39 protein-coding genes are annotated in these 45,588 nt (G+C 62.7%); all 39 read right to left on the bottom strand.

Features of this window, described 5'->3' with window-relative positions; all coding sequences use genetic code 11:
• Positions 1 to 190 precede the first annotated feature (190 nt).
• Positions 191 to 661 (bottom strand): REP-associated tyrosine transposase, encoded by a 471-nt coding sequence (locus ACVOMB_RS14365; protein ID WP_481531801.1) that lies wholly within the window; start codon positions 659 to 661, stop codon positions 191 to 193.
• Positions 662 to 831: 170 nt separating this feature from the next.
• Positions 832 to 1,896, bottom strand: a complete 1,065-nt coding sequence (locus ACVOMB_RS14370) for a flagellar hook-length control protein FliK (protein ID WP_481531802.1) — start codon at positions 1,894 to 1,896, stop codon at positions 832 to 834.
• Entirely contained in the window at positions 1,893 to 2,345 is a 453-nt protein-coding gene (gene fliJ, locus ACVOMB_RS14375; protein WP_481531803.1) for a flagellar export protein FliJ, read from the bottom strand. The genes ACVOMB_RS14370 and fliJ overlap by 4 nt, the downstream gene beginning before the upstream one ends.
• Complete coding sequence (gene fliI, locus ACVOMB_RS14380) at positions 2,342 to 3,727, bottom strand: flagellar protein export ATPase FliI (RefSeq protein WP_481531804.1); 1,386 nt, start codon at positions 3,725 to 3,727, stop codon at positions 2,342 to 2,344. The genes fliJ and fliI overlap by 4 nt, the downstream gene beginning before the upstream one ends.
• A complete protein-coding gene (locus ACVOMB_RS14385) occupies positions 3,724 to 4,365 on the bottom strand; it encodes a FliH/SctL family protein (protein ID WP_481531805.1) in 642 nt (213 codons plus the stop codon). Before ACVOMB_RS14385 ends, fliI begins: the two co-directional genes overlap by 4 nt.
• A complete protein-coding gene (gene fliG, locus ACVOMB_RS14390; protein ID WP_481510412.1) occupies positions 4,362 to 5,348 on the bottom strand; it encodes a flagellar motor switch protein FliG in 987 nt (328 codons plus the stop codon). The genes ACVOMB_RS14385 and fliG overlap by 4 nt, the downstream gene beginning before the upstream one ends.
• A gap of 10 nt (positions 5,349 to 5,358) precedes the next feature.
• The gene (gene fliF, locus ACVOMB_RS14395) at positions 5,359 to 7,002 is read right to left on the bottom strand and encodes a flagellar basal-body MS-ring/collar protein FliF (RefSeq protein ID WP_481531806.1); all 1,644 of its coding nucleotides are present in this window, start codon (positions 7,000 to 7,002) and stop codon (positions 5,359 to 5,361) included.
• Between the two features lie 12 nt (positions 7,003 to 7,014).
• A complete protein-coding gene (fliE, locus tag ACVOMB_RS14400) occupies positions 7,015 to 7,371 on the bottom strand; it encodes a flagellar hook-basal body complex protein FliE (RefSeq protein ID WP_481531807.1) in 357 nt (118 codons plus the stop codon).
• A gap of 230 nt (positions 7,372 to 7,601) precedes the next feature.
• Positions 7,602 to 12,440: a glycosyltransferase gene (locus ACVOMB_RS14405; protein ID WP_481531808.1), complete on the bottom strand. Its 4,839-nt coding sequence runs from the start codon at positions 12,438 to 12,440 to the stop codon at positions 7,602 to 7,604.
• A gap of 104 nt (positions 12,441 to 12,544) precedes the next feature.
• Positions 12,545 to 14,941: an NAD-dependent epimerase/dehydratase family protein gene (locus ACVOMB_RS14410; protein ID WP_481531809.1), complete on the bottom strand. Its 2,397-nt coding sequence runs from the start codon at positions 14,939 to 14,941 to the stop codon at positions 12,545 to 12,547.
• Entirely contained in the window at positions 14,938 to 15,579 is a 642-nt protein-coding gene (locus ACVOMB_RS14415) for an HAD family hydrolase (RefSeq protein WP_481531810.1), read from the bottom strand. Before ACVOMB_RS14415 ends, ACVOMB_RS14410 begins: the two co-directional genes overlap by 4 nt.
• A 19-nt stretch (positions 15,580 to 15,598) precedes the next feature.
• On the bottom strand, positions 15,599 to 16,642 hold the full coding sequence (locus ACVOMB_RS14420; protein ID WP_481531811.1) for a glycosyltransferase family 2 protein: 1,044 nt from the start codon (positions 16,640 to 16,642) through the stop codon (positions 15,599 to 15,601).
• Between the two features lie 20 nt (positions 16,643 to 16,662).
• Positions 16,663 to 17,463, bottom strand: a complete 801-nt coding sequence (locus ACVOMB_RS14425) for a class I SAM-dependent methyltransferase (protein ID WP_481531812.1) — start codon at positions 17,461 to 17,463, stop codon at positions 16,663 to 16,665.
• Between the two features lie 112 nt (positions 17,464 to 17,575).
• Positions 17,576 to 19,399: a thiamine pyrophosphate-binding protein gene (locus ACVOMB_RS14430; RefSeq protein WP_481531813.1), complete on the bottom strand. Its 1,824-nt coding sequence runs from the start codon at positions 19,397 to 19,399 to the stop codon at positions 17,576 to 17,578.
• Between the two features lies 1 nt (position 19,400).
• A complete protein-coding gene (locus tag ACVOMB_RS14435; protein ID WP_481531814.1) occupies positions 19,401 to 20,933 on the bottom strand; it encodes an N-acetylneuraminate synthase family protein in 1,533 nt (510 codons plus the stop codon).
• Positions 20,930 to 22,255, bottom strand: coding sequence for a lipopolysaccharide biosynthesis protein RfbH (rfbH, locus tag ACVOMB_RS14440; protein ID WP_481531815.1), 1,326 nt, complete (start codon positions 22,253 to 22,255; stop codon positions 20,930 to 20,932). The genes ACVOMB_RS14435 and rfbH overlap by 4 nt, the downstream gene beginning before the upstream one ends.
• Positions 22,252 to 23,316: a CDP-glucose 4,6-dehydratase gene (gene rfbG / locus ACVOMB_RS14445; protein ID WP_481531816.1), complete on the bottom strand. Its 1,065-nt coding sequence runs from the start codon at positions 23,314 to 23,316 to the stop codon at positions 22,252 to 22,254. Before rfbG ends, rfbH begins: the two co-directional genes overlap by 4 nt.
• Positions 23,307 to 24,077 carry a glucose-1-phosphate cytidylyltransferase gene (gene rfbF / locus ACVOMB_RS14450; protein WP_481531817.1) on the bottom strand — a complete coding sequence of 257 codons (771 nt, stop codon included), beginning with the start codon at positions 24,075 to 24,077 and terminating at the stop codon, positions 23,307 to 23,309. Before rfbF ends, rfbG begins: the two co-directional genes overlap by 10 nt.
• Positions 24,078 to 24,245: 168 nt before the next feature.
• Entirely contained in the window at positions 24,246 to 25,736 is a 1,491-nt protein-coding gene (locus tag ACVOMB_RS14455; RefSeq protein ID WP_481531818.1) for a sigma-54 dependent transcriptional regulator, read from the bottom strand.
• The gene (locus ACVOMB_RS14460) at positions 25,729 to 26,109 is read right to left on the bottom strand and encodes a response regulator (RefSeq protein WP_313172108.1); all 381 of its coding nucleotides are present in this window, start codon (positions 26,107 to 26,109) and stop codon (positions 25,729 to 25,731) included. The genes ACVOMB_RS14455 and ACVOMB_RS14460 overlap by 8 nt, the downstream gene beginning before the upstream one ends.
• Positions 26,110 to 26,123: 14 nt before the next feature.
• The gene (rpoN, locus tag ACVOMB_RS14465; protein ID WP_481531819.1) at positions 26,124 to 27,533 is read right to left on the bottom strand and encodes an RNA polymerase factor sigma-54; all 1,410 of its coding nucleotides are present in this window, start codon (positions 27,531 to 27,533) and stop codon (positions 26,124 to 26,126) included.
• A gap of 261 nt (positions 27,534 to 27,794) precedes the next feature.
• Positions 27,795 to 28,427: a response regulator gene (locus ACVOMB_RS14470; RefSeq protein ID WP_481531836.1), complete on the bottom strand. Its 633-nt coding sequence runs from the start codon at positions 28,425 to 28,427 to the stop codon at positions 27,795 to 27,797.
• A gap of 78 nt (positions 28,428 to 28,505) precedes the next feature.
• Positions 28,506 to 29,075 (bottom strand): PilZ domain-containing protein, encoded by a 570-nt coding sequence (locus ACVOMB_RS14475; protein ID WP_481531820.1) that lies wholly within the window; start codon positions 29,073 to 29,075, stop codon positions 28,506 to 28,508.
• A complete protein-coding gene (locus ACVOMB_RS14480) occupies positions 29,072 to 29,383 on the bottom strand; it encodes a hypothetical protein (protein WP_481531821.1) in 312 nt (103 codons plus the stop codon). Before ACVOMB_RS14480 ends, ACVOMB_RS14475 begins: the two co-directional genes overlap by 4 nt.
• Entirely contained in the window at positions 29,383 to 29,805 is a 423-nt protein-coding gene (gene fliS, locus ACVOMB_RS14485; protein ID WP_481531822.1) for a flagellar export chaperone FliS, read from the bottom strand. Before fliS ends, ACVOMB_RS14480 begins: the two co-directional genes overlap by 1 nt.
• 99 nt (positions 29,806 to 29,904) lie before the next feature.
• Positions 29,905 to 31,260: a flagellar filament capping protein FliD gene (fliD, locus tag ACVOMB_RS14490; RefSeq protein WP_481531823.1), complete on the bottom strand. Its 1,356-nt coding sequence runs from the start codon at positions 31,258 to 31,260 to the stop codon at positions 29,905 to 29,907.
• A 229-nt stretch (positions 31,261 to 31,489) separates the two neighbouring features.
• On the bottom strand, positions 31,490 to 32,707 hold the full coding sequence (locus tag ACVOMB_RS14495) for a flagellin (protein WP_481531824.1): 1,218 nt from the start codon (positions 32,705 to 32,707) through the stop codon (positions 31,490 to 31,492).
• A 365-nt stretch (positions 32,708 to 33,072) separates the two neighbouring features.
• Positions 33,073 to 34,299 (bottom strand): flagellin, encoded by a 1,227-nt coding sequence (locus ACVOMB_RS14500; protein WP_481531825.1) that lies wholly within the window; start codon positions 34,297 to 34,299, stop codon positions 33,073 to 33,075.
• Between the two features lie 67 nt (positions 34,300 to 34,366).
• On the bottom strand, positions 34,367 to 35,569 hold the full coding sequence (gene flgL, locus ACVOMB_RS14505) for a flagellar hook-associated protein FlgL (RefSeq protein WP_481531826.1): 1,203 nt from the start codon (positions 35,567 to 35,569) through the stop codon (positions 34,367 to 34,369).
• The gene (gene flgK, locus ACVOMB_RS14510; RefSeq protein ID WP_481531827.1) at positions 35,569 to 37,446 is read right to left on the bottom strand and encodes a flagellar hook-associated protein FlgK; all 1,878 of its coding nucleotides are present in this window, start codon (positions 37,444 to 37,446) and stop codon (positions 35,569 to 35,571) included. Before flgK ends, flgL begins: the two co-directional genes overlap by 1 nt.
• An 11-nt stretch (positions 37,447 to 37,457) precedes the next feature.
• Complete coding sequence (gene flgJ, locus ACVOMB_RS14515) at positions 37,458 to 38,651, bottom strand: flagellar assembly peptidoglycan hydrolase FlgJ (RefSeq protein ID WP_481531828.1); 1,194 nt, start codon at positions 38,649 to 38,651, stop codon at positions 37,458 to 37,460.
• Position 38,652: 1 nt separating this feature from the next.
• Complete coding sequence (locus ACVOMB_RS14520; RefSeq protein WP_481531829.1) at positions 38,653 to 39,768, bottom strand: flagellar basal body P-ring protein FlgI; 1,116 nt, start codon at positions 39,766 to 39,768, stop codon at positions 38,653 to 38,655.
• A gap of 8 nt (positions 39,769 to 39,776) precedes the next feature.
• On the bottom strand, positions 39,777 to 40,466 hold the full coding sequence (gene flgH / locus ACVOMB_RS14525; RefSeq protein WP_481531830.1) for a flagellar basal body L-ring protein FlgH: 690 nt from the start codon (positions 40,464 to 40,466) through the stop codon (positions 39,777 to 39,779).
• 22 nt (positions 40,467 to 40,488) lie between these two features.
• Complete coding sequence (gene flgG, locus ACVOMB_RS14530; RefSeq protein WP_481531831.1) at positions 40,489 to 41,274, bottom strand: flagellar basal-body rod protein FlgG; 786 nt, start codon at positions 41,272 to 41,274, stop codon at positions 40,489 to 40,491.
• Positions 41,275 to 41,574: 300 nt separating this feature from the next.
• On the bottom strand, positions 41,575 to 42,324 hold the full coding sequence (locus tag ACVOMB_RS14535; RefSeq protein WP_481531832.1) for a flagellar basal body rod protein FlgF: 750 nt from the start codon (positions 42,322 to 42,324) through the stop codon (positions 41,575 to 41,577).
• A gap of 91 nt (positions 42,325 to 42,415) precedes the next feature.
• Complete coding sequence (gene flgE, locus ACVOMB_RS14540; protein ID WP_481531833.1) at positions 42,416 to 43,636, bottom strand: flagellar hook protein FlgE; 1,221 nt, start codon at positions 43,634 to 43,636, stop codon at positions 42,416 to 42,418.
• 31 nt (positions 43,637 to 43,667) lie between these two features.
• Complete coding sequence (locus ACVOMB_RS14545; protein ID WP_481531834.1) at positions 43,668 to 44,342, bottom strand: flagellar hook capping FlgD N-terminal domain-containing protein; 675 nt, start codon at positions 44,340 to 44,342, stop codon at positions 43,668 to 43,670.
• Between the two features lie 26 nt (positions 44,343 to 44,368).
• Entirely contained in the window at positions 44,369 to 44,776 is a 408-nt protein-coding gene (gene flgC, locus ACVOMB_RS14550) for a flagellar basal body rod protein FlgC (protein ID WP_481514494.1), read from the bottom strand.
• An 11-nt stretch (positions 44,777 to 44,787) separates the two neighbouring features.
• Entirely contained in the window at positions 44,788 to 45,192 is a 405-nt protein-coding gene (gene flgB, locus ACVOMB_RS14555) for a flagellar basal body rod protein FlgB (protein WP_481531835.1), read from the bottom strand.
• Between the last annotated feature and the right edge of the window lie 396 nt (positions 45,193 to 45,588).

The raw sequence follows: 45,588 nt of genomic DNA on the forward strand, positions 1-45,588 counted from the left end.
GCTCCCACAAAGCATGGCGCGCGAGCACCCGTAGTACCGAGCCATGCTCGGCAGAGGCCTTCCCGGCAATCCATCAGGTTTTGTAGGAGCGGCATCAGCCGCGAAGCCGATAGTGAATCAGATTGCAGATATGGCCGAAGTTTCATTGCTGCCAGCTTCGCGGCTGACACCGCTCCCACAAGAGCAGGGCTCAGATCCATACCGCATTCCAATATGGATAGAAGCGCGGCGAGCTCACCAACCCGGCCCTCACCGGATTCATGATGATGTAGCGGGCTGTCGCCTTCAGATCCTGATCCTTGCGGACGGCCCGGTCGTGAAATCCCGGTGCCCATACGGGGCGGCTGATTGATTCTGGCAAGCTGCGTGCCGTGTTGGATTTGATGCTCCGCACCAATGAGCTGAGACTGTTGCAATCACCCAGCTGGGCCAGGCCATGCCAATGATCTGGCATCAATACCCAGGCCAGTAGTCGTGCATCACGCCAAAGCTGGGGGTGATACAGGGCTTGGGCGATGCGAGATGCCAGTTGGAAGTCCAGAAACAGTGGCTGACGAGCTAGCGTAGTGAAGGTGAGCAGGTATACGTGGCCGGGTAGGGATATCCGGCCTGTGCGGAGGGTTTTGGATACTGGCTTTGGGTTGATTGCTGGAAGCGCCATCAACGCAGGATGGCGCTGCGGTTTCCCAAGTGTTGTCAGCGCAATGATCGTTTGCGGATGGGCGGATGGATCGTCAGCTTCGCGGTTTACACCGCTCCCACAAAAGTAGTCTGCCTTGTGGGAGCGGCGTCAGCCGCGAAGCAAGAAATGCTTCAGATCCTCGGCGGCTCTCAGGCATAAGCATCCAGCAACCCGCGCATACGCAGGTTGTGGCTGCTGGTGGTCGGCAGGTCGGTGCCATCCTGTTGGCTTCCAGCCGCCAAACCGCTGCCGGCCTCGCCCTTGTCGTTCTGCTGTTGCGACATGGACTGCTGGCCTACATCGGCGTGGCTCAGCTGCAGGCCTTGTTCGCCCAGCATTTCGCGCAGGCGCGGCAGGCTGCTTTCCAAGGCGTGGCGGACGTCGGCGTGGGCACTGCTGAAGCTGGCGTGGACGCGGTCGCCGTCCAGCTGCAGCTTCACATCGATCTCGCCCATGTTGTCCGGGTTGATGCGGATATGTGCGTGGCCGATCTTCTGCTCCGCCAGCCAGCCGACGCGGGCACCGATGGCCTCATCAAAGTCGCCGGCATTCAGATCCGGGGTCGGGGTAGGTGCGGTGATGCTGCTGGTTGCTGTGCTGCCCCGTACCTCCTGCAAAGCCTGGTTGTGCAGCAAGGACGCAAACGTAGTCGGCGCTGGCGTATCAACGTCGAGGTTGAGATCGCCCGCTTCGTCGTTTGCCGCAGCCATGGTCACTGGCAGCGGTAGTTCTGCTGCGACGTCGTCGGCGTTGAGCGTGGCCGGCGGAAGCGCAGCGGCGATAGCTGAAGCAGCAAGTAGCCCCGGTGCGGCGGGTGTGGCCTGCGCAGGCTGATTGGTGGCAGCCATGGCTGCTGGCAATTGCGGTGGCGGTTCCGCAGCCGGCGCGACCATTGCCGACAGGCCGAACGGCGGCCAAGGCGCATCGTCGGCCGTTGCCTGGATGTCGGGCTTGTCGTGGTCGCTGGGGCTGTTGTCAGCAGCGGCGGTTTGCTCAGTGCCAGTCTCGGTGGTGCTGTCGTCACCACGCGCTTCATTGGCCGGTTTGGCCTCATTGTTGGATGGCTTGCTGGCGGTAGGTTTCTGCGTTGCTGGCTTGCTGTTGAGCATTGCGTCAAAGCCGTTGTCGCTGGCCTTGTCGGTGCTGCTGCCGCGCGCAGCGCTGTTGCTGTCGACGCTGCCAGCTCCGGAAAGCGCCGAAGAAAGCACGTTCATTGGCCTTCTCCTTCGTTCTCGGCTTTCTTCAAGCGCGCGCGGCGTGCACCGATATCATCCATCTCGCGTTGATCACGGCGATCGGCGACCTGTTTTTCCTGTGCGCGGTAGCTGGCAGCCAGCTGTTCCAGTACGGCCTTGTCGCGGCTGGCCAGCAGCAGGCGTGCGCGCTCGGCATCAACGCGTTCTTGGTTGCTGTCCACGGTCTTGCTCTGCGCTTCCACCGCGTTGTCGAGGCGGTCGAGGAAGGCGCGGCGGTTGAGCAGCTGCGCGGCGCTGGTGGTGGCCAGCTGTGCGTTGGCGTACTCATCGGCGTACTGGCGCAACTCGGACAGGCGTGACTGATGCAGGTCCAAGGCTTGCTGGCGTTCGGCCAGGGCTTTGGCGACTTCATCTTCGCGGTCCTGCGCGTGGCGCAGCAGCGGGTCCAGGCGACGGCTAGGGCTCATGCGGGCGTCTCACTATCTACCAGTTGGTGCAATGCACTGAGGCTGTGGCTCAGGTCGGCGGCGTTGTGCACGTCCTGGCCAAGGAATTCCATGATCTCCGGCCAGCGATCCAATGCTTCGTCGGTGAGCGGGTCGTTACCGCGCTGATAGGCGCCGATGGCGATCAGGTCGCGATTGGCGGTGTAGGCCGATACCAGCTGCTTGAGCTTGCGGATACGCGCGCGCCAGACGTCATCGGCGATGTCCTGGACCACGCGGCTGACCGAGGATTCGACGTCGATGGCTGGGTACAGGCCGCTGTCGGCAACGCGCCGCGAGAGCAGGATGTGGCCGTCGAGGATGGCGCGGGCGGCGTCGGCAATCGGGTCCTGCGGATCGTCGCCTTCGGTGAGTACGGTGTAGAAAGCAGTGATCGAGCCACGACCTTTTGCGCCATTGCCAGCGCGCTCAACCAGCGCCGGCAGTTTGGCGAATACCGATGGCGGGTAACCACGGGTGGTGGGCGGCTCGCCGACCGACAGGCCAATCTCGCGCTGCGCCTGCGCAAAGCGGGTCAGCGAATCCATCAGCAGCAGCACGTTCAATCCCTGGTCGCGGAACCACTCGGCGATGGCGGTGGCCCGGTAGGCACCGTGCAGACGCGCAAGCGGTGGCCGGTCGGCCGGGCTGGCGACCACCACCGCGCGGCGCAGGCCTTCCTCGCCCAGCGTGGATTCGACGAAGTCACGCACTTCGCGACCACGTTCACCGATCAGGCCAACCACGATCACGTCGGCGGCGGTGAAGCGGGTCATCATGCCCAGCAGCGTCGATTTACCGACGCCGGAGCCAGCGAACAGGCCGACACGCTGGCCGCGACCAATCGGCAGCAGCGAATTGATCGCACGCACGCCGACATCCAATGGCTGGGTAATGGGCTCGCGTGCCAGCGGGTTGATCGATACGCCGGCCATGCTGACCACGCCCTCAGCGCGGATCGGGCCCTTGCCGTCCAGAGGAATTCCATCGGAATCGATGACGCGGCCAAGCAGGCCTTCGCCAACTTCGACGCCGCCACGGCGGTAAGAGGGCACGACGCGGGCGTTGGGCAGCAAGCCATGCAGTTCGGCGCTGGGCATCAGATAGGTGCGGTCGCCGGAGAAGCCGACAACCTCGGCATCGACCCAGCCGCCATCGATGATCTCGACCTTGCAGCTTGCACCCATCGGCGCTTCGCAGCCGACTGCTTCAAGGGTGAGGCCAACGGCGCGGCGCAGGATGCCTTCGCGTACGAGGCCGTGGCCGCCGCCGGCATCGAGCGATATGCCATCCAGGCGCGCGGCCAGGCGCAGATTGCGCGCGGCAGCCCAGTCGGCGGCAGCGGGCGAGGGTGATGCGCTCATTGCGTGGCTCCGGCGCGACGCAGTACGGTGGCCAGCGCAGCGCGCAGGCGCGCATCAAGAGTGCCGTCGACACGCACGGCCTCGGCGTGCACGCGCAGGTCGCCGCGGCTGAGGCTGTGGTCGGGCACCAGACGCTGCCCGGCGGGCAGTGTCAGCAGATTACTGATCGCAGCAATGTCGTCAGGGTGCAGGCGCACTTCCACGTCGCGGTTGGTGCCGCTGACGGTATCCAGTGCTTCATCGATCAGATCCTTCAGCAGCGAAGGATCAGCTTCGTAAGCACGGCTGATCAGCGCACCGGCAATGCGTACCGACAGTTCACCGAGTGCGCCAACCACTTCATTTTCCAGTCGCACCAGCGGCCGGCTGAAGTTGTCCAGAATGCCTTCGATCTGTGCGGTCAGGCGCCGCACTTCGGCCTGGCCCTGCGCGTAACCTTCGGCATGGCCTTGCTGGAAGCCTTCTTCCTGCGCGGCATCGCGGATCGCCTGGATCTCGTCCAGGGTCGGTGGCTGCAGCGGCGGCGGTGTCGGCTCGGCAACGATGGTTTCCAACGAGGCCAGATCGAAATCATCCGTCACCAACGGCGCAGCAGGTGCGTTGAGATCCGGGGCGTGCCAGCGCACGGCATTGTTCACAGCATCGCCTCCGCAGCACCGCCCAGAGTGATGGTGCCTTCATCGCCCATGCGCTTGACGATGGCGAGGATTTCGCGCTGCGCGCCTTCCACATCGGACAGGCGCACCGGACCACGGGCTTCCATATCTTCAAGTAGGATTTCCGCGGCGCGCTGCGACATGTTGCGGGTGATCTTGTCGCGTACCTTGATGTCGGCACCGCGCAGCGCCAGACCCAGGCGTTCGCCGCTGACTTCGCGCAATACCAGCTGCATTTCGCGGTCGTCCAGATCCACCAGATCGTCGAAGACGAACATCAGGTCCTGGATACGGCTGCCCAGCGGCGAATCGATGCGGGCGATTTCGGTCAGAATGACCTGGTCTTGCCCGCCGTCCATGAAGTTGAGGATGTTGGCAGCACACTGCACGCCACCGATGTTCGACGACTTCAGGTTCTGGTTGCCGGCGAACTGGCGTTCCATGATTTCGTTGAGTTCGTTCAGCGCATTCGGCGGAATACCGTCGAGGGTGGCGATGCGCAGCAGCACGTCGACGCGGGTACGCTCGGGCAGCAGCTTCAAGGCTTCGGCGGCCTGGTCGGTTTCCAGATGGGCCATGACGATGGCGATGATCTGCGGGTGCTCGTTGCGGACCAGATCGGCGACCGCACGCGGGTCCATCCACTTCAGCGCATCCAGGCCGGTGGTGTTGCGGCCGAGCAGGATGCGGTCGATCAGGTTGCTGGCTTTCTCATTGCCCAGCGCCTGCACCAGCATGTTGCGGATGTAGTCGTCCGAGCCGACGCTCAGCGAGGTCTTGTTGCCCAGCTCGGCGCCGAAGTCATCCATCACCTTCTGCACCTGTTCGCGGGTGACATCGGTGAGCGTGGCCATGGCGATGCCGATCTTCTGTACTTCCTTTGGTTCCATGTGACGCAGCACCTCGGCCGCGTCGGTTTCGCCGAGCGACAGCAGCAGTACGGCGGCACGTTGCACGCCGGTCATCGGCATTGCATCAGTCATTTGACACCCATCCCTTCACTACCTGGGCAACCCGCTTGGAGTCGGTCTTCACTGCTTCGCGGGCCATGCGCAGGCGCTCTTCATAGGCGTCCACCGGCAATGCCAGTGCTGGCTTGCCATCAAGGTGCAGGCGGTCGGCGGCCAGTGCTGGCATCTCGGTGCCATCATCCAGCACCTGGACGTCGGCGTTGAGCGGTTCTTCAGGACCAGACAGCGCCTTGGGCGTGCCGGTGATCTGGCGCAGGGCTGGGCGCAGGACGCCGAACAACAGGGCCAGTACCACGATGGCGCCAAGCACCAGACGCAGCGCGTCGCGCACCTGCGGGTTCTCCCACCACTTGGGAGCTTCGACCGGCGTCACTTCACGTACGAACGGAGCATTCATCACCGACACGGTGTCGCCGCGTTCGGCATTGAAGCCGACGGCCTGCTTCACGAGTGCTTCGACACGAGTCAGTTCGGCGGCGCTGAGCGGCTGGTCGGTCTGCTTGCCGTTGGCACCAGCACGCGGCACGTGGTCTACCAGCACTGCAACCGAGACGCGATTGACCCGGCCCGGCGGCTGGCGGGTGTGCTGCAGGGTGCGGTCCAGCTCGTAGTTGCGGGTGGCGTTCTTGGAGGTTTCGGTCGGCGTAGCCGCAGTGGCCGGTGGTGCCGCAGCGGCGCCCGGCGGGGTGTTGCTGGTGGCGCCGGGAATGCCCTGCGGGCCGGCGGTGGCGCTGGTGTTTTCGCTGATCTGTTCGCTGCGCACCTTCTGCGGCTCGCCGTTGTACAGCTCGCGGGCTTCCTCGGTGACCGAGAAATCCATGTCCACGCTGACTTCCGGATTGACCCGGCCGGCGCCGGTCATCGGCTCCAGCAGTTCGCGGATGCGCTGGTTGTAGGAGCCTTCCAGACGGCGTACCTGATCGAACTGGGCGGCGTTGAGCGCGGCTTCGCTGTTGGGATCGGCGATGGTGAGCATGCGCCCGCTCTGGTCGACCACGGTGACGCGTTCGGGGGCCAGATCGGGAATGCTGGAAGCGACCATGTGCACGATGGCGTCGACCTGGTTGCGCTCCAGCTGCTGGCCGCCGCGCAACTCCAGCACCACCGAGGCGCTGGCGACGTCGCGCTGGCGGGTGAAGGCACTGGGCTTGGGAATGGCCAGGTGCACGCGCGCATCGCGGACCGGGCGCAGGCTGCTGATGGTGCGCACCAGCTCGGTTTCCAGCGCATGCTGGTAGCGCGCGGTTTCGACGAACTGGCTGACGCCGAAGCCGGGGTCGCGTTCCATCATTTCAAAGCCGAGGCGGCCGCTTTCGGTCAGGCCGGATCCGGCCAGCTTCAGCCGTGCATCGTGCACGTTCTTTTCCGGCACGCTGATCGCACCGGTGGTGGCGTCCAGCTCGAACGGAATCTGCGCCGAGCGCAGCAGGTCGGTGGCCTCGGCGGTCGCCTTCTGATCCAGTCCGGTATACAGCGGCATCATCTGCGGCTTCTGCGCCCAGAAGAACACGAACAAGCCGGCCGCCACCGCGACCGTGATCATTGCCATCAAGCCAAGACGGCGGGTGATCTGCAGGCTCTGCAGACGATCGAACCAGGCGCCAGCCCGTTCCGGATTCAGTGATTCTCTGGACAGCGCGAGTGCCATGCGTGCGGATCCTTACAGCGGCATGTTCATCACGTCCTGGTAAGCCTGGACGAGACGGTTACGGACTTCCACGGTGGCGCGGAACGCCAGCGAGGACTGTTGGGAGGCGACCATGACCTTGGCCAGGTCGGCACTGGCATCGCCGCGCTCGAAAGCAGCGGCCAGCTGCCCGGACTTCTGCTGGGCCTCGTTGACGCCCTGGATGGCGCCCTGCAAAGCCTGGCTGAACGAAGGTGCGGCAACGGCGTTGCCTTCAGCCAGCCCCTGGATCGCGTTGCTGCGCGGCACATCGCCGATGGGCGCGGTTTGCCCCACCTGGTTCTGCAGCGTGCGGATCTGGGAGAGAACAGAGGTGATGGAGTGGGACATCGTGCGGGGTTCCGGGCAACGTGTGGGGGAGCTGATGGGACAGCTGCAAGTTGCGTGCCGGAACCGTGAAGGCCTTGATGTTCGTGAATGCGTCGCGCTGACGTGCCGCGTGTGCCGGAAATCCGACGCACGCGGCAGTATCCAGAAGGCAAGCTGCAAACCGGAGGGCCAAACAAAACGGCCGCCGGAGAACCGGCGGCCGTCGAGGAGACTGGCGATAAGCGCGGAGGTCAGGGCAGCCAGGCTGCGCGCCATTCATCCAGGCCAGGACCTTCCAGCATCCAGTCGCGATGAACGATCGACTTCAGTGCCTCGCCGGCGTGCCTGCGGGCAGTCGTGTCTGTCAGATGATCGCGGATGGCACCCACCCATTCGCGGTGCCGGTTACGCACACGGGTAACTGGCAGGGCAGGGTCCCGGTAAGGGCCGACATCGCTGCAGACCACCGGCACTGCGCAGGCACCGTACTCCAACAGGCGCAGGTTGCTCTTGCACTCGTTGAAACGGTTCTCTTCCAGCGGCGCAATGGCCAGGTCGAGCTGCAGCAACGCCAAAGCGCGCGGGTAGCGGGCGATATCCACGCCCGGATGAAACTCGGCGATATACGGACGCAAGCGATCCGGGCACATGCCGAAGAACACCCAGTCCACCTCCTGCGCCAATTCGCTGACGACATCGGCAATCATCTCCAGATCGCCGGTATGACCCAGGCCACCGGCCCAGCCAACCCGGGGACGTGGACTGTCCTCGCGACGGACCACGGGTAGCTGCTTCCACCAGCTCACCGGCAGCCGATTGGCGGCGATGCGGATATCCGGATGCAGGCCTGCAAATGCCTCGGCCATCGCCGGGGTGGAGACCACGAAACGGTCCACTAGGCCCATTGCCTTGCGCAGGCTACGCAGCACGTCACGCGGCATATGCTCACGGTGCGCGCTCTTGGCCGGCAGGTTGGGCAGATAGTCGTCCAGCTCGTAGATCTTGAGTGCGGACGAGTAGCGGCCCATGCGTTGGATCTTGTGCAGGTCATCCTCGCCGACGCGGCGCTGCAGGATCACCACGTCCGGATCAATACGCGCCTGTTCGACGGGGTCGAGTAGCGTTGCATAGAGCACGCCTTCGACATGGCCCTCCAACTTCAACGCTTCGAATGGTTGGATCACGCGATATTGGCCGCTGCCCCAGGGATCAGCGGGTTGCGCCAACACGCGTGGGATAGGCCGCCACGGCAGAGGCTTCCATGAGAATTCGGATTCGCCTAGACGGAAGCCGCCGGCAACATCCAGGCGCAGGCTGGGGTTGTAGGCGGGATCGTTGGCGAGCGCGGGTAGCCAGCGCTCGAGCAGGGCATCACCCGCGCTATCTTCTAGTAAGGCTGGTTCGATTGAATGCAGCAGCAGTGCATGCGGCGTCCATACAGTGAGGTAACCGTGTTCACGGGCGCGTAGACACAGGTCGACATCGGCAGCCTGGTCGGCGAAGGCCGCGTGATCGAAGCCATCGAGTTCGGTGAACAGCGTCTTGGCGATCAACAGACAGCTATCGGCAACGGCCGCATACTGCTGTGCTACGAGCAGACGATTCATATAGCCCGATGCATCCATGGCCGCGCCGGCAAATGCGTGGCCGCCACTGGATACCAGGCCCGGTACCAACCCTGCATGCGTGATCTTGCCATCGCCGGAGATGGTCTTGGCACCTACCACGCCAACTTCTGGGCGCAAGCCGTGGTTCAGCAGCTCGTCCAACCAATGTGATTGCAGTACCACCAATTCGGGACGCAGGAACAGCAGGAACTCCCCACTGGCCTGGGTAGCGGCGAGATTGCAGGCAGCGGTATATGGCAGCGGTGGATCGAAAGCGAACGCCTGCACCCGATCAGCTGCCAATGACTCGACCTGTTGCATCCACTGCCGCAACTCGTCCGCAGCCCCGTTGTCGACCAGCACAAGCTGATAGCCGGCATAGCCGGTCTTCTCAAGTATCGACACGACGCAGCGCTCCAGCGCGGCCAGCGTGGTGTCCTCGGACACGATCACCAGTAGCGAAACCGTTGGCTGCTGGCCGTGACCATAGTCGATGCGATACAAGCCGCCATCCATGGTTTGCGCAGTTGCGTCGGCATAGCCACGGGCGCGCAGGTGAGCGAGGATGGCGCGCTGCAGGGCCTGGCCATCAAACCGGGGAGGCTGGCAGGTCAGCAATGGCTCCGGCAGATGTGCGATGCCGTCGAAGCCGCCGGCATGGATTAGCCGCAGGATCAGATCCAGCTCTGCGGCATCACCGGCAGTGCGGTCGAAGCCGCCGATGTCGAATGCGGCCTTGCGCTGGAATATCCAATGCGAAGCGAGCATTGACGGGTTGCCCAGCAGCAGGTCCAGATTGAGGTCCGGACGCAGCATGGGTGCCAGCGAACCGTCCTGGTTACGGTACCAACCGTCGGCGAACAGTGCCCGGAGCTGCGGTTGCTCGGCAAGCCGTAGCCGCAGCTGCAAAACACCTCCCGCGGTGAACTCGTCGCCGCTGTCGGCCAGCAGCAGCCAGTCCGCCGCGGTGTCAGCGAGACTCTCATCCAGAATTGCTTCCAGTGAATCTCCCACCGAACCCAGCACCCGTACCTGAGGGTGCGCCACGGCAGCGCACATTGTCTCCACCGTGCCGCCCGTCAATACGACTATCTGCAAGCCTTCAGGCATGCCATCGTCGCCAATGAGGCTGGCGATACTGCGTTGAACACTCGCAGTATCGCCATCCGGGCTGCGCAGCAGCACGCAGAGCTTGGGGGGCGCCCCGACATCGTGCATGCGCCGTTCGCACAGGTGACGCTGCGCCGGCGTCGGCACGCGCACCGCGCGCCAGGTATCGATCACGTTTTCTGGTGTCTGCGCAGGGTAGATGCCGAGCTGCCTCAATCGCTCGGCACGGCCGTTGCGCACGATTTCGGCGTCCAGGTCCGAATGGCGAGCATAGATTTTCTGGTATAGGGCTGGGTAGTGCACGAATGCCTGCACGGAGCGGCGCTCATCGGGCTCGACCTGGACTTCTGCACGCATCCGCACCTGGACGGTTTCCTGGCGCACGTGGTTGAAAGGTACACGCGCAGCCAGGCGCAACAGGAAGTCCCAGTCCTCCAATCCCTGCAGGCGTTCGTCGAAGCCGCCGACCTCAGCGGCAAGCGCACGTGGCCAAGCGAACGTATTGATCGGGATGTAGTTGTCTACCGACAAACGTTCGTACGAATAGTGAGCGTGCGGGTAACGCCGCTCTTCGGCCAGTACCTGGCGGGTACTGCCGTGGATGCGCTCGGTAACAAACAACGCGTCGCTGTAGACCACTTCGTCCGGATGAGTGCGCAGCGCATCGGCAAGCGTCTGCAGGTGATTGGGCAAATACAGATCATCATCGTCCAGGTAGACCAGATAACGACCGCGTGCCAGCCGATGGGCGGCATTACGGGCAGCGGCCGGACCGCCGTTACGGCCTTGCCGCAGGTAGGTCAGCGGCAAACGGTGCGCGCCGAGCAGGTGCTCGACCGACTCGCCGCAGTCGTTGACCAGCACCACTTCGAAGTCAGTGAACGTTTGCGCGTGAAGACTTGCCAGTGCTTGGGCGAGCAGGACGGGGCGGTTCCAGGTGGTAACAATGACGGAAAAGAAGGGAGCATCATGTTCGGCCGCGAGCGCCTCCATGCGTTCTATCATCTGCCGCGCGCGTTCACCCAAGGGCGAAGCGCGCTCGCTGGGGTACAGCGACAGGCGTCGCTCGATGTGCTCGGCGACGTCGTACTCGCGGCCACGGAGGCGATCCTGTGTGCCGCGCTCGAAGACGCCTTCGATGATGGTCAGGTGGTCGGCCAACGGTGCGCTGGAAGCATAAAACTGGCTGGAATGCTGCTCGCCGTGCCAGCGGTAGCTGACTCCCGGTGTATTGACATAGACGAAGTCGGGATACTGCTCGGCCATCTGCAGGACCATTTCCCAGTCGCCTGCTCCGTGAATCCTGCCCGGGCGCCATGTTCTGCGGAAGGCTTCACGTTGGTAGATGACGGCGGAGGGCGTCATGTAGCAATCGTGGACCAGCAGGTCGGCGACTTCGTTGCGCCCACCAATGTAACTGGCATCCCGGTATCCGGGATGGAGCGGCTGGGACAGCGCGTTCCCTTGGCTGTCGATCCAGCGAATACCGGAGTAGCCGACGGCCACATGCGGCTGGTCTTGCAGGGTGGACAGCAGGCGCGTCAGGTGACCTGGATTGAGGTGGTCGTCGGCGGATAAAAAAGTGAAGTAGCGCCCTTGGGCGATCCAGAGGCCGCTCCTCCAGTTGTGGCCAGCGCCACAGTTGTCGCGGCTACGCATGTAGCGCACGCGTGGCTCGCCGCCAAATGCGGCCATGACTTCGGGAGTCGCGTCAGTGGACGCATTGTCCAGCACCAGGATCTCAATGTTGTCCACGCCTTGGTCGAGTACTGACTCGATACATTGGCGTAGATAGCGTCCGTGGTTGTAGGTTGGAATGATGACGCTCAACAACGGCGGCGCAATCCCGCGCACCGTCGCGGCATCCGCGGCGATGGCAGCCGTCAGTCCATTGATCCAGAAATCGGCCGAACGGAAATAGTTGTCCGGCCCGTACGCGGCGGCCGGTGCTTGCGGGTCGGTTCCGCCGCTTGCCGGCGCCAAGGGCTCAGCTTCATGCAGCCGGAAATCGATAACTGGACTTGTGTAAACCAGCCTTTCGTCGTTGAAGGGTTGGGCTGAAGGGAGAAACAATGTAGTGAAGGTGCTTTCGTCTACTACGGCGGCGCGCTCGGCGGCGCTGCGTACCAATAGATACCGGCGCAGCTCCGAAGGAACGGGCAAGTGAGGACTGGCCGGGCGTTCGAGTGCTATGAGAAGTACCGCATCGAATGCGGCGACACCTGCATCGGAAATACGTTCAAATCGCAGGCCGTTGCCCATGCCGTAGCGCGCCAGCGGTTCGAGCGGTAGCTGGGTACCCAGGGTTGCCCAGTCGGCATCTTCAATGAGAAACGGCTGTTGGTCGACTAGACTGAAGCCCGCGATTCCCACCTGCCAAGGCACTCCAAGGCAGCGCCCTCCTGCAACGGAAGTCCAATCCGTCCCACCAGCATTCGCGGCGCACGGTGTTTCATCTTGCTGGAGCTTGATTGTCATCAGCTTGACCTCGTGCCTGCCCATTGCCCCATGCTGTCGATGGCTTGATCGAGCGAAGTCCACACTTCCAGGCCCAATGTGCGTGCCTTGCTGATATCCGGCACGTAGAACGAACGTTCGCCACTGGGCTGTCCCAGAATCCGCACCGGTTTGTGCGGAGACAAACGGCTGCCAATCCGTACCGCCAAATCAGCGATGCTGACCGCCTCATCCGAACCAACGTTGTAGACCTCCCCGGACTTTCCCTTGACCAACAGGGACAGCAACCAGGCGGCCAGATCAGCGCCATGCAGATAGCTTCGAACGGCTTCTCCTGCGGAATTCAGCACGATCGCATCGCGGTACAAGGCATCACGGACGAAGTTGCCGATGGCGAAATGCGTGCTTAGCGGCAGGCCCGGGCCGGCGAAGGCGAAGCCACGCGTGTGCACGACGTCGAAGTCATGGCGGTCCGCATAAATCGCAGCCAGCATTTCCTGCATGCGCTTGCCTTCGCCGTAAGCGTTGCGCGCGTCATGGCTGGCACAGGCATTGGCGCTGGATTCCACCCAGCCCCCGTCCTGCGGCGCGTTGCCGTACTGTGCCCCGGAACCCGTCAGCAACACCCGGCTTACGCCGCTGCGCGCGGCTAGATCGAGCAACTGACGGGTGCCTTGGTAGAGCATGTCCAGCATCTTCAAGCGGTCGGACTGGCCGGCGGCCGAACTGTCTACGGCAGCGTGCAGCAGAAAATCGGCGCGCAGGTCGGTGACCGGCAAGTCACAGATGTCGGCGGTGAGCCAGTTCAGCCAACGCTGCTGGCTATAATAGGGCTCCTTCTTGAGGAAGCCGTCGGGATTGCGGCAGATCACGGTGACCTGCAGACACCATCCCTGCAAATTGAGCCAATCGCACAGCGCCAGCACCCATTTGCCGAAGAAGCCCGTGCCACCAGCGAGGACCAGGTGGCGGCCGCGCAATGCACCCAAATCCGGCATAAGTGAGGCAACCCGCTGTATATCCTGGCTGACCGTTCGATTACCCATGCTCATGCTGGGAGCCGGCGCCATCGTCGATGGTCCTGCTTCGGCACCTGACTGATGCACGGCTTGGCCGAACCATGCCAGTTGCGCGTCACTGAATGACTGCCCGGCATCAGCACTGCGCAGCAAGTCGCTCGCCAGCGTCAGCCCATGCTCGGAGATTGCATGGCCTGCCTTGCCTTCATCCATCACTCCCGCTGCCGGCGGCGGTAAATCCAGCGCCACGCGGCCCTCCGCATCAAGCCGTGGCTGCACGCCATTGCGCTGAAGGAAATCAAGATAGTCACGGTAGCGCTGCGGATACACCTGGCAGGCATCGCTGTAGTCAGCGTCTTCATAGAAGCGCCGCACGTCGATGCCACGGGCGCGGATGTCCTGCTCGCTGGTCCAAGGCAGGTGGTAGAACTCGCACACCTCGCGCACGCGCGCGTCCTGTGAGATGAAGTAGCTCGGTACACCGGCATTGATCGCCATCACTCCGCCGTGCAGGCGGGAGCCGTACATGAAATCCAGGTTCCGGCAGAATGCGTCCCACAGGCCATAGTGGGTGAAGTAGCGGATGCGGCGCTGTTGCAGCAGGCGGTTTACCTGGCCAAGTCCCTGATAGAGCTTTTGGCCCTTCTCCAAGTCTCGTTGCTCAAGCGTCTGCGGCCAGTACAGCAGTTTGGTCAGCAACGAGAAGTGTTGCTCGATGAAGTAGTGCCCTTGATCGGCGGCCACCTGCAGCATCGATCCAATCAGCGAGCTCTCGCCATAGGTATTGTTGGTGTAGCCCAGCGCGATTTCGCGTACATCCTCAAACGGCTTGCGCTGCAGCAGGTTTGCGTGCAGTTCCGGGCCGTTGACCATCAACGAAGCGCAGCCCACTGGCTCGACGTTCTTGATGCCCAGGTTACGGATCACCTGGGCTGAGTATTCGCCGCGCGCGCCGATGCTGACGCATTGCTCGGACAATGCCCGTAGGTAATCGACGATGTGCTCTGGCAGTTGTCGATGGAAATTACTGATGTAGTCGTTGCTATCGGTCATTACCGATTCGGCAGCGGATATCACCGGGATCTTCAGTCGTCGGATGAAGCGTGTAACCCGCCGATAGGTTTCGGCATCCCAGCCATTGTTCATGCCGGGACTTGTCAGTCGGCACGGCAGGAACAACATCAGACGCGAATAGCGCTCGTTGCAGGCTTCTGGCGACAGCTCGCCGAACATCCACACATCGAAATCAGCGCGGGCCGCACCAAGCAGGGTTGCCGGCACGGTATAGGCGAGGTCGCCTGCGTTGGGGCGCGACTGGATGGAGCGGTAACCGTCGAGGGTCTTCGGAATACCGGTCAGTTCGTCGTACAGGCCGATCAGTGACTTGCGCGTGGTCATGCGCACAGACCTGCCAAGCGCTCGGTTACTTGCGATGGCGTGGCCAGCGGTGTGGATGCTGCAGGGAAATCACCATAGCCCCAGTTTACCGGCCAGAATTCCACACCATTGGCGGCAGCAGCGCAGCCATCCTGCTCGGTATCGCCGATGTAGATGGCCGCCGTGGGCACGATGTCGAGTGCGCCCATCAGCGCACCTATCATTCCGGCTTTGTCAGCGTAGAGGCCCGGGTGAGAATCGTTGGCGTAGACAGCACCAAAGTGCCCGCTCCAGCCCAGCGCGTCGAGGATCTGCAGCGTCGGTCGCAGGCGCTTGTTGGTAGCGATGGACAGCACCAGGCCTTGCTCGCGTAGCGCCTGCAACACTTCCTCCCAGCCCGCATAGGCTGGCGTGGACAAGCAGGTCTGCCCGTCGTAGATCTCACGAAAGCTTGCGCTTAATGCATCCAGCAACACTGGATCGCTTTGTCCGCTCAAGGCTTCCAACGTCGGCCGTAGTGGTGGGCCGATCAGGCTGGAGTCGATGGCACGACACGGCGTCAGCGCGTGCGTCTGCAGCACCTTGGCGAAGGCCGCGAGCACGCTCGGTGCGGAGTCAACCAGGGTGCCGTCGAAATCGAACAGGATATGGGTTTTCATCAGATTGCTTCGGCGATATTCAGAAGGCGAGCGTCGCCCATTCGTTGAAGGGGCGCTCGGCAAGATCGCGCAGACGCTCGATGTTCTCCGGGTGCTCAAGAAGCCCGTGTCCACGCAGGGGAGTTGCCGAGTCGTATCGCAGCTTGGGCAGGGTCCGTGCGAAGGTCCGCAGGATGTCGCGTCGCTTGTCACCCAACAAACCAGCGGTGCGGGGGTTGCGCATGAGCTCGAAAGCAGTGCGGGCCAGGCCCGTTTCGGTGAGCAGCCGGCCAATCTGGTTGATCTTCGCCAGATAGCGATGGCTGTCAGAGAACAGGTCGTTGTCGAAGAATATCTGATCGTATAACAAGACGATTTCTTCGATCAGCTGATGGCCGGTACTCGCGGTGTCACTTTCACCGTGCACGCGGTAGACGCCCAGCCGATCCTGCACCGCGAAGCCAGGATGGTGGGCTGCCAACCGTGCTACGTTGTAGTGGTCACCCAGACTGCCGCGACGCAGCGAGCCCTGCGGCTGGAAGCGTTGGGCGGCACGGGCTGTGCCACCGACCGCATCGTAGCGTTGGCGGTCCATCACGCAGTACGAGGGCGCTATCCAGTTGGTGAAGCACAGATAGTCCATCAACCAATGCACGCCGCTGTCCAGCTCCGGGGCCATGTGTGCCATCTCTGGTATCAGACGATCACCAACCAAACGGCTGAAACGGCTGTAAGCAAAGCCGCACTGCGGGTGCGCCATGAGCCCATCGCGCACGGTGGCCTGGAGAAACTCCGGCTGCCAGTAATCATCGGCGCACAGCAGTACCCAGTAACGCGCTGAGGTCATGCCGTAGGCCTTGTCCACCGATGGGGCAGGCCCGATGTTGCTGGCATTGCGAACATAGTGGATGCGCGAATCGCTGCGTCGGTGGCGTTCGACCACTGACGCGGTATCGTCTTCGGATGCATTGTCGATTACCAGCACCGAAAAATCAGTGAAAGTCTGCGCCCGCACTGATTCCAGACATTCGTCTATGAAGTGCCCGTAGTTGTAGGTTGGAATGATGATATCCAGACTATGCATGGCGTTGCTCCCGCTCAAGTTCAAGTTCCCGACGAACGCTTCGCCGCCACTGCAAATACCTGGGCCGGGCCATTACCAACGTCGATATCCAGTACGTCCATGAGAAGCGGCTCCAGCCCGCAGCGGGCCAGCAGACGACGCAGACTCTCGCGCGAGAAGAAGTTTATGTGTTCGTGCCAATGACGTTTCTCGGTCCAGCGCTGCGGTTCGGACTCCAGCGTGCACATCAGGCGTTCGAAGGGAACCTCGAGGTAGAGCACACTTTGGCTGTCCATCAGCGCCACCACCTGCTGCAGCAGCTCGAATGGTTGCGGGACGTGCTCCAACACCTCGCTGAGCACCACCAGGTCGTAGTGCTGGGTAGCGGCAAGCGCAGCATCGACGCGGACTGCGCCGGCTACCAATGGGCGGTTGGATATGTCGAGGATATGTTGAGCCTCCGCACGCCCGCGAAATGGCGTGTTGATGCCAGTGTCACCACCGAAATCCAGAATCCGGGAAGGCGGTGGCATGCAATCCAGCAGGAAGCGCTCGACCTGCGGCACATAGTCTGCCCCGGCCAGCAGCTTGCCGTTGCGTTCGGCATAGCCGGGCTCCAGTGCATCGCGCAGTCGCGTGTAATCCTCGCCGCGATAGTCGGCATACAGACGTCCCAGCTCCTCGTCATCGAAGCGAATATCGAGAAACAGCGCGGCGCAGTCGTTGCAGTACACGGTGTTGCACACTGCATAGGCACGGCCTGGCGGCAAGTCGCGCAGCCCCCAATCGGCAGTCACTTCCACGACATCCCAGTCGAACACCCGTTTGGCGACAAAGGGCATGAGCACGGCCGGTGAGCGGGCGACATGCGTAGCTCCGCAACAGACGCAATGGCGGGCTATCGAGGCCACAAGTATCTCCCAGGTAGAAATTCAGACAGGTAGCCAAGGCGCATCAGGCTTGCCGCACCCTGCGCGAAACGGCGCTGGTATTGCCGTCCATTTCCGTCTCCAGTACTGCCAGCGGCAACAACGGACTCATGTCCTCCAACGGCATGGAGGCCATCGAGCCGTCGGCCTGGGGTATGGCTGCAACCTTCGGGCTCAGCACTTCATCATTGAGCAGCATCACTTCCACGATCATCGGGCCGGGCTGCGCGATGGCTTCAGCCAGGCCAGCGCTCAACTCGGCAGCATCACGGATGCGTTTGAACGGAAGTTCATAGGCGCGTGCCAGCTCCTGCAGGTCAGGCATCCACAGTCCGGCTTCGGGGCCCGTACCGACGTATCGGCCTTCGAAGTAGTTCCGTTGGGTGTTGCGTATCGACGCGTAGCCACCGTTGTTCATCACTACAAGGCAGATCGGCAGGTTGAAGCCGCGCAAAGTGGCCAGCTCCTGGATGTTCAGTTGCAGGCTGCCATCGCTCTCGACCGCAACCATGGGCTTGCGTTCATTTGCAAAACAGGCGCCAATCGCGGCGGGCAGGCCATAGCCCATGGCACCAAGGCCAGAGGTAAGAAAAACGCGCTGCCCGGGTCGGTTGCGGAACACCGTGTAGAACACTTCCACCGCGAGCCCCGAGCTGCCGGTGCTGACCAGGGTATCTGCGGGCACGGCTTCAGATAGCGCATCGGCAAACTGGAAGTGACTGATCGGGCCATCAGCGGCGAAGGGCTTGCCGTCGTTCACTCCATAACGCGCCTTCCAATCGTGGCAGCGTTGCAGCCAGGCAGGGCGACGAACCTCGTCCGCCCCCATGGTGGCGGCCAGCGCGGTGATGAACTGCGCGGCGTCGCTGGTGATGGCCACATCGATCGGCATGTCGAGTTTGGCGATTTCGTTGCTGTCGACATCAACTACCACCTTGTGCGCATTGCGGGCGAAGTCGCGCGGTGCATAGGCGGTGATGATGTTGTCCAGGCGACAGCCGATGCTGATCAGCAGGTCCGCATTCTGGATGGCGAAGTTGGGAGCACGCAGTGCGACAACGCCGGGCCGGCCAACAAACAGCGGGTGTTCGTATGGCAGCAGGTCCATCGCATTCCAGGTGCTGACCACCGGAACCCCAAGGGTTTCAACCAGTTTGCGGAAGGCGACGGCGGCACCGCCCAGGCGTACGCCATGCCCGGCAAGTATCAACGGGCGCTGCGCGCCTTCAAGCAGCTTGCGCACCTGCGCGAGCACGGCCGGGTCCAGCGGATGCGACGCGGCTACCTCGGTCTGCCAGCCAGACAGTGTCGATGGGTCAATCGGCGCGCCCTGGACGTCCAACGGTACGTCGATCCAGACCGGCCCGGCGCGGCCATCGCGGGCCAGGAATACGGCGCGCTCCAATTCGCGGCGGATGTCTTCGGGTTTTTCGATGGTGACCGCGTATTTGGTGATCGGTGCCACCACGCTGACGATGTCGACCTCCTGCACGCCCTTCTGGCGCAGCGCGGCCCCGCGCAACAGGTCGGCGCGTTTGACCTGGCCGGAGATCACCAGCAGCGGTACGGACTCGATCCAGGCGCCGGCAACGGCGGTAACCGCATTGGTTGCACCGGGGCCAGTGGTGACCATGGCCACGCCGAGGTTTTCGTTGATACGGCAGTATGCTTCGGCTGCGATCGCTGCGGCCTGCTCATGATGACAGGCAACCACTTCCAGTTCGGGGTGCTTGCCGACCGCGTCGTTGAGGTGCATGGCGCCGCCGCCTGGCAGCAGGAACACATGTCCTACGCCAAGCGCTGCGATGAAGTCGGCAATGTAGTCGGCAACACGATAGGGGCTAGCCACGTCAATCCATCCAATAGCTCAAGAGGGTCTTGCGATTCCGATTGGCATTGATTGCCTCATCGGTATAGAACGAGTCGTTGCTGAAGTGCGTGGATGACAGCTCTTCGATGATGGCGCCGCCATCGCTGTGGAAGGCATGGCGTACTTCAGGCTCAACGGTGACCACATCGCCGGGTTTGCATTTGCGCTCCACACCGTCGAGCTTCAGTACCAGTTCGCCGTGCAGCACATGGAAGGTTTCTTCCTTGCGCTGGTGGTACTGCTCTGGATGCAGCTGGCCGGGCAACAGCATCAGCAGCTTCTTGCAATAGCCGCGATTGACCACGGTAAGCATGGCCATGCCCACCTCGTGGAAGCGCTCAAGCCCGTAGTGGTGCGAGATCTCCAGATCGACCCGCCCCGGCACTACCACGTGGCTGCCGGCCAGCTGCGCGCGTACGTCCTGGACGATGTCCCAGACCTTGTCGCGGGTGTCGCGGCGATCGCTGTTGTCAGGGCCCAGTCCGGCATCGGCGGCGATGTCGTGGGTGGCGGTGAAGCTGGCGTACTTGGACCAGTCGTTGGCGGTGTACTGGCCATCCTCGGGAGGGAAGGCGAAGTACACGTCAGCGGCCTGCACAACCTCGCCGGCGGCGATCGGGCGACGGGTGAACACGCCGCGGCGGAGCGAACGCAAGCTGGCGCTCTCGGAGGCGTTGAATGGCAGGCGGTTATCGCCTTCACCGCACAGCAGCAGGGTCTGCTGTGCCGCCTGCAACCAGCGACGCACCTGTTCGGGGGAGGCCGAGTAGGCGTTGAGGGGATACTGCTCGGTCGGAAGGCCGACGTGCTTCTCGAAAATCCGCGCCCCCTTGGCCAATGCGATCTTGACGATATCGGTGTTGTCAGGGTTTTCGTGGGTAGAGAAGCCGACCCGCACGCCCGGATAGCGGCGGCGCAGGAAATCCACCTGCGACAGATGCATGTTGGCATCGGCGGTGGGGTACTCGCCAACGCAATGCAGGATCGCGAAATCCTTCTGGCGATGGGTGAGGAAGCTGACCAGTCGATCCAGCTCCTCCAGCGTCGAGCCTGCGGTTGAAACGATCAGTGGGCGCTGTGTCTGCACGACGCGCTCGAGCAGGGGCCAATCGCTCATGGAGCAGCTGGCGATCTTGATCGCATCCAGATCCTGCGCTTCGATCACGGCCACTGACGCCTCGTCGAACGGCGTGGACAGGCACAGGAATCCACAGTTGCGGATCTCGGTGACCAGCGCATCAAATTGGGCACGTGACAGCCTTGTCTCGCTGAAACGCTTGATGTACTTCAGGTCGTCGCGTCCACGCATTGCCGGGTGGATGAACGTATCCAGGTCGCGGTACTGCAACTTGAACGCAAAGCGGAACGGAAAGTCACGACAAACATCGGCAAAAGCACGGATCAGCGCGACACCGTGGGCCACGTCGCCCATATGGTTATTGGCCATCTCCAGCACGAACAGCGGCCGGTCGAACAAGGCCTCTGGTGCAGATGGGGAGCGTGCATCATTCATCGCTGTGTTCCTTTGTTAAGCCAGCTTTCGATCTGGCTTGCGGCGTGTTCAAGGTGGTCTTCGCTCAGGCCTGGCCACAGGCCGATCCAGAAGGTGTCTTTCATGACCTTGTCGGTCATCGGCAACTCGCCACTGACCCGGTAGTTCTGGCCCTGCATGTAAGGCTGGCGGGTCAGGTTGCCGGCAAACAGCAGGCGGGTGCCGATCTTGTGGCTGTCCAGATGGCGTAACAGGTCTTCGCGCAATACGCCGCTGCCATCACGCAGGGTGATCGGGAAGCCGAACCATGACGGGTCACTGCCGGGCGTGGCATATGGAAGAATCAGTTGCTCGCTGCTGCCGGACAAGCGCTGGTGCAGCCAGGCAAAGTTACGTTTGCGCGCGGCGATGAAGCCTTCCAAACGGTCCATCTGTGCCAGCGCGCAGGCGGCCTGCATGTCGGTGATCTTGAGGTTGTAACCGAGGTGCGAGTAGGTGTATTTGTGGTCGTAGCCTTCAGGCAGGCCGCCAAGCTGCCAGTCAAAGCGCTGCCCGCAGGTGTTGTCGGTGCCGGGCGCGCAATAGCAATCGCGGCCCCAATCGCGGAACGATTCAATGATCCGCTTCAGTCGCGGCGAGCCAGTGAACACCGCGCCGCCTTCACCCATGGTGATGTGGTGGGCCGGATAGAAACTCAGGGTGCCGATATCGCCGAAGCTGCCGACCAGTTTGCCGTTGTAGGTAGAGCCCAATGCGTCGCAGCAATCCTCGATCAGCCACAGGCCGTAACGATCACACAGTTCGCGTACCACGCCCAGGTTGAATGGGTTACCCAAGGTGTGGGCGAGCATGATCGCTCGGGTACGCGGGGTGATGGCGGCTTCGATCAACTCGGCGTTGACGTTGTAGGTGCCAAGTTCGACGTCGACGAAGACCGGCACCGCACCGCACTGGAGAATCGGGTTGACCGTGGTCGGGAAGCCCGCGGCGACGCCGATCACCTCATCACCCTTGCCGATGGCGCGTTCGCCCAGGCGCGGCGAGGTCAGCGTGGAGAATGCCAACAGGTTGGCCGAAGAACCGGAGTTGGTGGTCAGCACATTGCGGATGCCGAGGTAGCGCGACAGCTTCTTCTCGAAGGCGTCGTTGAAGCGGCCGGTGGTCAGCCAACCATCCAGCACTGCCTCCATCATCGACTTCAGCTCGGTGGCACCGATCACCTTGCCCGACGGCGCTACCGTGCTGCTGCCCGGTACGAAGGCGGACGGGGCCAGGTGGCGGTCGGCGTAATGCCCGACCAGCTCGGCAATCTGATGGCGCAGTTGGAGTTCATCGTGATTCATTGCGTGCTGTTCTGGAAATCTTCAATCTGGGTAAGGGTGTGTTGCTGCATGTCCGCGCCGGCCTGCCATGCCTGATGCCAGCGCACGGTCTGTGCAAGTGCCTGTGGCAGCGACCAACATGGTTTCCATGCAAGCAAGTGCCGTGCCTTGGCCGAATCCAACGCCAATAAGCCCGCTTCGTGGGGCTGCTGTGCGGCATCGACTTGCCAGTCTGCTTCGCCGGGCCAGAGCCTCGCTAGTTGCTCGACGACCGCACCGACGCTGGCGACATCGGCCGCATCCGGACCGAAGTTCCAGGCGGAGTCCGCGCCTTCCTGCTGCTGTAGCAGCGCCTGGGCCAGCAATAGATAGCCGTGCAGTGGCTCAAGCACGTGCTGCCATGGGCGGGTGGCGCCGGGATAGCGCAGGGTTACGGGTTGTTGCTGTTGCCACTGGCGCAGGATGTCGGGGAGCAGGCGTTCGGGCGACCAGTCGCCGCCGCCGATGACATTGCCGGCGCGTGCGGTGGCCAGCGCCACGCCTCGCGCCTGTAGATAGGACGCACGCCAGGAAGCGCACAGCAGCTCAACGGCGGCCTTGCTGCTGCTGTAAGGGTCGTGTCCACCCAGCGCATCCTGCTCGCGGTAAGGCCATACCCATTCGCGGTTGTCGTAGCATTTGTCGGTGGTGACAACCAGCACCGCACGGACGCTGTCGCATCGGCGCACCGCTTCCAGCAGATTGAGGGTGCCGGTGACATTGCTTGACCAGGTATCAACCGGGCTCCGGTACGACGCCCGTACCAGCGGCTGCGCGGCAAGGTGCAATACCAACTCGGGCTGCTGTCTGGCCAGTGCAGCGCTCAGGCGTTCGGCATCGCGGATGTCGGCCAGTTCGCCGTCGATCAGCGCGCCAAGCCGTGTCGCCTGCCACATTGATGGGCCGTCGCAAGCGGGTAGGGCATAGCCCTGCACTTGGGCGCCCATATGCTGCAGCCACAGTGCCAGCCAGCCACCTTTGAAGCCGGTATGGCCGGTGAGAAAGACCCGCCTGCCACGCCAGAAGTCCGGATTCACTGCCACAGCTTCCACTCCGCCTTGCCCTGTGACCAGCGCTCTTCGAGCAGGCTCTTGTCGCGCAGGGTATCCATCGGCTGCCAGAAGCCGTGATGCAGGAAGGACATCAGCTGGCCTTCTTCGGCCAGCCGCCGCATCGGCTCCTGCTCCCAGGTGGTGCTGTCGCCTTCGATGTAGTCGAATACGCCCGGCTCCAGCACGAAGAACCCGCCATTGATCCAGGCGCCATCACCTAGCGGTTTCTCCTTGAAGCCGCTGACCTGCGTGCCGCTGATGTCCAGCGCGCCAAACCGGCCTGGTGGTTGCACCGCGGTCACGGTGGCCATGCGGCCATGGCTGCGATGGAAGTCGACCAGGCCAGCGATGTCGATGTCGGCGACACCGTCGCCGTAGGTAAGGCAGAAAGCGCCATTGCCCAGATACTCACGCGCGCGCTTCAAGCGTCCGCCGGTCGAGGTGCTGTCGCCGGTATCCACCAGCGTCACCCGCCAGGGTTCGGCGTTGCGGTTGTGGATCTGCATCCGGTTCTCGGCCATGTCGAAGGTGACATCGGACATGTGCAAGAAGTAATTGGCGAAATACTCCTTGATCACATAGCCCTTGTAGCCAAGGCACACCACGAAATCGGTGATACCGAAGTGGGTATAGAGCTTCATGATGTGCCAGATGATCGGCTTGCCGCCGATCTCGATCATTGGTTTGGGCCGCAGGTGGGACTCCTCGCTGATGCGGGTGCCCAGGCCTCCGGCCAGGATGACGGCTTTCATTGCATTGACGGCAGGCTTCATGGGCAGGCAGGGCGGCGAGTGTTGGTGCGGACGGTGCAAGATTCGTGCCGTGGCGGAGGCAGCAGGCATCACCGACGCACCGAAGCGTGCATCGCAGGGCAGTGGAAGAGGGATCTGGCCGGCGAGTGCTTCGCCGGCTGCAAAGGGCTACGGGCCGGTGGCTTCGGCCGAGTCGCGCTCGATACCGTATTTGCGCAGCTTTTCAACCAGGGTGGTGCGACGCAGGCCGAGCAGTTGGGCGGCATGGGCGACGACGCCCTGGGTACGCTCCAGTGCTTCAGTGATCAGGTTCAGTTCGATGCCGGCCATGTGGTCGCGCAGGTCCATGCCTTCGCTGGGCAACTGGCTGCTGCTTTCCGGTGCAGTGATCTTGCTGATCAAGCCTGTGGCTTGGTTGGCTGCTTGCGCAGGTGCTGCGGCTAGCTTGCCAAGCAGCATCGGCCGCTCGTCGTCGCTGTTCGTTGCGGTGGCTAGATTTGCCTGGTCCCCACGGTAGCGGCTGGGCAGGTCCTGTACACGAACGGTGCCGCCGGGATGCAAGACGGCCAGGCGCTCGACCAGATTGGTCAGCTCACGCACATTGCCCGGCCAGGCGTAGCTGGCCAGCGCCTGCAGCGCTTCCGGGGCGAAACGGACTTCGCCACGGCCGGTGCGGGCCAGCTGGGTGGCGATGGTTTCCACCAGCATCGGAAGATCGCTGACGCGCTCACGCAGCGCGGGCACGTCGATCGGGAACACGTTGAGGCGATAGAACAGATCCTCGCGGAACTTGCCATCGGCGATACGCGATTCCAGGTCGCGGTGGGTGGCGGCGATTACCCGCACATTGCAGCGGATGGTCTGGTTGCCACCGACGCGCTCGAAGCTGCGTTCCTGCAGCACGCGTAGCAGTTTGACCTGCATCGGCAGGCTCATGTCGCCGATTTCGTCCAGCAGCAGGGTGCCGCCTTCAGCCATTTCAAAACGGCCCTTGCGCGCGCTCAACGCACCGGTGAAGGCGCCTTTCTCATGGCCGAACAATTCGCTTTCCAGCAGATCGGGTGGGATAGCACCACAGTTGATGGCGATGAATGGACCATCGCGGCGCGGCGAACGCTGGTGAATGGCGCGCGAGACCACTTCCTTGCCAGTGCCGGATTCGCCCAGCACCAACACAGTGGTATCGAAGTTGGAGACCTGCTCGATCAGCTGGCGCAGTTCGGTGACGGCTGGGCTGTGTCCGGTCGGGCCGCTGTCGCCGGCGTTGTCCGCCTGGTGCTCGGCGTCCAGTCGCTTGAGGCTGGCCCGGCGCAGCAGTGCTTCCATCTGCGCGTGGCGCATCGGCTGCTCCAGCGGCCAGACATTGGCTTCATGCAGGCCGTAGTGGCGTGAGAACGCCAGCGGGTCGCCTTCGGCCAGCAGGATCGGCGGCGGCAACGAGGTGCCCGCCAACCAGGTGAAAAACCCGGCGGCACGGTCGGCATCTTCAAGCGCGCCAACTACCACGGCCATCCAGTCGTTGCTGCGGTGACGGGTGATGTCGATGTCCTGCGCGTCGCTGACCCAGCGCGGGTTGAAGTCCATGAACTCCAACAGGGCCAGCGTGCGTTCGGCGCGGACGCCGTCGGCGTCGATCACCAGGATGCGTGACTCACTCATCTTCTTGCACCTTGAGTCCTTCCAGGATCGGCATCACTTCCTGGATGTAGGACAGCTTGCTGACAAAATTATCGGCACCGGCACGCAGTGCGTGTTCGCGGTGTTCGGCGTCATCAAAGTGACTGGCGATCACGATGTACGGCGGCTGGTCCTGGGTCTTGATCAGGCGCGTGGCCTGCAGGCCACCCATTTCCGGCATTGCCAGATCCATCAGTACCACCTGCGGGCGCAGCGTTTCGGAGCGTTCAATCGCTTCCAGCCCGTTGGCTGCACTGCCGACGACTTCCAGCCAGTCGATCTTGCGGAAGTGACGCATGGCAGCGTTGATGAAGCCTTCATGGTCGTCGACCAGCACTACGGTGAGCTTGTTCATGGGAATCCTTGGTCTCAGCCCACTCGGGCCAGCTGGGGCTTGCTGCTCTGCCGGCGACGTTCGCGGGCCGGGGCGATATCAAGCTGTTCGCGGTATTTTGCGACGGTCCGACGTGCAATGTTCACTCCCTGACGCGACAGCAGGCCGGCAATGGCCTCGTCGGCCAATGGCCGGGCTGCCGGTTCGGCATCGATCAGGCGCTTGACCATGGCTTTGACAGCCTGGCCGGAGACACTTGCGCCTTCCAGGCGTACAGCGAAGAAGTGCTTGAGTTCAAACGTGCCGCGCGGGGTCTGCAGGTATTTGCCAGAGGTGATCCGCGAGACGGTGGATTCGTGCATGCCGATCAGGTCGGCCACTTCCTTCAGGGTCAACGGCGCCATGCACTCGTCACCATTGACCAGGAAGGCGGCCTGACGCTCGATGATGACCCGTGCGGTACGCAGCAGGGTGTCGTAGCGCATCGACAGGCCCCGGGTCAGCCAGCGCGCTTCCTGCAGCATGTCGCGCAGGGGTTGGGCGGCTTCGCCGCTGCTGTCGGCAACCACCCGCTCGTAGCTGCTGTTGATGGCCAGACGCGGCGTGGTGGCCGGATTCAGAGCGACCCGCCATTGGCCGTCGGCGTGCCAGGCGACCACATCCGGAATAACAGTCAACTCCTGCTGCGGTAGCAGGGTTTCGCCCGGGCGGGGCTGCAGCGAGAGCACCAGACGAAAGGCCTCCTGCACGTCCTCCACCTCGGCATCCAGGGCGCGGGCCAAGGCTGGATAGTCGTGGCTGGTCAGCAGCTGCATATCGGCGTCTAGCAGGCGGCGCGCCAGGTTGCGGGCTGGGACCTGGCCGGGCAGGGCGGTGAGCTGGGCGAGCAGGCATTCGCGCAGGTCGACTGCGGCCATACCGGCCGGTTCGCCGTGCAGCAGGCGCTGGCGCAGGGCTTCGATATCGGCGCTGGTGCGGTCCAGGCGGGCGCTGGCCAGCTGGGTCAACTGGGCCAGCGGTGCCTGCAGATAACCGGCCTCATCGCAATGGTCCAGCCAGAAGCTGACCACGGCCAGATCGGCATCGTCCAGCTCATAGGCAAGGGCATTGAGGATGCGCAGCTGCGGATCGGTGGACTCGCCCGCAGCGACGCGCGCCATGCGGTCTTCGTCGTCCGCATTCCAGCTGGCACCGGGCACATCCCACAGGTTGCTTTCGGGGAGTTCATCAAACGCTGCAGTTTCAGCCTGTGCAACATCGCCTTCAGTCGCTGCCGGCGCGTCCTCTGCCTGCTCCTGCAACTCCAGCAGCGGGTTGCTCTCCAGTGCCTGGCGGACCTCAAGCTCCAGCTGCATGCCGTTGAGCTGCAGCAAGCGAATCGATTGCAGCAAAGCAGGCGTGAGATGGAGTTGCTGGCCCAGTTGGGCAGAGAGTGTGGCTTTCATGCGTTTCCCCGTTGCGACCGGTTGATGGCCGCGTTGTGGAACGCATCTTGCGTGCTTCATGTCAGGGCGGTAATAGGTGTTGGCCCTATAGCTGTCAAAACTAACCCTACGTGCTGTAGGTGAATCCCCTACTAAGCGTCGATTTATTGGCGCAATGCAATCAGGGTATTTCTACAAGCCATTGATTTTCATGACTTGCCAGCTATTGGTGACGGCTTTTCGATTTCGTGACGTAGCTTCGCTTTTACTGGCGTGCCAACATCAGGCAAGGTCGTTTTCGTGGCGCAGTGCCAGCAGAAGCAGATCGTTGGCGCGGCGGCAGCCCAGCGATTCCATCATCCGCGCGCGATGGGTTTCGACCGTCTTGATACTGATGCCCAGGTCGGCAGCGATTTCCTTGGTGGTCTGGCCGGTACCCAGGCGTCGCAGGATCTGCTTCTGTCGCGGGGAAAGTGCGCCAATACCAGTAGCGCGCTCCCTGCCAATCAGTGGCGCAAGCATCTTTGCTGAAATCTGCGGACTCAGGAAAACCTGGCCGGCATGGGCGGCGCGCAGTGCCAGCTCCAGCTCGGCCGGGGCAGCATCCTTGACCAGGAAGCCCACGGCGCCGCGATCCAATGCGTCACGTACATGTGCAGCGTCATCGTGCATCGACATCATCACCGCACGTGCATGTGGCAGTCGCTGGCGGATATCGGTCAATGCTTCGAGCCCGGATCGGCCGGGTAGCGACAGGTCTAGCAAGATCAGGTCCGGCACATGGAACAGGGCCATCTCCAATGCCTGCTCGGCATTGCTGGCTTCGGCCACCACCTGGATGCCGTCAAATGTCTGTAGCAGCCGGGTAAGCCCAGCACGAACCAAGGTGTGGTCGTCGACAATAAGAACGCGCACAGGAGACCGGGTCATATCAGAAGGCTGCACCTTAGCGGAGCAGCGAGGCGGGCGCCAGAGCACAAAGTGGCAGTGTGCTCACCGGTTGCGGCGACTATCAGCAATCTGCTTGCGATGCAGGCGGAACAAATGGCGTTCCAGTGCTGCCAGCAAGGCTTCGTTCTGTGTATCCAGGCGTAGCCACAGCTGCACGCCCTGTGCTGTATTTGCTTCGGCCAGGACTACAACAGGCAGTTCGATGGCGTCTGGCAGCCATTCGGCAGGTTGCAGGCAGACAACGCCGGAGGTGCCAGCTGCGAGGCCGCTGATCTGCTCGCGCTGCAGGCGCAGGCCATGCCGCGACCAGCGCAGCTGGGTGGCTGCCGCAACCGGAGCCTCGCGCTGGAGCAGGCGCCCCAGCAGCACCAGGGTCAGATCCAGGCGTGCCTCCAGCCGCTGCAGTTGCAGGCTGTTGTCGTTGCGCTCGTCGCTGTCATCCGCGGTGCGGGCGTCTTCGACCAAGGCGATGCTGCGCAGGAGCATCTCGGCACTGCCTGGGCGCTTTACTTTGGTACCGGCTTCGAACACCGCGGGCAGCGACAGTTCACAACTGAGTGTGTCGTCGAACAGCTCGGTTTCTGCAGGGTGGGCGATGCCGGTAGGATTCATGCCAGTGTTCCAGCCTGTTGATAAGCGCTGGCCGCACGGGTGGATTGACGCTCGGCGCGCAGGTGCAGGGCAGCTTGGTCGCGCAGGTCCCGCATCCGCTCGGTCACGGCTTGCTGTTCTTCCAGCAGTGCCTGCAGGGCATCGGCGCTTCCGGCTGCGCCATTGGCCAGAATGTAGCTGCGTAGGCGCTGATCGTGGGCGGCGACAATTTGTTCTGCGCCCTCGTGATCTTCGGCGTCGATGGCATTCTTCAGGGCATCCAGATCTGCGTGCAGATCATCGAGTGCCTGGCTGGCGGTGTCGGCCATCAGCGTGCACCGCTGGCGGTGGGCATGCTGCGCTGCTCTGCAGGAATTGCATTCCAGGCCGATTCGATCTCGTTCATCAGCGACAGTGACTCCTGCAGGGCATTGACGTCGTTGTTGAGATTACCCTCGGTCAGGCGGTGCAGCACGTAGTCGTACAGCGCCGACAGATTGCCCGCCACATCACCACCGGCTTCATGGTCCAGCGAGCCGTTGAGATGGCCGATGATGGCACAGGCCTCGCCGATCGCCTTGCCTTTCAAGGCCTGATCGCCACTGGCCAGACAGGCCTCGGCGCGGCGGATGCGTTCGCCGGCACCCTCGAGCAACAGGGCGACAAGACGATGGGGGTCTGCATCGACGACACGGCTTGAAACCCCGACCTTGCGGTATTGCTCGGCATAGTGGCGGTTGGCACCGTACATGTGGATGGGACTCCTTTGATTCAGCCGCTGGGCGAGATGGTCGTCAAAGCGGTAGGTGGTGGTGGATGAGTGTCAATACGCGCGGAGGGCCAGCAACTGCTAGGACTTGGACGCCAGCTGCTGGCTCAGATAGTTGCTGGTGCTCTGCATTCCGGCGACCAGCTTGTCCATCGCCGTGAACTGTTTGGTGTAGCGTTCGGAGACACTTTCCATGCGCGCATCAAGCGCGTCCAGATCCTTTTCGAGCTTCTTGATCTGCTTGTTCAGCGAATCAGTGCGCAGGGTCAGCGTACCGGTGCTGTCCAGGTTGCTCTTGAGCATGGTGGTCATGCCACTGGAAAGTGTGCCTTTGCTGCCTAGCAGAGCCTCGGCCGCACCCGGGTTTTCCGCGACGGTCTTGTCGAAGGTACTGCTACTGAAGCTGAGCGTGCCGTCCTTGTTGATGGCTACGCCGAGCGCCTTCAGGTCGACGACATTGGCGCTGAGCTGGCTGCGCATCTGCTGTTGCAGGCCGCGGATCATCGAGTCGCCGGTCAGCGTGGATGCCTTGTCAGTTTTGGCGTCATAGCTGGTCGCGTTCTTCAGCAGGGTGGTGGTCGCGTTGTACGCACTGACGAACGCCTGCAGGTTGATCTTCAGTGGCGAATTGTCCTGGGCAACCGTCAGCGTGCGGGTGGTGCCCAGCTCGGCCTTGCTCAGGTTGAGGGTGATGCCGGGAATGATGTCGGTGATCGCGTTGCTGCTGGATTCGCGCTCGAAACCATCTACACGCACCTTGGCGTTGGTGGCCGCGGTGGTCTGGCTCATGCCGCCGGCAGCCCCGTCCCATGTCAGTGCGGATAGACCGCCGTTGCCACCACTGGCGCTCACCTTCAGTGCACCATCGGTGCCTGCATTGACTGCGTTCATCACCAGATGCTGGCCATCACTGGCGGTGATGATGGTGGCGTTGACGCCTTTGCCATTGGCCGCTTTGTTGATGGCAGCGGCGATTTCAGTCAGCGTTGCGCCTTCGGCGACATCGACGTCAAGTGTCTTGTCGCCCCAGGCGAACGACAGTTTGCCGTCGCCTACCGGTGCATCAGCGGCGAAGGCACCGGAGCTCAGCTTCTGGGTGGTTGCCAGGCTCAGTACTTCAACGTTGTAGGTCCCGGCCGTAGCCAGGGTTTTACCGGTACTGGCATCGGTGATGACGCTGGTGCTGAAGCCTGAGCCTTCCGGAACCGTGGCCTTGTAGGAGCGGATATCCGAACTTTTAACCATCGCCTCAAGTGCCGACTGCAGGCCACTCAACGAGCTCTTGATGTTACCCAGTGCCGATAGCTTGGCAGTGGCCGCAGTACCCTGCGAATTGATCCGATTGTCGGCAGGCTTGCGCTCGGCAGCGACCAGCTTGGCGACGATGGTCGGAATGTCGAGGCCGGAGCCGACAGCAGCGAGAGATGAGGTGGCCATGGTGTTTCCTTGTTCGAGGCGGAAGGACGCCTGTGCAGCTATCCCTTGTATCGGCACGCCTGCCCAGCAACTTTAGGCAGACGGCGACGGTTGCCGTGCAGACCATGCAAGCGGCGTGCCTCAATCGGCATCGCCCTGGCTACACCCGCTGCAAACGCGGAACCCCCGCCAGCTGGCAGGGGTTCCGGGAACGTCACTGGCATGCCGGTAAACCGGCACCTCAGTGTGCTTAGCGCAGCAGGCTCAGCACGTTCTGGGTAGAGCTGTTGGCCTGCGACAGCATTGCGGTACCTGCCTGCTGCAGGATCTGGTTGCGGGTCAGTTCGGCGGTTTCCTTGGCATAGTCAGCGTCGCGGATGCGGCTACGCGAAGCGGACAGGTTTTCCGAGGTGGTCGACAGGTTGGAGATGGTGGAGCTGAAGCGGTTCTGGATCGCACCCATGTCGGCGCGCGAGCTGTTGACCGCGGTCAGTGCCTTGTCGACGATTTCCAGAGCCTTCTGCGAACCAGCGAAGTTCGAGATATCCAGCTTGCTGGCATTCTTGGCATCGCTGACATTGGTGGCGGTCTGCACGGTGAACGCGGTGCCGGCCGTCAGGCCGCCGCCGCTGATGGTGCCCAGGCTCATGGCTGAGGTGAACTGGTTGCCCTTGACCGACTGCAGCGTGATCGCGCCGTTGGAGTCGTCGATCTTGGCGTAGACACCGGTCTGGTCCATCTTGTCGTTGATGGCCGAAGCGATCTTCTTGTTGACCGACAGGGTCGATTCGCCGGCTTCGAACTTGACGGTATCGATGTTGACGGTCTTTGCAGTTGCGCCGGCGCCGGTGCCAGTTACAGCGATGGAGATGCCACTGACGTTACCGGCGGCGGTGGCAGCAGTGCCGGAAGCGATGACGTTGACGGCCGTGGTGTCGACGGCGAAGTTCATCGTGCCTAGACTGGTGGTCTTTGCATCGACGATGCTGTTGATGCCGATGGTCTGGCCCGAGTCAGCGCCGACCTGGAACAGGGCGCCGGAGAAGCTGCCGTCCAGCAGCTTGGTGCCGTTGAAGTTGGTCTGGTTGGAGACGCGGTCGATTTCCTTCAGCAGCTGGTTGACTTCCGAGTTCAGCGCTTCGCGGTCGGTCGAGGAGTTGGTAGCGTTGGACGACTGCACAGCCAGCTCGCGGATACGCTGCAGGTTGTTGCCGATTTCGACCATCGCGCCTTCAGCGGTCTGGGCCAGCGAGATGCCGTCGTTGGCGTTGCGGGTTGCAACGTCCAGGCCGCGGATCTGGGTGGTGAAGCGCTCGGAGATGGCCAGGCCGGCGGCGTCGTCCTTGGCACTGTTGATGCGCAGGCCCGAGGACAGGCGCTGGATCGAGGTGGCCAGGCTGGAGCCGCTCGTGTTCAGGTTGCGCTGAGCATTGAGCGACATGATGTTGGTGTTGATGACTTGTGCCATGATTTCGGATTCCTTTTTGTCGTTTGATCCGGCAGCTCAACCTGACCGGTACTGAGTGCAGTGGGAGTTGCCGTAGGGGCCGCAGTACCGCTGCTGATATCAATAACGGCAGCACCCAGCCGCCCTTTAGGGCTTGCGTAAGATCTGTTTGACAAAAATTGCCGCCCATCGCCGGGAGCGCTCGGAATCTGGCTGTGGGAGCAGCGTAAGCCGCGAAGCTGACAGCGTTCGCGGCCAAGCCGATGTGGGATCTGATGATTCCTGGGCCTCGCGGCGTAAGCCGCCGCCACATGCATCGATGAAACAAGCCATGAAAGCAAAAACCCCGGCATGCCGGGGTTTTTGTTTGCGCACGTGGAGCCGGCTTACTTCAGCAGGCTGAGCACGTTCTGCGGCACCTGGTTGGCCTGGGCTAGCATGGCCGTACCGGCCTGCTGCAGGATCTGGGTGCGGGTCATTTCGGCGGTTTCCTTGGCGTAGTCCGCATCGCGGATACGGCTGCGGGAGGCCGAGAGATTCTCCGAGGTGGTCGCCAGGTTGGCGATGGTGGAGGTGAAGCGGTTCTGGATCGCACCCATTTCCGCACGCGAGCTGCTGACCGAGGTCAGTGCCTTGTCGACGATCTCGATGGCGCGCTGTGAGCCGGCGAAGTTGGAGACGTCCAGATCTTCCATGTGACGGATGCCACCGCCGTTGGCGGCGACACCGGCAGCTGCGGTGGCTGCGCCTAGGTCAGCGGCCAGCGACACGGTGATACCGGTGCCACCCGCCAAGGTCCCATTGGTGACGCCGCCGAAGTCCTGGCCGGCCTTTACCGAGGTTAGCTTGAGCGCGCCGCCCTCAACCGTTGCGTACATGCCGGTTTGGTCGAGCTTGTTGTTGAAGGCTTGCGCGACCTTCTTCTGCACGGCGGCAGCGTCGTCGCCGACGTCGATCTTGATATCGTCAAGCTTGATCTGGGTAGCAGCGGCAGCGCCGGCCGGAGTAACGCTGACGGTAATGCCGCTGATCGAACCTGAGGCCGTCGCTGCGGTGCCGCCAATGCCGGTGCCGCTGACGTTGTCGGCAAAGCCTGCCTTGCCCAGCGTATCGATATTGGCATCGACGATGGCATTGATGCCGATGGTCTGGCCGGAGTTGGCGCCCACCTGGAACAACGCGCCGGTGAAGCTGCCGTCGAGCAGCTTGGTGCCATTGAAGCCAGTCTGGTTGGCAACGCGGTCGATTTCCGACAGCAGCTGGGCGACTTCGGCGTTCAGCGCTTCACGATCGGTGGCGGAGTTGGTGGCGTTGGACGACTGCACCGCCAGTTCGCGGATACGCTGCAGATTGTTGCCGATCTCGACCATCGCGCCTTCAGCGGTCTGGGCCAGCGAGATGCCATCATTGGCGTTGCGTACGGCAACATCCAGGCCGCGGATCTGGGTACTGAAGCGCTCGGAGATCGCCAGGCCAGCAGCATCGTCCTTGGCGCTGTTGATGCGCAGGCCCGAGGACAGACGCTGGATGGACGTCGCCAGGCTGCTGCCGCTGGTGTTCAAGTTGCGCTGAGCGTTCAGCGACATGATGTTGGTGTTGATGACTTGTGCCATGGGACTTCTCCGTTGTGTTCGGTGACGTGGTGCGTATGAGGAGGCGTTGTGTATTGGAATTTCGGAATCAGCGGATCATGTTGAACAGCGACATCGACTGCATCTGGGTGAAGATGGTCTGTGCCGCCTGCAGGGCCGCGCCTTCGAGCTGGTACTGCCCGATGGCCTCGGCGTAGTTGAGGTCGCGCAACTGCGAGAGGGAACTTTTCAAGGTGATGCTGTTGGCTTCGCGCAGCGAAGCTGCATCGTCGATTGATTTGAGCTGTGCGCCACCAGCGGCGCGCGCATCAATCAAACTGCCAGATGCCTGCGCGACATCGCGGATACTTGCCTGCAGTGCGTTCTGTTGTGCGGTACGTCCGGCTTCGGTGGAGGTATCCATCTGCAGCGTCTGCACCAGCTGATCGATGGTGCTGAACACGTCGCGGGTGCTGGCCTGCCCGGCAGTGAATGCATCGCCAGCGGCCGGCGTTCCTTCGATGCGAACGCGCAGGCCCTGGAAAACGATGTCCTCACCGGTCTTGTACGTGCCATTGCCAACTACGGTATTGCTGGCATCCAGCACTTCATAGGTATCGGCGGCGGTAAAGCGCAATGTGTAGCTGTCGCCGTTCCAGTTGCCGGAACCGTCGCGGCTGATATCGGTGAGCACCGCCTTGCCGGTATTGCCGGCGACTGCCGCCGCATCAACGGTGCCATCACCTGTACGGATACGCAGGAAGACCTCACTGCCGGGCTGTGCATCCTTGACGAAGGTGCCCGGTGCAACCTCGACCTGGCGTTGAATCTGGTCACCGTTGTAGGTGACCGTGCCATTGGCAAGGGTGAACGGAACGGCGGCATCGGATGCACCGCCGAATACATAGCGGCCGTTGCCATCGCTGGTGTTGGCCAGGGCCAGCATCTGGTCCTTGATCGACTGCAGCTCAGCAGAGACTGTCTTGCGGTCCTCGGCAGACAGCGCAGCGCTGTTGGCTTGCACGCTCAACTCCGACACCCGTGCCAGCAACTCTCCGGCTTGGGCCAGTGCATTCTCCTGCAGGCCCAACCGGTTCTGGGCGGTGTTGGCGTTCTTGCCCAGCTGTTCCAGCTCGGCCAGAACGCGATCCATGCCGACAGCGGTACCAGAGGCGACCGGATCATCCTTGGCCGTGACGATCTTCTTGCCGGTGGCCAGCTGCTGCTCAAGATGATTCATCTTGCTCTGCTTGGACAACATCAACGAGACCGACTGGTCATACATCATGTTGCTGGAGATACGGTTACTCATCAGCCCACCGCCTTCAAGATCGTCTGGAACATGGTGTCAGCGGTGGAAATCAGCTGCGATGCGGCCTGATAGGCCTGCTGCAGCCGGAGCATGTCCGCCGCCTCCTCATCAAGGTTTACCCCGGAGATCGAATCCCGCGATGCCTTGGCGTTGTCATTGATCACCTGCTGTGCCTGCAGCGAGTAGTCGGCGGCGCGTGCAGCGGAGCCGATCTGGGTGGTCAGCCCGCCCAGCGCGCCGTTCAAGGTGACGGTGCCGCCGTTGAACGCCTTGGCGTCCTCGACATTGGCAAGACGCGACGCATTGCCGTTATCACTGGAACCTGCAGCGGTCTTGCCGATAGTGAAGCTGTCGCCGGCCTTGGGCTTGCCATCGAGCACCACACTCCAGCCATTGGCGCTGATGGTCTGGCCGGGCGTGTACGGGTACGGGCCGGCACCATCGATGGTGTAGTTGTTGGCGTCGACAAAGGCGATAGCCGCCGGATTGAGCAGGGCAGGGTTGCCTGCATTCACCACATCCAGCTTGCCAAGTACGCCGGTGCCGGTATTGTTCAGCCCGGCGCTACCTTTGACCGGGTTGGCGGCGGCAATGCGCGAGGGGTCGGTGATCGCCACCGACAGATCATTGGTCGCGCCCGCGGTCGGCTGCAGCAGGAAGCGGTCATTGGTGGCCGGCGTACCCCCGACAACGAACCTGACGCCATTGACCACGAACGGATCGGCGGCGGTGCCGGTGCCGGTCATCGGCACTGCAACGCCGGTATCGGCTCGGCTTGCCTGCCAGTTGCTGCCATCGAACTTGAGCAGCAGGTTCTGGCCATCCAACGCAGCAAGATCGCCGTAGCTGGCGCTGAGCGTGGCGCTGCCGGTGTTGCTGCTATGCCCGGAGATCTTCGGCGTACCGAGATTGAAGAAATTGCCACCCATGTCGCCATACAGGTCCATGCCTTCGGCATGGGCCTGATTGAACGACTGCGCCATGCCGACTGCGATCCGGCCCAGCTCGGCCTGCGCCGGGGTCAGCACGGTTTCGCGGAACTCGATCAGGCCGCCGATCTGGCCGCCCAGCGCCTTGCTGTCCAGAGTCACGGTCATGCCCTGGGTCTTGATTGCAAGGCGCAGGCGCTCGGGCTGATACGGGTCAGCGGCAGTGGTGATCTGCGAGGCGGTAGTGCCGACCACCAGTGCGTGGCCGCCGGCGGAGTAGACGTTCATGACGCCGCCGTCCTGGATCACCGCCGTACCGCCGGTGTAGCCAACCAGCTTGGAGATCAGCTGGTCGCGGCGATCCAGCAGGTCCGGCGCCGCTGCGGCGGCGTTGCTGCCGATGGCGCCATTGATCTGTGCGATTTCCGAAGCCAGTCGATTGACCTCGGTCGCGGCGGAGATCAGGCCGTTGTTGACCTCGCTGTTCAGGCCATCGAGATTGGCGTTGAGCTGCTTGTACCGGTTGACCAAGGTACTGGCGTTGTCCAGCACATCGCGGCGGTCAGCGGTGCCGGATGCGTTGGACGCCAACCCATTGACGGCGTCAAAGAAGTTGGACCATACGCCGCTGACGTTGGTGGCCGCGTCGGAGAACAAGGCGTCAACGCGGTCGGCCATGCCGGACAGCTGCTGCAGCCGCGCCAGTTCGCCATTGCTGTCCAGCAGGCGCGAAATCGCCAGCTGATCGGCGACACGGCGAATGTCGGTGATTTTGGTGCCGTTGCCGACGTCGCCATAACCCACGTTGCTCGGATCGCGCGTGGCAAAATCCACCTTCTGCCGGCTATAGCCGTCAGTCTTGATATTGGCGACGTTGTGGCTGACGGTGGCCAGCGCCCGTTGGAAGGCGATCAGTGCGCTGGTGCCAGTGGAAAGAACATTAGACATGGACGGCTATCTCAACGACGGGTGATGCCGGTAGCACCGGCGTTACTGGCAAAGGTCTGGCCCAGTCGCGCACCGGCATCGCCGATGGCGGCGACGGCGCGCTCGATGGTGGGGCCGGCGGCAATGGCGGCGATCTTGGCCGCGTAGGCCGGATCGGTGGCATAGCCGGCACGCTGCAGGCCCTGGGCAAAGCTGCGCACATCGCTGCCGGCGCTGAGTGCGGCCTGGTAGCGAGGGCTGGTCTTCAGCATGCGGACATAGTCGCCAAAGCTCTCGGCCATCGAGCCATAGGCGCGGAAGCTGGCGGTCTCGTTGCGGCGCTGGCCGTTGACGTATTCGTGGGTACCGGTGGTGGCGCGTTCGCCACTCCAGCCGTTGGCCTTGATGCCGAACAGGTTGTGGCTGCTGTCGCCGTTGTCGCGCTTGATATGCCGTTTGCCCCAGCCGGTCTCCAACGCTGCCTGTGCGACCAGCGCACGTGGATCAACACCGAGCTCGCGCGCGGCGCGCTCGGCATGCGGCCAGATGCTGGCGACGAAGCCCTCCGGGGTGTGCTTGCCCAGCTTGTCGGCAGCAACATTGGCGGTGGCGGTATCAACCGCATCCCCACGCTGCGCCGCCGACACCTTGCTCCAGCGGTCGTCGCTCATCGCCCAATCGGCGGACAGCGCAGTCGGAGAGTTGTCCTGATAGGGATTGGCGTTGTTCAACGCAGCATGGAAGCTGCTGCTGTCGCGACCAGCTATCAGATCCAGGGCCTGCGCCTGCGGCGCCATATAGGTGGATTGGTCATTGAGGTTCAGCGAGGACAGCGGATCCTCGCCAACTTCGGGGGCTGCATTCAGTGGCAGGCCAGTAGCTGTAGGGGCAGTCAATTGGTAGGCCCGTGCAGCAGCGGCGGGCTTGATGCTGGGATCTACGACGGGTGCTGCTACGCCATCCGCGCCACCCAATTGACGCGCAATCATCGACGAAAGCCCAAGCCCTCGGCCGCGCGTCATCGCCTCGGCGATGCGTTGGTCGTACATCTCGCGGAACATCTGGTTTTCGCCCGGGAACAGCGAATCGCCAAAGCTCGCATCGCGCATGCTCTTGACCAGCATCTGCGCGAACTGACCCTCCAGCTGGCGTGCAACCTTGTCGATCTTCGCCGGGTCATTGGCGATGGCCGGATTCAGTTCCAGCGAGGGCGCGGCAATACGCATGTCAGATCACCTCAAGGTCGGCAGTCAACGCGCCGGCCTGCTTGAGGGCTTCCAGGATTGCGATCAGGTCGCCAGGTGCAGCCCCGACTTCGTTGACCGCACGCACGATCTCGTCCAAGGTGGCGCCGCCGTCAAAGCGGAACATGCGGCTGCCTTCGTTGCTGGCCGTAATGGTGGATTGCGGTGTGGCGACCGTCTGACCACCAGCAAACGCGTTGGGCTGGCTGACCTGGGTCGATTCGCTGACGGTCACCGTCAAGGAACCGTGCGAGATCGCTGCTGGGCTGACTCGAACCTGCGAGCCGATGACCACGGTGCCTGTACGTGAATTGACTACGATACGAGCCGGCGCAGTTCCCGGCGAAAGCTCGACGTTCTCGATCCGCGCCAGCATGCCGATGCGCGCCCCGGGATCGGTCGGCGTCTGCACCGAAACCGTGCCGCCATCAACCGCACGCGCCGCACCTTCACCGAAGGTGGCATTGAGTGCATTGACCATCCGCGAGACGGTGGTGAAATCGTTCTGGTGCAGGTTCAAGGTGATGTCGCCGCCACCAGAAAACACATCGGGCAGCGCACGTTCAACGGTGGCGCCATTGGGAATGCGGCCAGCGCTGGGGATGTTCACCGACATCCGCGAGCCGTCCTTGCCCTGTGCGCCAAATCCGCCAACCACCAGGTTGCCCTGGGCAATGGCGTACACCTGACCGTCGATGCCTTTCAACGGTGCCATCAGCAACGCACCGCCGCGCAGCGATACGGCATTGCCGATCGAGGACACGGTGATGTCGATGGTCTGGCCGGGCTTGGCGAACGGCGGCAGCTCGGCGTGGATCGCCACCGCTGCGACGTTTTTCAACTGCGGATTCACATTGGACGGAACATTGACGCCCAACTCGCCCAACAGGTTCTTCAAGCTCTGCACGGTGAACGGTGCCTGGCTGGTGCGGTCGCCGCTGCCATCCAGGCCAACCACCAGGCCGTAGCCGACCAGTGCATTGCCGCGCACGCCGCCGACCTGGGCCAGATCCTTGATCCGCTCGGCGTGAGCGGGCAGGGCGGCTGCCAGTGCGAGGGCGATCAAGCCGAGATGGCGCATGAAAGAGAAAGTCTTCATCACAGTGCTCAGAACAGCGCAAACGCTGAATTGAAGAAGCGGCCCAGCCAGCCCATCGCATTGGACTGCGCCACCGCGCCGCGACCGCCATAGGCGATGCGTGCATCGGCAACCTTGCTGGAGGAAATGGTGTTGTCCGGGTTGATATCCGCAGCCCTTACAACGCCCTGGATCTGCACCAGTTCGTCGCCTTGATTGAGGCGAAGATTTTTCTGCCCCTGTATCACCAGGTTGCCGTTGGGCAGGCGCTGGATCACGGTGACAGTGACGCTGCCCTGCAGGCGATTGCTCTGCGCGCTATTGCCCTTGCCGCCGAAATCACGATCGGCAGAGGCCGAGGCGCCAAGAATGTCTTTACCGCCCAGCGTGACAGGCGCGCCAAACAGCGTCGGCGTTCCGACATCAACGCTGGATTTCTTGCTGATCGCAGTGGTGGCGGTGGTGGTTGCCATGGTGTTTTCGACCAGGGTGATGGTCAGCAGGTCACCGACATCACGCGCGCGCCGATCGCCGTACAGATTCAAGCCTGGGCCGGCGGCGTAGATGGCGCCTGCGGTTGGCGCTGCTGCCTGCACCACGATGGGTTGGATCGGTGCCATCGGTGCATACGGGCGAACGTCGCCGGCCAAGCTGCAGCCGCCGATCAAGGCAGCGCTCAAGGCGATGGACAGGTGGCGCAGGAGTGGGGTGCTGCTCATGACGGTATCCCTTGGCGACCAATCAGACGTTGTTGTTGAGGTAGCCGAGCATCGAGTCGGTGGTGGAGATGGCCTTGGCGTTCATTTCATAGGCGCGCTGGGTCTCGATCATCGACACCAGCTCTTCGACCACGTTGACGTTGCTGCCTTCCAGCGCACCCTGCACGACGGTGCCCAGGCCGTTGAGGCCGGGCGTACCGTTCTGGGCCGGGCCCGATGCACTGGTTTCCAGGAACAGGTTTTCACCCTTGGCCTGCAGGCCGGCGGGGTTGATGAAGTCGGTAAGCGTCAACGATCCGATTTCTACCGATGCAGCTTCGCCGGCCATCTTCACGCTGATGGTGCCGTCGGTACCAATGGTCATTGACTGCGCACCTTCCGGAATCTGGATGCCGGGCTGCACCGGGTAGCCGCTATTGGTCACCAGCTCGCCCTGTGCATTGATCTGGAAGCTGCCGTCGCGCGTGTATGCCGACGTACCGTCCGGCATCATCACTTCGAAGAATCCGCGGCCATTGGCCATCACATCCAGTGCGCGGCCGGTCTGTTGCTGGCTGCCCTGTTCGAAGTGTTTGGAAGTGGCGACTACGCGTACACCGGTACCCAGCTGCAGGCCGGTCGGCAACTGCGTCTGTGCCGAGGACGAACCGCCGGGCTGACGTACCTGTTGATACAACAGGTCTTCAAAGCTGGCGCGGTCGCGCTTGAATCCGGTGGTATTGGTGTTGGCCAGGTTGTTGGAGACAACCGACATACGTGTCTGTTGCGCATCCAAGCCGGTCTTGGCGACCCACAATGCCTGATTCATGGTGCGATTCCTTGGTGACGGATACCGGCCGATTGGCCCTTGCCACTGTCAATGCATGGGCTGTGCCAAAACCGGTGCCGGAATGCCGGCGCTGAACACATTGGCTCTGCGGTGCCCGTGGCAGCGAGACCACGTAGCGATACACATGGATTCGCGCAGGCCTGAGCAGTGCGGGACTGTCGGATATGAAGACGTGTGGGATTGACATCGTGGCGTTGGAAACGGGTAACCCACCGTTTCCAGCGCTGGCCCGGCCGAAGGCCAGGGCAGGCGCACTGCATGCGCGCTGGCGTTGATCTATCAGCCGTTGAGGCGCAACAAGCTGTTGGCACTGCGAGCGTTCTCGTCGCCGTGCTTGATCACTTTCACCTGCATTTCGAACTGGCGTTGCAGCTGGATCATCTGCACCAGCGCGCCGGCTGCATCGACATTGCTGGATTCCAGCATGCCGCTGTCCAGTGCCTTGCCTTGGCGCTGGGCGAAGGGTTGCTGCGGATCGGTGTTGCGCATCAAGCCGTCGAGGCGCCGCTCCAGGCGTTCGTTGGGTGCATCAACCACGCGCAGACGACCGATCATCGCCATCGTCTGCGGGCCTTCACCCAGCGGAATGATCGACAAGGTGCCGTCGTGGCCGATCTCCATGGCCTGGTGCGGCGGTACTGCTACCGGGTTGCCATTGTCATCGAGCACTGCATTGCCTTCAGCAGTTACCAGCTGCCCGTTCGGCGTCAACGACAGGGCACCGCTGCGGGTATAGGCCTCACTGCCATCGCTGGATTGCACCGCAAGCCAGCTGCCCGGCTGCAGGGAAAGATCCAGCGAGTTGCCGGTGATCTGTTGCGCTCCGACGCGGCGGTTGAAACCGGCGTCGACGTGCACTGCATCTACCCGCGACGGAAATCCAGGTCCCTGGATGCGGAACGCTTCGGTATTGGCCAGCGCTTCCTTGAAGCCAGGTGTATCCGAGTTGGCCAGGTTGTGCGATACGGTGGCCTGCGCCTGCAGCGAGGCGCGGGCACCGGTCATGGCAACGTAGAGGGCTTTGTCCATGGGGCTGGAATTCGCGTATTGAGATTGGAGTTGGACAACCGCAGAGCGCAGCGGGGATCAGTCAAGTACTGGCTGATCCCCGGTCCGCGCTTTACCTGATGTTGATGATGGCCTGGGTGACCTGGTCCTGCGTCGACACCATCTGCGCATTGGCCTGGAAGTTGCGCTGGGCGACGATCATGTTGACCAGCTGCTCGGTGAGATCCACCGTCGAGGCTTCCAGCGAGCCCGCCTGGATCTGGCCCAGATCCGAGGTGTCCGGCGCGCCGGTCCGCGGACTGCCGGAGGAGAAGGTCTCCACCCACAGATTATTGCCCTGGTTCTGCAGGCCCTGCGGATTGTTGAAGGTGGTCAACGCGACCTGGCCGAGCGGCTTGTCGTCGCCATTGGAATAGCGTGCATACACCACGCCTTCCTCGGAGATGCTGATTTCGTTGAGCTTGCCGGCGGCATAGCCGTCCTGGCGGGTATCGCGCATCGCGAACTTTTCGCCGTACTGGGTTGCGCCGGAGACATTCAAGGTCAGGTTGACCACGCCGGCGCCGGTGACGGGCGTAAACGGCGCCAAGGTGATGTTGCCATTGGTAGGACTGGTCAAAGCGCCGGCATTGGAGAACTGCAGCACCGACGGTGTACCGGCGGGCTGACCATCCACATAGTTGTGTACCTGCCACTCGTTGGCGGTGCCTGTTTTCACGAAGTACGAGGTCTGGGTGTGGCTGACGCCCAGCGAGTCGTACACGGTGATGCCACCGGTGGAATGGTTATAGGTGTTGGAATCGGTCGGGTCGAACGGCGTTACTGTTGGCTGCGGCGCATTGCCGGGCAGGGTGAACGCCATGTTGACCAGACTGCTCTGCTTGGGCGGGCTGTCGGTAGTGAGCAGCTGCAGGTCGGTCAGCTGGCCATCGAAGCGGGTGCCATCGGCGTTGGGAGTAAACACCTGCAGGCGCGCGCCCTGTGGGTTGACCACATAGCCGTTGTTGTCGGTCTGGAAGTTGCCGGCGCGCGAGTACACGCGCGCACCATTCATGCTCATGGTGAAGAAGCCTTCACCGGCCACCGCCAGGTCCAGGCTGCGCCCGGTCTGGTTGATATTGCCCTGCGAAAACTGCTGCGCCACATTGCTCAAGCGTGCGCCGGAGCCAATCGCGTTGCGCGACAGGCCGTAGCTGGTTGCGTTGAACAGATCGGAAAATTCGGCGCGTGATTCCTTGAAGCCGGTAGTGTTGACGTTGGCGATGTTGTTGGCGGTGACACTCAGGTCCGCGTTGGCGGCGTTGATGCCCGACAGTGAGACGTTGAAACCCATGGCGATACTCCTGGGAAATCGAAGAGGGGGCTCAGCTGACGCGGAGCACGTAGTCGAGCGGGGCAGTGCCCAGCCCCTTGAGGTTCAGGTACAGGCCATCGGTACCCACGGTCACGCTTTCCACTTTCGCCTGCACATAGGTGCTGAGCTTGCTCTGCGCACCTGCGCTGTCGGTATGGGTAGCGGTGACGGTGTAGCTGCCGGCCGGCATGCGCTTGCCATCGGCATTGGTGCCATCCCACTGGAAGGCGACCTCGCCAGCAGCGTTGGCCGGGACGGTCAACTGATCGACCTTCAAGCCATTGGCATCGGTGATGTCTACAGTGATGGAGCCGGCTGACGCTGCAACGACGGTGCCGCTGGTGCCACCTTCGGCCTCCAGTGCAACCTTGGTGGAGGGCACCATCACGTCATGGCCTACCAGCGCTGCGCCACGCAGCACCTGATCGCTGGCCATGGACTGCTGGAAACCCTTCACCGACGTGTTCAGATCGGTGATGCCCTGCACCGTGGACAGCTGCGCCATCTGCGCAACCATCTGGCTGTTGTCCATTGGTTTGGTCGGATCCTGGTGCTGCAGCTGGGTGCTCATCAGCTTCAGAAAATCGGCCTGGTCGAGCGAACCTTTGTTCTTGGTGGTGGTGGGTTTGTTCGGGGCATTAAGCCCGAGCGAGCCGTAAAGATCGGAGTTGACGCTGGTACTCATGTCGGCAGATTCCTGGGGGAGTGGGCTCAGCGGCCCATGGTCAGCGTGGCCAAGGCAAGTTCCTTGGCGGTACTGAGCATTTCCACGCCGGCCTGGTAATTGCGCGAGGTGGAGATGAGGTTGACCATCTGTGCGACCGGATCGACGTCGGGTGAATACACATAGCCCTCGCCATCGGCCAGCGGATGATTGGGTTCGTAGCGTTTGATTGGCGGTGCATCGCTCTGCGCGATTTCCTTGACCTGTACGCCGGTCAGATTAGGATCTGTACGACTGGTCACGGCCTGGAAGATCGGCTCCAGCGGCTTGTATACCGCCTCCGGCGAGCCGGCGATGGAATCCGCGTTGGACAGGTTGGAGGCGATGGTGCTCATGCGCACCGACTGCGCCTTCAAGGCCGAACCGGCAATATCAAAGATGGGTAGATTGCTCATGGCGCGCTTCCTTATTGACCGGTAATGGCGGTGAGCATGGTTTTCACCTTCGACTCGACGAAGCTCAGCGAGGCGCGGTATTCCAATGCGGCGCGGCCGTAGGCGGCGCGCTCGGTATCCGGGTCCACGGTGTTGCCATCCAGGCTGGGCTGCGCGCCTTCACGCAGGATCTGGAACGGGTTGAGTCCGTTGTTGCCGCCGATGGCGTAGTGCTGCTCTGCCGTGGCGGTCAGCAGGCCGTTGCCGCTGGTTGCCCCTTGGGCATTGCGCAGGGCGGCATCGAAGTCGAGGTCGCGGGCCTTGTAGCCTGGCGTGTCGGCATTGCTCAGATTGCTGGCGATCAGCTTCATACGCTGCTCACGCAGCGGCATCGCCTGGGCGTGGATGCCTAGATAGTTGGAAAACAGGTTGGCCATGTGGAACCTCCCACGAAACGTTGCCGGGGAAGCTGCAAAACCTGTGCCAAAGGAGCATGTAGTGCCGAGCCATGCTCGGCAGAGGCGTTACCGGCAATGCCGTTGGAGCGGCGTAAGCCGCGCAGCCAATGCTGCGACAGGCCGCAAAGGGCTACCCCTCCCCAACCCTCCCCTTGGCTACGCCAAAGGGAGGGGGGCAAACGTAGTGCCGAGCCATGCTCGGCAGGCGCGTTACCGGCAATGCCGTTGGAGCGGCGCAAGCCGCGCAGCCAATGCTGCGACAGGCCGCAAAGGGCAACCCCTCCCCAACCCTCCGCTTGGCTGCGCCAAGGGGAGGGGGCAAAAGCGGTAGTGCCGAGCCATGCTCGGCAGGGGCTTTACTGGTAGAGCCCTTGC

Source organism: Stenotrophomonas sp. STEN018 (assembly GCF_056760235.1).

Excerpts from the sequence above, each read along its gene's own strand:
- ACVOMB_RS14365 (WP_481531801.1), bottom strand. The coding sequence starts at position 661 with ATGGCGCTTCCAGCAATCAACCCAAAGCCAGTATCCAAAACCCTCCGC.
- ACVOMB_RS14370 (WP_481531802.1), bottom strand. The coding sequence starts at position 1,896 with ATGAACGTGCTTTCTTCGGCGCTTTCCGGAGCTGGCAGCGTCGACAGC.
- fliJ (WP_481531803.1), bottom strand. The coding sequence starts at position 2,345 with ATGAGCCCTAGCCGTCGCCTGGACCCGCTGCTGCGCCACGCGCAGGAC.
- fliI (WP_481531804.1), bottom strand. The coding sequence starts at position 3,727 with ATGAGCGCATCACCCTCGCCCGCTGCCGCCGACTGGGCTGCCGCGCGC.
- fliG (WP_481510412.1), bottom strand. The coding sequence starts at position 5,348 with ATGACCGGCGTGCAACGTGCCGCCGTACTGCTGCTGTCGCTCGGCGAA.
- fliF (WP_481531806.1), bottom strand. The coding sequence starts at position 7,002 with ATGGCACTCGCGCTGTCCAGAGAATCACTGAATCCGGAACGGGCTGGC.
- fliE (WP_481531807.1), bottom strand. The coding sequence starts at position 7,371 with ATGTCCCACTCCATCACCTCTGTTCTCTCCCAGATCCGCACGCTGCAG.
- ACVOMB_RS14410 (WP_481531809.1), bottom strand. The coding sequence starts at position 14,941 with ATGACCACGCGCAAGTCACTGATCGGCCTGTACGACGAACTGACCGGT.
- ACVOMB_RS14415 (WP_481531810.1), bottom strand. The coding sequence starts at position 15,579 with ATGAAAACCCATATCCTGTTCGATTTCGACGGCACCCTGGTTGACTCC.
- ACVOMB_RS14420 (WP_481531811.1), bottom strand. The coding sequence starts at position 16,642 with ATGCATAGTCTGGATATCATCATTCCAACCTACAACTACGGGCACTTC.
- ACVOMB_RS14425 (WP_481531812.1), bottom strand. The coding sequence starts at position 17,463 with ATGCCCTTTGTCGCCAAACGGGTGTTCGACTGGGATGTCGTGGAAGTG.
- ACVOMB_RS14435 (WP_481531814.1), bottom strand. The coding sequence starts at position 20,933 with ATGAATGATGCACGCTCCCCATCTGCACCAGAGGCCTTGTTCGACCGG.
- rfbH (WP_481531815.1), bottom strand. The coding sequence starts at position 22,255 with ATGAATCACGATGAACTCCAACTGCGCCATCAGATTGCCGAGCTGGTC.
- rfbF (WP_481531817.1), bottom strand. The coding sequence starts at position 24,077 with ATGAAAGCCGTCATCCTGGCCGGAGGCCTGGGCACCCGCATCAGCGAG.
- ACVOMB_RS14455 (WP_481531818.1), bottom strand. The coding sequence starts at position 25,736 with ATGAGTGAGTCACGCATCCTGGTGATCGACGCCGACGGCGTCCGCGCC.
- ACVOMB_RS14460 (WP_313172108.1), bottom strand. The coding sequence starts at position 26,109 with ATGAACAAGCTCACCGTAGTGCTGGTCGACGACCATGAAGGCTTCATC.
- rpoN (WP_481531819.1), bottom strand. The coding sequence starts at position 27,533 with ATGAAAGCCACACTCTCTGCCCAACTGGGCCAGCAACTCCATCTCACG.
- ACVOMB_RS14475 (WP_481531820.1), bottom strand. The coding sequence starts at position 29,075 with ATGAATCCTACCGGCATCGCCCACCCTGCAGAAACCGAGCTGTTCGAC.
- ACVOMB_RS14480 (WP_481531821.1), bottom strand. The coding sequence starts at position 29,383 with ATGGCCGACACCGCCAGCCAGGCACTCGATGATCTGCACGCAGATCTG.
- fliS (WP_481531822.1), bottom strand. The coding sequence starts at position 29,805 with ATGTACGGTGCCAACCGCCACTATGCCGAGCAATACCGCAAGGTCGGG.
- fliD (WP_481531823.1), bottom strand. The coding sequence starts at position 31,260 with ATGGCCACCTCATCTCTCGCTGCTGTCGGCTCCGGCCTCGACATTCCG.
- ACVOMB_RS14495 (WP_481531824.1), bottom strand. The coding sequence starts at position 32,707 with ATGGCACAAGTCATCAACACCAACATCATGTCGCTCAATGCTCAGCGC.
- ACVOMB_RS14500 (WP_481531825.1), bottom strand. The coding sequence starts at position 34,299 with ATGGCACAAGTCATCAACACCAACATCATGTCGCTGAACGCTCAGCGC.
- flgL (WP_481531826.1), bottom strand. The coding sequence starts at position 35,569 with ATGAGTAACCGTATCTCCAGCAACATGATGTATGACCAGTCGGTCTCG.
- flgK (WP_481531827.1), bottom strand. The coding sequence starts at position 37,446 with ATGTCTAATGTTCTTTCCACTGGCACCAGCGCACTGATCGCCTTCCAA.
- flgJ (WP_481531828.1), bottom strand. The coding sequence starts at position 38,651 with ATGCGTATTGCCGCGCCCTCGCTGGAACTGAATCCGGCCATCGCCAAT.
- ACVOMB_RS14520 (WP_481531829.1), bottom strand. The coding sequence starts at position 39,768 with ATGAAGACTTTCTCTTTCATGCGCCATCTCGGCTTGATCGCCCTCGCA.
- flgH (WP_481531830.1), bottom strand. The coding sequence starts at position 40,466 with ATGAGCAGCACCCCACTCCTGCGCCACCTGTCCATCGCCTTGAGCGCT.
- flgG (WP_481531831.1), bottom strand. The coding sequence starts at position 41,274 with ATGAATCAGGCATTGTGGGTCGCCAAGACCGGCTTGGATGCGCAACAG.
- ACVOMB_RS14535 (WP_481531832.1), bottom strand. The coding sequence starts at position 42,324 with ATGGACAAAGCCCTCTACGTTGCCATGACCGGTGCCCGCGCCTCGCTG.
- flgE (WP_481531833.1), bottom strand. The coding sequence starts at position 43,636 with ATGGGTTTCAACGTCTCACTGTCGGGCATCAACGCCGCCAACGCGGAC.
- ACVOMB_RS14545 (WP_481531834.1), bottom strand. The coding sequence starts at position 44,342 with ATGAGTACCAGCGTCAACTCCGATCTTTACGGCTCGCTCGGGCTTAAT.
- flgC (WP_481514494.1), bottom strand. The coding sequence starts at position 44,776 with ATGAGCAATCTACCCATCTTTGATATTGCCGGTTCGGCCTTGAAGGCG.
- flgB (WP_481531835.1), bottom strand. The coding sequence starts at position 45,192 with ATGGCCAACCTGTTTTCCAACTATCTAGGCATCCACGCCCAGGCGATG.